We start from the raw sequence: 53,184 nt of genomic DNA on the forward strand, positions 1-53,184 counted from the left end.
CCCCTGCACCGTCTCGACGGTGAGCTCGACGTCGTCGACGCGGACGACGTCCCCTTCCTCGGGCAGCCGCTGGAGCCGCTCGGTGAGGAAGCCGGCCAGCGTCTCGTACCGGCCCTCGGGGACGGCGATGCCGGTGCGGTCCTGCACCTCGTCCGGGCGCAGCAGCCCGGAGAGCACCCACGTGTCGGCGTCCACCCGGCGCAGCGCCCGCAGCGGCTGGTCGGTCTCGTCGGCGATCTCGCCGACCAGCTCCTCCACGATGTCCTCCAGGGTGACCACGCCGTGCGTGGCGCCCCACTCGTCGACGACCAGGGCGAGCTGCAGGCCCTGGTCGCGGAGCAGGTCCAGCAGCCGCTCCAGCTGCATCGACGACGGGACGGCGAGCACCGGCACCGCCAGCTCGCCGGCCGTGCGGTGGCCGCGCTCGGCCTCCGGGACGGCGACCGCGTGCTTGACGTGCACGATCCCGGTCACCTCGTCGAGGTCGGATCCGTAGACGGGGAAGCGCGAGTTGCCCGACTCCACCGCGGCGGCGATGACGTCGGCAGCCGTGGCGCTCGCCCGCAGGGTCCACAGCTGGGTCCGCGGCGTCATGACGTCGGTGGCGTACTTGGCGCCCAGCTTCAGCGAGCGCTGCAGGAGGCGGGCGGCGACGGGGGAGAGGTCGCCCTCCTCCGCCGAGCGGCGGGCCACCGCGGCGAGCTCGTCGGCGTCGCGCACCGTCTCCAGCTCCTCGCGCGGCTCGAAGCCGAGCCGGCGGACGATGGCGTTCGCCAGCCGCTGCAGCGCACCCACCACCGGGCCGGTGACCCGGGTGAAGCCGCGCATGCCCGGGGCCACGAAGCCGGCGACGGCCAGGGGGTTGGCGATGGCGAGGTTCTTGGGTCCCAGCTCGCCCAGCAGCATCTGCAGCGTGGTCGCCAGCGCGATCGCCAGCGTCACCGAGACCGCCGTCGCCGAGCCGCCGGTGAGGCCGAGGCCCTCCAGCGGGCCGCGCAGCAGCTCCCCGATCGCCGGCTCGGCCAGGTAACCGACGACCAGCGTGGTGATCGTGATCCCGAGCTGGGCGGCGGAGAGCTGGGTGGAGAGGGTCGTGAGGGCGCGCACGACGTTGCGCCCGCGACGGTCACCGGCGGCGGCCGCCTGCTCGGCCCGGCCGCGGTCCACGGTGGTGAGGGAGAACTCCGCTGCGACGAAGAACCCGGTGAGTGCCGTCAGGAGGACGGCGGCGAGGAGGAGCAGCCATTCGGTCATCGACGCTGTCGGTGCCCGTGCGGCGCCCCGGCCAACCGGCGCGGGGCGGAAACGGCTCAGGGGCCGCCTTCCGGCGGCCCCTGAGCTGTGGTCGGGGTGACAGGATTTGAACCTGCGGCCTCGTCGTCCCGAACGACGCGCGCTACCAAGCTGCGCCACACCCCGAGGTGCGCGGACCGAGTCTAGCGCGAGACGTTTCGCTCCTCGGCGGTGGGTGAGGCCGGGCGCGCGGTGAGGGTCAGCAGCGTCGCCTCGGGAGGGCAGGCGAACCGCGCCGGTGCGTACGGGCTGGTGCCCAGGCCGGCGGAGACGTGCAGCCAGGTCCCCGCCGGGTGCGCGGGCGTCGGCTCGGCCCAGCGGTGCAGCCAGCGCACCCGGTCCCGGTCGATGCCGCAGTTGGTGACCAGCGCGCCGTAGAACGGGACGCGGAGCTGTCCCCCGTGGGTGTGCCCGCAGAGCAGCAGGTCGTAGCCGTCGCCGGCGAACCGGTCGAGCACGCGCGGCTCGGGGGAGTGCGCCAGGCCGATCCGCACGTCCGCGGTGGGGTCGGCCGGCCCGGCGACGGCGTCGTACCGGTCCCGCTTGAGGTGCGAGTCGTCGACGCCGGCGAAGACGATCCGCCGTCCGGCGACGGTCAGCTCCCCGGCGGCGTTGGTGAGGTCCAGCCAGCCGCGCGCCGTCATCCAGTCGCGCAGGTCGCGCCAGGGCAGCTCGTCGCCGTGCACCCGCTTGTGGTCGGGCCAGAAGTACTTGAAGGGGTTCTTCGGTCGCGGGGCGTAGTAGTCGTTGCTGGCCAGCACGAAGGCGCCCGGGAGGTCCATCAGCGGCCCGAGGGCGCGCAGCGTGCCCGGCACGGCGTCGTGGCCGGCCAGGTTGTCACCGGTGTTGACCACCAGGTCCGGCTCGAGCGCGGCCAGGCCGGCCACCCACTCCTGCTTGCCGCGCTGCCCGGCGGTCATGTGCAGGTCGGAGATGTGCAGGACCGTCAGCGGCGCCGAGCCCGGGGCCAGCACGGGGACGTCGAAGCGGCGCAGGGTCCAGCGGTTGCGCTCGTAGAGGCTCGCGTAGGCGAGGACCGCCGCGCCGGAGGCGGCGGCGGTGGTGGGGACGGCGGTGTACCAGCGCACGTGGGGAGCCTACGGGCACGGCCGGGGACGGCGTCGTGTCAGGCTGGAGCACGTGCCCGACTTGAAGGAACAGCTCCGCGCCGACCTGACCACCGCCATGAAGGCCCGTGACGAGCTGCGCACCGCCACGCTGCGCATGGTGCTCGCCGCGGTCAGCGCCGAGGAGGTGTCGGGCAAGGAGGCCCGCGAGCTCAGCGACGACGAGGTGCAGGCGGTGCTGCGGCGGGAGGCCAAGAAGCGGCGCGAGGCCGCGGAGGCGTTCGGCTCCGCCGGCCGCGCCGAGCAGGCCGCCCGGGAGCAGGCCGAGGGCGAGGTGCTGGCCGCCTACCTGCCCGCGCAGCTCGACGACGCCGACCTGGCCGCGCTGGTCGCCGACGTCATCACCCGCACCGGCGCCTCGGGCATGAAGGACATGGGCAAGGTGATGGGCGCGGCGAACGGTGCCGTCGCCGGGCGGGCCGAGGGCTCGCGGGTGGCCGCGGAGGTCCGCCGCCAGCTGGGCTGAGCCGGGGCGTCAGTCCCCGCCGCGGCGGGCGGGGACGCCGTCGCGGCGGCCCTCCCCGTCGGGCCCGGTCCGGCGGTCGGCGTCGGGCTGCCCGATGATCCCCGGAGGGGTGTCCGCGGGGGGCGCGTTCGGGTCGACCGGAGCCGGTTCGGGAGCGGGCGCCGGGTCCGGGGCCGGCGCCGGGACGGCGGAGCCGTTGCTGACCTGGATGGTGACCGAGGAGCCGGCGCTGACCCGCGACCCCGAGCCGGGGCGGGTGCCGAGGAAGGCGCCCGCGGGCTCGGCGCTGTCGACCTCGCGGACGGTGGGCTGGAAGCCGGCGGCCTCCAGCGCGGCCTCGCAGGCCGAGGCGGAGGAGCAGGCCGGGACCACCGCGGTGTCGCCCTCGGCGACCTCGGGGTCCTCCGGCGGGAACGGCACCATCGGCTGCCCGGTGAGGATCGGCGCCATGGCGTCGTGCCAGATGGTCGCGCCCTTGCCGCCGCCGAAGCCGCCGACGGACTTGTCGGCCTCGGAGTTGAAGACCAGGACGCTCGCCGTGTACTGCGGGGTGTAGCCGACGAAGGCGACCGAGGTGTTGTTGTTCGTGGTCCCGGTCTTGCCGGCGATCTGGTGGCCGGGGACGTAGGCGCGAGGGGCGGTCTGGCCGCTGTGGCCGGGCTCGACGTCCTTGCGCAGCATCTGGTTCAGGGTGTTCGCGACGCCCGTGGGGATGGCCTCGGGGGTGCAGTTGTCCTCGGTGACCACCGGCTTGCCGTCGCGGGTCAGCGGCTCCCCGTTGCTGTCCAGGATGGCGGCCACCGGGGTCGGGTCGCACTGCGTGCCGCTGGCGGCCAGCGTCGAGTAGGCGCTGGCCAGGTCGAGCGGGCTGACGCCGTCGGTGCCGAAGGTGAACGACCCGCGGTTCTCGGCGATGATCTGGTCGGCCGGGAACTGGGTGGCGGGGTAGTCGAAGGTCATGCCCATGCGCTCGGCCATGCGGACCGGGCCCTCGACCGAGCCCAGCTTGTCCTCCAGCGCCAGGAAGTAGGTGTTGGAGGACATGTAGAGCGCCTTCTCCATGTCCAGCGTCCCCGGGTAGCCGCTGCCGGCGTTGGAGACGCAGTACATGCCACCGGTGCGACGGCCCTCGCAGGGGCCCCGGTAGACCTTCGAGACGTAGGGCTCGGGGGTGCTGAGCGTGTAGTACTTCGAGTAGCCCTGCTCCAGCGCGGCGGCGGCGGTGAAGACCTTGAACGTCGAGCCCGAGCCCTTGCTGGGCACGACGTTGAAGTTCACCGACTCGCACTCGGGGCCGTCGCAGCCGAACTTGCGGTTGTTCGACATCGCGAGCACCCGGCCGGTGCCCGGCTCCACCGCGGTGTAGGTGCCGACCAGCCGGTCGCCCATGGCGAGGGTGTTCAGCACCGCCTGGTCGCCGGCGGCCTGCATGTCCGGCCGGAGGGTGGTCTGGATCGTCAGGCCGCCGTTGTCGATCTCGGAGTCGGTGAGCCCGAGGTCGCGGGTCAGGTAGCCGTAGAGGAAGTCGCAGAAGAAGGCGCCGATCGCGGCGTCGATGCAGCCGTTCGGCGGGGCCAGGCCGGGCGCGACCTGCACCGGCTGCGCGGACACCTCGGTGAGCTCCTGCTCGCTGATGTGCCCCAGGTCGAACATGCGCTGGAGGACCTGGTTGCGCCGGATCTGGGCGTTCTCCGGGTTGGTGATCGGGTCGTCGTTGGTCGGGCTCTGCACCAGGCCGGCCAGCATCGCCGCCTGCGGCAGCGTGAGGTCGGCGGCGTTGGTGCTGAAGTAGCGCTGCGCCGCGGCCTGGATGCCGTAGGCGCCCTGGCCGAAGTACACGATGTTGAGGTAGCGGGTGAGGATCTCGTCCTTGGAGTAGGTCTCCTCCAGGGCGAGCGCCAGGCGGGCCTCGCGCAGCTTCCGGGAGAGGCCCTCGACGCCGTCCTGCTCGATCGCGGCGTCGCGCTCGGCCTGGGTGGTCGCCGTCTGCAGCAGGGTCTGCTTCACCAGCTGCTGGGTGATGGTGGAACCACCCTCGCGGACCGTGCCGGCGGCCAGGTTCGTGGCCAGCGCGCGGAAGGTCCCCTGGACGTCCATGCCGTTGTGGTCGTAGAAGCGCGAGTCCTCGATGTCGACCAGCGCGCGCTTCATGATGTCGGCGATCTGGTCGGCGGCGACGGGCGTGCGGTTGTTCTCGTAGAAGTAGGTGATCAGCGAGCCGTCGGCGGCCACCACCTTGGTGTTGCCCGCCGGGGTCTCGTCGGTCAGCTCCACCGGCAGGGCGTCGAGCAGCGACGCCGAGTTGCGTGCGACCAGCCCGGCACCCCCGACCCAGGGCAGCAGGAGGCCCGCCACGAGCATGCCTGCGACGACGATGGTCGCGGCGAGCCTGGCGAGCAGACGGGTCCGGATGCGAGCGTTCTCCGACATCGCGGCCAGGGTATTACGCGCGGGCCGCTCGCAGCCCCGGTCAGCCGCGGCGCGCGGGCAGGATCCGGGTGCGGGGGGTTCCCGTCGGCGTGTCGGCGTCCGGACCGGTCAGCGCCTCGGCCATCGTGCGCAGCCCGTCGAGGTCGTGGACGTCGCCCGCGGCGGCGGGCACGGTGCGGACGGCGACCTCCGGGTGCGCGCTGGTGAACCGGTCGGCGAGGTGCTGCTCGCGGGCCGCGACCTGCATCCGCCCGGCGTGCACGCGCAGCGCCGCGGCGGCCAGGTCGGCGGCCCCGCCACCGGTCTCGGCGACCTCCTCGGCGGCGCCCTCGGCGCGGGTGGCCGACAGCGACGTCGTCGCCGGGGGGTGCGTGCGGTTGAGCACCAGCCCGGCCAGCGGCATGCCCTCGGCCGAGAGCCGGTCCACGAAGAAGGAGGCCTCGCGCAGGGCGTCCGGCTCCGGTGCGGCGACCACCACGAACCAGGTGCCCGGGCGGCGGAGCAGCTCGTAGGTCGCCGTCGCCCGCTCGCGGAAGCCGCCGAACATGGTGTCCAGCGCGGCCACGAAGGCGGAGATGTCGCGGAGCAGCTGGCCGCCGAGGATCTTGCTGACGATCCGGCTGAACAGCAGGAACCCGGCGCTGGCGAACTTGAAGCCGGCCCGGCTGGGGGCGGTCAGCAGCCGGATCATCGTGCCGTCGAGGAAGCGGCCCATGCGGTTGGGGGCGTCGAGGAAGTCCAGCGCCGACCGGGACGGCGGGGTGTCCACGATGATCAGGTCCCACTGGTCGCTGGCCCGCAGCTGGCCCAGCTTCTCCATGGCCATGTACTCCTGCGTCCCGGAGAAGGACGAGGAGAGCGCCTGGTAGAAGGGGTTCTCCAGGATCTGCTGCGCCCGCTCGGGCGTGGAGTGCGCGGAGACGACGTCGTCGAACGTCCGCTTCATGTCCAGCATCATCGCGTGCAGCTCGCCCGGTGCCCCGGGGACGTCGACCCGCCGTGGCTCGTTGTCCAGCTCCACCAGGCCCAGCGACTGGGCCAGCCGGCGGGCGGGGTCGATGGTGAGGACGACGACCGTGCGACCGGCCTCTGCGGCGGCGAGCGCCAGGGCCGCGGAGCTGGTCGTCTTGCCCACGCCACCGGCGCCGCAGCACACGACGATCCGGGTGCTGCGGTCGGTGATCAGCTGCTCCAGGTCCATGGCCGGCGCCTGGCGGGGGGCGGTCACGCCGGCACCTCCGCGCGCAGGTGGTCCTCGAGGCGCCCGGCCAGCTCGAACAGGCAGCCCAGGTCCACCGGGCCCGGGAGCAGGGGCAGCTCCAGGGTGGGCCGGCCCAGCGCCTCGACCTCCGCGCGCAGCGCGTCCTGCGCGGCCCAGCGCCGGGCGTGCTCCACGACCTCGGCGGCCAGCGCGTCGGCGACCTCCTCGGCCTGCGGCAGGTGCGCGGCGGCCAGCGCCGGGGCGAGGTCGGCGCCGGTCAGCTCGCCGGCGGCCGCCCGCGCCAGCTCCGCGGCCGGCAGGACCGGCTCGGCGGCCATGTTGACGACGACGGAGCCGACGGGCAGCCCGGCACCGGTCAGCTCGGCGATGGCGTCGGCGGTCTCCTGCACCGGCATGTCCTCGAGCAGCGTCACCAGGTGGACCGCCGTCTGCGGGGAGCGGAGCACGGCCATCACGCCGTCGCTCTGGGTCTTGATGGGGCCGGAGCGCGCCAGCTGCGACATCTCGCCGGTGACGCCGAGGAAGCGGGTGATCCGCCCGGTGGGCGGCGCGTCGACGACGACGGCGTCGTAGACCTGCCGGCCGTCGTGGCGGCGCGTGACCGCCTCCTTGATCTTGCCGGTGATGAGGACGTCGCGCAGGCCCGGCGCGATGGCCGTGGCGAAGTCGATCGCGCCCATCTTGCGCAGCGCCCGGCCGGCGCGGCGCAGGTTGTAGAACATGTCGAGGTAGTCGAGGAGCGCCTCCTCGACGTCGATGGCCAGGGCCTTGACCTCGCCGCCGCCCCGCGCCACGGCCACCCGACGCTCCTCGTAGGGCAGGGGAGCGGTGTCGAAGAGCTGGGCGATGCCCTGCCGGCCCTCGGTCTCGACCAGCAGGACCGAACGGCCGTCGGCGGCCAGTGCCAGCGCGAGCGCGGCCGCGACGGTGGTCTTGCCCGTCCCGCCCTTGCCGGTGACCACGTGCAGGCGTGGGGAGGACGGTTCGGGGCTCACCCGCCCAATGTATGAGCAGGTGGGCGGGTCGGCCCGCCCGCGCAAGGCGGCGTGACCGTGATCGCAGCCGACGGCTGCAGTAGCGTCCCGCCCATGAGCGACACCGCGCGTCAGAAGTGGGAGTACGCGACCATCCCGCTGCTGGTCCACAACACCAAGGCCATCCTCGACTCCTGGGGCGTCGACGGCTGGGAACTGGTCACCGTGCTCCCCGGCCCCGGCGGCATGGAGCAGCTGGTGGCCTACCTCAAGCGCCCGGCATGACCGGCCCCGCCCCGGAGGCGGCCGCGCCGGCGCAGAGCTGGCACGCCCGCCTCGCCGAGCTGGGCATCCGGCTGCCCCCGGTGGCCGCGCCGGTCGCCTCCTACGTGCCCGCCGTGCGGGCCGGCTCGCTGGTCTTCACCTCCGGGCAGCTGCCCTTCGTGGAGGGCGGGCTGCGCCGCACCGGCAAGGTCGGCGGGTCCGTCGACGTCGAGGCGGCCGCCGCCGACGCCAAGCTCTGCGCCCTGAACGCGCTGGCCGCGATCGACGAGCTCGTCGGGCTGGACTCCATCGCCCGCGTCGTCCGGGTGGTCGGGTACGTGGCGAGCGCCGAGGGCTTCACCGGCCAGCCGCGGGTGGTCAACGGCGCGAGCGAGCTGCTCGGCCGGATCTTCGGCGAGGCGGGCCAGCACGCCCGCAGCGCCGTCGGCGTCGCGGAGCTCCCGCTCGGGGCCGCGGTGGAGGTCGAGCTCACCGTCGAGCTCCGGTGAGCGCCCCCGCGGGCGGGGTGCCGGCCGAGCCGAAGCAGGCGGCGACGGTCCTCCTGCTGCGCGACGGCGAGCCGGGGCTGGAGGTCTACCTGCTCCGCCGCACCAAGGGCATGCCCTTCGCCGGTGGCATGACCGCCTACCCCGGCGGCGGCGTCGACCCGCGGGACGGCGACACCGAGATCGGCTGGGCCGGCCCGTCGCCGGCGGAGTGGGCAACCGCCTACGGCTGCGACGAGCGGACGGCGCGGGAGCTGGTGTGCGCCGCGGTGCGGGAGACCTTCGAGGAGGCCGGCGTCCTGCTGGCCGGGCTGCCCGACGGCTCCGTCGTGCCCGACGTCTCCGGGAACGACTGGGAGGAGCAGCGGCAGGCGCTGCTGTCCCGCGAGCTGTCGCTGGCCGGGCTGCTGGCCGGCCGCGGCCTGGTGCTGCGCTCGGACCTGCTGCGCCCGTTCGCGCACTGGGTCACCCCGCCCGTCGAGCCGCGCCGCTACGACACGAAGTTCTTCGCGGCGGCGCTGCCGGTGGGGCAGGAGGCCCGGGACGTCTCGGGGGAGGCCGACGAGGCCTCGTGGCTGACGCCGGCCGCCGCGCTGGCCGAGATGGTGTCGGGGGTCCGGCCGATGCTGCCGCCGACCTCGCACACGCTCGACCAGCTGCAGTCGTTCCCCGACGTCGCGGCCGCCCTGGCCGGCTCCCCGCCGGAGCCGCTGCACCCGATCAGCCCGCGCTTCGAGGAGGACGCCGACGGCCGCTGGGCCGTGCTGCCCGACGGCACCCGCGTCCGCCTGGTCATGCCGCTCCCGTCCTGACCCCGCCCGGGGGCGGACGCGCGAGAGGCCCCGCACCGGTCGGTGCGGGGCCTCTCGTGCGTCCGGAGCCGGGTCAGCGGGCGCGGCGGCGCAGGCGCTCCTCGTCGAGGACGACGACGGACTTGCCCTGCAGCTGGATCCAGCCGCGGTGCACGAAGTCGGCCAGCGCCTTGTTGACGGTCTCGCGGGAGGCGCCGACCAGCTGCGCCAGCTCCTCCTGCGTCAGGTCGTGCTTGACCCGCAGGCCGTCGCTGTCACGGCTGCCGAAGCGGTCGGCCATCTGCAGCAGCGCCTTGGCCACGCGGCCGGGCACGTCGGTGAAGATGAGGTCGGCGACCGAGTCGTTGGTGCGCCGCAGGCGGCGGGCCAGGACGCGGAGCAGCTGCTCGCCGATCTCCGGGTGCGCCTCGATCCACGGCAGCAGGACGCTCTGCGGCATCCGGGCCAGCTTCACGTCGGTGACCGCGGTGGCCGTCGCCGTGCGCGGGCCGGGGTCGAACACCGACAGCTCGCCGAACTGGTCGGAGGGACCCATGACCGCGAGCACGTTCTCCCGGCCGTCCGGGGAGCGGCGGGAGAGCTTGATCTTCCCGGTCATGACGATGTAGAGGCTGTCGCCGGGCTCGCCCTCGTTGAACACCACCCGCCCGCGGGGCAGGGTGATCGTCTCGAGACGGCTGATGACGGGGTCCACCGCGTCCTCGGAGAGCCCCTGGAAGAGCCCCGACTGAGCCAGCACCTCGTCCACTGCACGTCCTCTCACGCTGTTCGCGGACACAGGGATGCCCGTGTCCGCGACGAGTCTAGGCGGCTGTGCAGTCGGTCACCCGTCAGGCTGCCCCGTGGCTACCCCGATGGAGCGAGACGACCGCCCCCGCGCGGTTGCGCTCCGTGGTCAGACGAGCGGCGGGTTGTCGGTGCCCGGCCGCCGGCGACGCCGCCGACGCCAGCGGAACAGCGCCCGCCGGATGCCCGACGTCGCGAGGGTGTCGACCTCGCCCGGGGTGGCGGTGCTCAGGAACTCGCTCACCTCGCGCGGACCGGCCGGACGGCGGAGGGGCTCCTCGACGCGCTCCATGACCAGCAGGAAGGCGATCAGCAGCGGCGGGAACAGGATGACGCTGAGGGCGACCATCGGGGTCCTCCTACTGCGGCGACGTCGGTCCGGGGGGGGAGCGGTCCGCCGTCGATCATGGCACGACAGGAGAGCGTCGGCAGGGCCGCCTAGGCTCGACCGCGTGTCCGCACCCGCGTCCTCCCCGGCATACGCGCGCCCGGTCCGCGCCCGCCGCCCCACCCGCGCCGCGCTGACCGGGGCCTCGCCGTTCGACCCGGACGAGACCCCGCTGTCCCGGACCCGGCGCGCGCGGCGCATGGCCCGCGAGCTGGCCGTCATCCACCCGGACGCGCACTGCGAGCTCGACTTCACCAACGCCTTCGAGCTGCTCGTGGCCACCGTGCTCTCCGCGCAGACCACGGACAAGACGGTCAACAAGGTCACCCCGCTGCTGTTCGCCCGGTACCCGGACGCCGTGTCCCTGGCCTCGGCGGACCGGGCGGAGCTGGAGGAGATCCTCAAGCCGACCGGCTTCTTCCGCGCCAAGGCCAACTCCGCGCTCGGCCTGGCGCAGGCCCTGGTGGAGCGGTACGGCGGCGAGGTCCCCGGGCGCATGGCCGACCTGGTGACGCTGCCCGGCGTGGGCCGGAAGACGGCGAACGTCGTCCTCGGCAACGCGTTCGGCGTCCCGGGGCTGACCGTGGACACCCACTTCGGCCGGCTGGTGCGCCGCTTCGGCTGGACCGAGGAGGAGGACCCGGTCAAGGTCGAGGCGGAGATCGCGCAGCTGGTCCCGAAGAAGGAGTGGACCGACTTCAGCCACCGGGTGATCTTCCACGGGCGGCGGGTCTGCCACGCCAAGCGCGCGGCCTGCGGCGCCTGCGGCCTGGCGCAGTGGTGCCCGTCCTTCGGCATCGGCCCGGTCGACCCCGAGGTGGCAGCCAAGCTCGTGAAGACCCCGGCCGCCTCGGACACCGAGTGATGCGCCGCCTCGCGGTGGCCGCTGCCGCACTGCTGGCCCTGGCCGCCTGCGGCTCGGAGGAGCCCGACGCCGGTGGTGGCCGCCAGGAGCCGGCGGCCGCCGAGAGCGAGCTGACGCCCTGCCCGGAGCAGGAGGGCACCGCCGCGGCCGCCGACGCCCCGGACCTGGCCCTCGACTGCCTCGGGGGCGGGACGCTCGACCTGGGCCGGGCGCCGGGCGTGCCGACCGTGCTCAACCTCTGGGCCAGCTGGTGCGGGCCGTGCCGCGCGGAGCTCCCGCTGTTCCAGCAGCTGTCGGAGGCCGCGGGCGACCAGCTCCGCGTGCTCGGGGTCGACAGCCAGGACGGGCGCCCGCAGGGCGTCTCGTTCGCGCTGGACGCCGGGCTGACGTTCCCCAGCGCCTACGACCTGGAGGGCGACCTGGCCGCCGAGCTCGGGCTGCAGGGCCTGCCGCACTCGGTCTTCCTCGCCGCCGACGGGTCGGTGGCGCACGTGCAGGCCGGCGAGATCAGCTCCTACGACGAGCTGCGCGGCCTGGTCGCCGAGCACCTGGGCGTGGCCCTGTGACCGACCTCGAGGGGCTGCCCGGGTACCTGCAGCGGCTGGTCGAGCGGGCCGACGCCCTGCCGCTGCGCCACCGCATGCCGCAGGCCACGGCCACCGCTCGGCGCTCGGCCGTCCTCATCCTCTTCGGCGAGGGGCCGGAGGGTCCCGACCTGCTGCTGATCGAGAAGTCCGCGCACCTGCGCAGCCACGCCGGCCAGCCGGCGTTCCCGGGCGGCGGGGTGGACCCGGGCGACGACTTCCCGGTCGGGACGGCGCTGCGCGAGGCGCAGGAGGAGGCCGGCATCGACCCGGCCGGCGTCCGGGTGCTCAGCACGCTGCAGGAGCTGTTCCTCCCGCCGTCGAACCGCCTGGTCGTCCCGGTGGTCGGCTGGTGGGACGACCCGCGCGAGGTCAGCGTCGGGGACCCCACCGAGGTCGCGCGCGTGGCGCGGGTACCCCTGGCCGACCTGGTCGACCCGGCCAACCGGTACCGGCTGCGCCACCCGGTCGGCTACATCGGGCCCGCCTTCTGCGTGGCCGGCATGGAGGTGTGGGGCTTCACCGCCGGCCTCCTCGACGCGATCCTCGAGGCCGCCGGGCTGGCCAGGCCCTGGGACCGCGACGACGTGCGGCCGCTGCCGGACTCGGCCATCCGCCCGTTCACGCTGCCCGGCTCGGGGGACGACGACCCCGCCGGCGACGGCGCCGCGCCGACGGTCGCCGATCCCGCGCCGGACGGGCCGCCGACGCGTACGGTTCGGCCCCGATGATGCGGCGGATGGGGACCAGGGCGGCCGCCCTCGGTATCGGCGCGGCGCTGGCCGCGGGCGCGCTGACCGGGTGCGGGAGCGAAGAGCCGGCCGCGCCGCCGCCGACCCCCGAGGGGCTGGGGGAGGTGACCGTGGGCGCCGACGGCGTCCAGGAGGTCACCATCCAGACCCAGGACGACTACCTCTTCACCCCCGACCGGTTCACCGTCGCGCCCGGGACCGTGCGGCTCACCCTGGTCAACGTCGCCGACCAGATGACGCACAACCTCGAGTTCACCGACGACGAGCTGCCGCAGCCGATCGACGCCGGCATCCCGGTCCTGGGCCCCGGTGACCAGGAGAAGACCATCGAGTTCGAGGTCACGACGCCCGGCGACTACCCCTTCAGCTGCACCTTCCACCTCCAGCTGGGCCAGGTGGGCACGATGACGGTCAGCGAGTAGGCCGCGTGTCCCTCGTCGACCTGCTGCTCATCACGCTGGCGCTGCTGTTCGCGCTCTCCGGCTTCCGGCAGGGCCTGCTCGTCTCGGCGACGTCGATCCTGGGCTTCCTGGGCGGTGCCGTGCTCGGCGCCCAGCTCTCCGGCCCGGTCGCCGACCGCATCGACGGCTCCAGCGTCACCCGGGTGTTCGCCGCCCTCGTCGTCGTCCTCGCCGGGGCGCTGCTCGGGCAGATCCTGGCCGGGGCGGCCGGACGGGCGCTGCGGTCCCGGGTGACCTGGGAGCCGGCCAAGATGGTCGACTCGGTGGCGGGCGCGGTCGTCTCCGCCGCCTCCGTGCTGCTCGTCGCCTGGATGGTGGCCTCGCCCCTGGCCAGCTCGCCGTTCCCGCAGGTGGCCAGCCAGGTCCGGCAGTCGGCGCTGGTGCAGGCCGTCGACGACGCGGTGCCCGACGGCGTGCGCCGGGTCTACGAGAACCTCCGCGAGGCCATCGACCGGCGCGGGCTGCCCGACGTCCTGGACCCCCTGACGCCGACCGAGGCCCGCGAGGTCCCCGCCCCCGACCCGGCGCTCGAGGGCAGCCAGGTGGTGAACTCGGTCAAGGGCTCGGTGGTGCGCATCCGCGGCATCGCCCCGTCCTGCTCGCGGCAGATCGACGGCTCCGGCTTCGTCTACGCCGCCGAGCGCGTGATGACCAACGCGCACGTGCTGGCCGGCGTCACCGACCCGGTGGTCGTGGCCGAGGGCGAGGAGTACGACGCGGTCCCGGTGTACGTCGACGAGGAGGTCGACGTCGCGGTGCTCGCCGTCCCCGGCCTGCCCCAGGTGCCGCTGCAGTTCACGCCGACCGCGGCCGACACCGGCGACGACGCCATCATCATGGGCTACCCCGGGGGCGGGCCGCTCTACGTCGGCTCCGCCCGCGTCCGCGACCGCGGGGAGATCAGCGGGCCGGACTTCCGGAACACGCAGACCGTGGTCCGCGACGTGTACGCGCTGTTCGGCCAGGTGCGGGCCGGCAACTCCGGCGGCCCGCTGTTCGCCCCCGACGGCAGCGTGCTTGGGGTCGTCTTCGCCTCGGCCATCGACGACCCGCAGACCGGGTACGCGCTCACCGGACCGCAGGTCTACACCGCCGCGACGCAGGGCAGCGCCGCCCGAGCCGAGGTCGACACCGGCCCCTGCGAATGAAAGGACCCCGGCGCCCCCCACTGCTCGCAAGCTCGCAGCGGGCCCCTGCGCCGGGGCCGTTCCATCAGGTCACGTCGGGCTGCGCCCGGCCCACTCGGTGATGGCGCGGGTGACGGTGTCGGGGGCTTCCTCGTGGGGGAAATGGCCGATGCCGTCGAGCTCGCGCCACTCGTACGCGCCGGCCACGTAGCGCCCCGAGCCGCGGGCGGTGGCGGGCAGGACGCAGGTGTCCAGCGAGCCGTGCAGCTGCAGCGTCGGGGCGGTGACCGGGGCCGACATCCGCCGGGCGTAGCGCAGCCCGTCGGGCCGCAGCTGCGAGCGCCCGGCCCAGCGGTAGTACTCCATCGCCCCGTACGCGGCCTGCGGGATGCGGGCCGCCGAGCGGTAGCGGTCCACCGCCGAGGCGAAGTCCGACGTCCGGGCCCACTCCGGTCCCGCCCACCGCTGCATGAGGTCGGCCACCGGGTCGTCGTCCGGACGGGTCAGCCGCCGCTCGGGCAGCCGCGGCACCTGGAAGGTGAGGGCGTGCCGGAAGGCACGCCGCTGCGCCCGGTCGGTCATCCCGGCCCGCAGCAGCCTCGGGTGGGCCATCGACAGCACCACCAGGCGGCGCACGGCACGGGGGTGCAGGGCCGCCATGGTCCAGCCGAGCAGCCCGCCCCAGTCGTGGCCGACCACGACGGCGTCCCGCTCGCCCAGGGCGCGCACCAGCGCCGCGACGTCGGCCGAGAGGGTCGGCAGGTCGTACCCGCGCGGGGGCTTGTCGCTGGCCCCGTAGCCGCGCAGGTCGGGCGCGACGGCCCGGAAGCCGGCGTCGGCCAGCGCGGTCAGCTGGCTGCGCCACGTCCACCAGAACTGGGGGAACCCGTGCAGGAGCAGGACGAGCGGACCGTCACCCGCCTCGGCCGCGTGCAGGCGGACGCCGTTGGCCGAGATGTCGCGGTGGGTCCACGGCCCGGGGAGCAGGACGCTGGTGGCGTCGGGTCGGCCGTCCGGGGGGACGGTCACCTGCTCAGACCGAGTAGCGCTCGTTGCGGTGCAGCTCGACCTTGCCGCCGCTGACCACCGGGACGTCGCGGTGCCGGGCACCCGGCGCCTCGCGGTGCATCACGTCGGGCAGCTCGCGCAGCGACTCCAGCGTCCGCTCCGGCTTCTCGATCTTCTTGATCATCTTCTTGCCGACGAGCGCCGCGATGACGGCGACGACGACGAGCAGCGCCCAGACGACCAGGTAGGACACCCACCGCGGCAGGCCCAGCGCGGTCAGCGCCTCGGCGATGGCGATGAACAGGAAGAACGAGGAGAAGCCGAGGACGACGGCGGCCGCGCCGAACGCCCCGCCGCCGATCGCGGCCTTCTTCGCCGAGCCGGCGATCTCGGTCTTGGCGAGCTCGATCTCGTTGCGCACCAGCGTCGAGACGTCGGCCATCGCGCTCTGCACGAGGGTCCCCATGGAGGGCTCGGCGGCTCCGGTGGACCGGTCGTCCCGGCCGGTCGTCACGCTGTGGGCCACGTGGGTAACTCCTTTGCGTTCTGCACTGCTGGACAGGGGAATCGTGCCCCACCCGGTGCGGTGGCGCCCATCGGCTCCCCCGAAAGGGAGCCGACGGGCGCCACCGTCCTAGTCCTCGGCCGGGGCCGCGGGCAGCTTGTCCTTGATCATGTTCATCACCGAGGAGTCGGTGAGCGTGGTGACGTCGCCCAGCTCGCGGTTCTCGGCGATGTCCCGCAGCAGCCGGCGCATGATCTTCCCGGAGCGGGTCTTGGGCAGCTCCTGCACCACCATGATCTGGCGCGGCTTGGCGATCGGGCCGATGTCCTTGGCCACGTGCTGCTTGAGCGTCTGCACCAGCTCCTCGCCGCTGTCCTCGGCGTTCCCGCGGAGGATCACGAACGCCACGATGCCCTGGCCGGTGGTCGGGTCGCTGGCCCCCACCACCGCCGCCTCGGCCACCGTCGGGTGGCTGACCAGCGAGGACTCGACCTCGGTGGTGGAGATGCGGTGGCCGGAGACGTTCATGACGTCGTCGACCCGGCCCAGCAGCCAGATGTTGCCGTCGGCGTCCTTCTTGGCGCCGTCACCGGCGAAGTAGACGTCCTTGCCGAACCGGGACCAGTAGGTGTCGACGTAGCGGTCGTCGTCGCCCCAGATGGTGCGGAGCATCGACGGCCACGGCTCGGTGAGCACGAGGAGGCCGGTGGAGTCGTCGCCGAGCTCGTTGCCCTCGTCGTCCACGACCTTGGCCGAGATCCCCGGGAACGGGTGCTGGGCCGAGCCGGGCTGCAGCGCGGTGACGCCGGGCAGCGGGGTGAGCATGTGCGCGCCGGTCTCGGTCTGCCACCAGGTGTCCACGATCGGGCAGCGGCCACCGCCGATGTGCTCGTGGTACCAGAGCCAGGCCTCCGGGTTGATCGGCTCGCCGACCGACCCGAGCAGCCGCAGCGAGGACAGGTCGAAGCCGGCCGGGACGTCCTCGCCCCACTTCATGAACGTCCGGATCACCGTGGGCGCGGTGTAGAGGATCGTGACGCCGTACTTCTGGATGAGCTCGAACCACCGGCCGCGGTGCGGCGTCTCCGGCGTCCCCTCGTACATGACGCTGGTGGCCCGGTTGGCCAACGGCCCGTAGACGATGTAGCTGTGGCCGGTCACCCAGCCGACGTCGGCCGCCGTCCAGTAGACGTCGGTGTCGGGCTTGAGGTCGAAGGTCGCCCAGTGGGTGTAGGCGACCTGGGTCAGGTAGCCGCCGCTGGTGTGCAGGATGCCCTTCGGCTTCGCCGTCGTCCCCGACGTGTACATGATGTAGAGCGGGTGCTCGGCGTCGAAGAACTCGCAGGTGTGCTCGGCCGGCTGCCGGCCCACGACGTCGTGCCACCACAGGTCGCGGTCCTCGGACCAGTCGACGTCCTGCTCGGTGCGCTTGACGACGAGCACGTGGCGCACGCCCTCGGTGCGGGAGACCGCCTCGTCGACGGCGGGCTTGAGTGCGCTCGGGGCGCCACGGCGGTAGCCGCCGTCGGCGGTGATGACGACCTGTGCGCCGGCGTCGGTGATCCGGCTGGCCAGCGCGTCGGCGGAGAAGCCGCCGAAGACGACCATGTGCACCGCGCCGATGCGGGCGCAGGCGAGCATCGAGATGACCGCCTCGGGGATCATCGGCAGGTAGATCGCCACCCGGTCACCGGCCTGGACGCCGAGCTCGGTCAGCGCGTTGGCGGCCTTGCAGACCTCGTCCTTGAGCTGGGCGTAGGTCAGCGTGCGGGTGTCGCCCGGCTCGCCCTCCCAGTGGTAGGCGACCTGCTCGCCGTGGCCGGCCTCGACGTGGCGGTCCAGGCAGTTGTAGGCGACGTTGAGCCGCCCGCCCACGAACCACTTGGCGAACGGCGGGTTGCTCCAGTCCAGGACGGTGTCCCACTCCTGGTCCCAGGTGAGCCGCCGCGCCGCGCCCTCCCAGAAGGCGAGGCGGTCGCGGGCCGCCTCGTCGTAGACCTCGGGACCCACGTTCGCCTGGGCGGCGAGGTCCTCGGGGGGCGTGAAGGTCCGGCCGGCTGCCTGGGTCGTCTCGCTCATGGGGTCCTCCCGATCCGGCGTCGCCTCGGATGCGGCGACGGTGCACACGTGGTCCAGGACACACCGTATGACCGGAGCGGTCCGCCGTCTGCCCCGCGTGACCTGCGAAGCGGCGACCGGCAACACTGGCCCGATGAGCGGTCTCCAGGCGCAGGTGGCGGGGCGTGTCCCCGGTGCAGCGGCCCTGGGCCTGGTCCCGCCGCGGGGCGCCCTCGGGGTGCCGGTGGCGGGCCTCGCCGACCCGGCGTGGCCGGCCGCGCTGCTGGCCGGGCGGGCCGGCCGGGGCGGTGACCTCCGGGTGCACGCGACGGTCTGGTGGTACTCAGCGTCGGCGGTCCTGCTGGCCCCGGCCCTCGCGGGCCTGGCCGTCGGCCGCCCGCTCTCGGCGCGGCCGGCGGACACCACGGTGTTCCTCGCCCCGGACGGCCGCCCCGTCGCGGCGGTCTCCTCGGCCGCGAGCGATGACCCGGCGGGCGGGCTGCGAGAGCTGCTGGGGGCGGTCGTGCCGCCGCTGGCCGAGGCGGCGGGGATGCGCGAGCGGCCGCTGTGGGCGGTGGCCACCGACTCGCTGGCCAACGGGCTGCTGGCCCTCGGCCGGGCGCTCGGGGACGTCCCCGCCGTCACCGCCCTCGCCGGCCCGCTGGCCGCGGCCGTGGGCCCGCCGCTGCCCGCGCCGGGCTACGTCGACGTCGCGGGCGCGCGGTTCACCGAGCGGGTGTCGTGCTGCCTCCTCGACCGGCTGCCGGGCGGCAGCACCTGCGTCTCGTGCCCGGCCCGCCCGCCGGCCGAGCGGCAGGCCCTGCTGGCGCGGCTGGCCGGCGGCCCCTGACGGCGGTCGCGGTCGCTGGCGGTCCCCACCCGGGGAGATGATCGGCGGCGTCGGTGACGACGAGGGAGGTCAGCGATGCCGGTCACGCCTGCCGCGTTCTTCGGCCACGGCAACCCGATGAACGCGCTCGAGTCCAACCGCTACACCGAGGCCTGGCGGGCCTTCGGCCGGGCGGTGCCGCGACCGCGCGCGATCCTCGTCGTCTCCGCGCACTGGTACGTGCAGGCCACCGCGCTGACCGCCATGCCGCGGCCGCGCACGATCCACGACTTCTACGGCTTCCCGCGCGAGCTCTTCGAGGTCCGGTACGAGCCGCCGGGCCTGCCGGAGCTCTACGACGAGGTCGCCGACCTGGTGCACCCGACGTGGGTCGGGGCCGACCTGGACAGCTGGGGGATCGACCACGGCACCTGGTCGGTCCTGCGGCACGCGTTCCCCGACGCCGACGTCCCGGTCGTGCAGCTGTCGATCAACGCGCTCAAGTCCTTCGACTACCACCTGCAGCTCGGGGCGGCGCTGGCCCCGCTGCGGGAGAGCGGCGTGCTGGTGGTCGGCAGCGGGAACGTGGTGCACAACCTCGGGGGCGTGAGCCGTGCGCTGCCCGACGCGGGGTTCGACTGGGCGCAGCGGTTCGACGAGGCCGCCAAGGAGTGCATGCTCACCGACCCCGCGGGGGCCTGCCGGCTCGACGGGCACCGCGACTTCGACCTCGCCGTCCCGACGCCGGACCACTTCCTGCCGCTGCTCTACGTCGCCGGGATGGCGGGGGCCACGGGTGCCGACGTCGACGTGCTGGTCGACGGCTACACCTACGGCTCGGTGTCGATGACCGCGTACACCGTGGGCATGGCCGCGCCGGAGCCGTCGGGCAGCGGGATGGCGCCGCTCCTGCCGGAGGGCCCGCCGCCCGACGGCGCCAACATGTGACCGGCCCTCACCCGGCGGGGCGGTGCAGGTCGGTGACCCGGGGGAAGGGGCGGGTCGAGAAGACCGCCTCGACCGGGACGCCGAAGAACTCCGCGATGCGCAGCGCCAGGTGCAGGCTGGGGTTGTACTCGCCGCGCTCCAGGTAGCCCACCGTCTGGTAGTGGACGCCGAGTGCGTCGGCGAGCTCCCGCCGGCTCACCTGCTGCTCGGCGCGCAGCAGCGCGATCCGGTTGTGGACGGCGTCGCCGGTGCGGTCGGCGCCGGACCTCTCACCTGCCACGGGTCAGCGGACCCACTGCAGCGACGCCTCGCGGGCCGCCTCCACCTGGGAGCCGGACTGGCGGCGGGCCATGCGGCGCAGGACCCGGGGTGTCACCAGCGCCCCGGCCACCGCCCAGGCGCCGAGGACGAGCACCGTGGCGCCGGTGCGCCAGGAGTCGCCGAGCTCCAGGGTGACCGCCGAGTCGGGGAGGAACGCCGACCGCAGCCCGAGGCCGATCCAGTAGGTGGGGAACACCTGCGCGACCGCCTGCACCCAGCCCCACAGCGCCTGGATCGGGAAGAAGATCCCCGAGATGGCGGTGAGGAGCATGACCGGCAGCATCCCCCAGGTGCCGACCTTCTGGGTGCTGGGCACCAGCGAGCCGATGACCATGCCCAGCGGCAGCGTCGCGAGCAGGCCGAGCACGACGACCCACGCGACGGTGAGCCAGCCGGCGGCGCCCTGGTGCATCAGGTCGTCGAAGAGCAGGAAGCTCGGCACGAGGATCGTCAGCAGCGAGGGCAGCAGGCTCAGCGAGTGGTAGGTGAGCTGGCCGGTGACGTAGCCCTGCATGCCGTGCGGCAGCGCCTTGTGCCGCAGCAGGGTGCCGTCCTCGCGTTCCATGGCCAGGGCGAACGCCGGGCCGATGACGACGCCGAAGGCCAGCAGCGCGCCGAGGATGCTCGGCAGCGCCCACGTCGGGTACATCAGCCCGGTGCCCTCGAGCTCGTTGTCCCGGTTGAACCAGAGGAAGACCAGCGTGCCGACGGCGGTGAACAGGTAGAAGCCCTGGTCCTGCGGGCTCCGCAGGCTGAGCAGGAACTCCGTCCAGCCCCGGCGCAGGCCCAGGCCGATCGCGTAGCGGGTGGCGCTCACCGCGGTACCTCCTCCAGGACGGGCGCGGCACCGTGGCCGGCCTCGAAGCGCTGCACCATGGCCAGGTAGGTGTCCTCGAGCGTGGCCTTGCGGACCTCGAGGTCGGTGAGCTCGTCGCCCTGCTGCTCGACCAGCCGCCGGACGAAGCCGACGACGTCGTCGGTGGGGTGGACGAACCGCTCGGGGCCGCAGGCCCAGCGCACCTCGGCGGTGCCGGCGACCTGGCGGGTGAGCTCGTCGGCGCTGCCGTCGGCGACGATCCGGCCGTTGGTGAGGATCAGGATCCGGTCGGCGAGCTTCTCCGCCTCGGCCAGGTCGTGCGTGGTCAGCAGGATGCTGGTGCCCTCCAGGTCGGAGAGCCGGTGCACGAGCTCGTGGAAGTCGCGCCGTGCCTGCGGGTCGAAGCCGGCGGTCGGCTCGTCGAGGAAGAGCAGCTCGGGCCGCCCGATGATGCCGACGGCGACGTCCAGCCGTCGGCGCTGGCCGCCGGAGAGGGTGGCGATCTTCCGGTCGGCGTGCTCGTCGAGCCCGACGGTGTGCAGCAGCTCGTCGACGTCGTAGGGGCGGGTGCGCTCGGGGGTGGAGTAGGGGACGAAGTACCCGCCCAGCGAGCCGAGCAGCATGCGGGGGGTCCACCGGCCGTGGTCGCGCCAGGACTGGAGGACCACGCCGACGCGTGCCCGCCAGGCGTCGCCGGCGGTGGCCGGGTCCTCGCCCAGCACGCGGACGTCGCCGCCCGAGGGCAGCCGGAAGCCCTCGAGGATCTCGATGGTGGTGGTCTTGCCGGCGCCGTTGGGGCCGAGCAGGCAGACGACCTCGCCCTGCCGGACCTCGAAGTCCACGCCGGTGAGGATGTCGCGGGTGCCGTAGGCCATCCGCAGCCCGGAGACGCTGATGACCGGTTCGCCGGAGTAGTCGGAGCTCATGAGCGCCGTCCTCGCAGTGTTCTCGGAAGTGGTGCGGCGATAGTAGGAGTACTACATCGATAGCACCAGTGGTTTATCCCTCGGCCGGCTCCGACACCGCTGCGAGGGCGACGACCTCGCCGACCACCCACACCGCGGGCGGGCGGACGTCGGCCGCGGCCAGGGCCCCGGGGAGCCCGGCCAGCGTGGTCCGGACCGTGCGCTGGACCGCCGTCGACCCGTCGCTGACCACCGCCACTGGGGTGTCCGGTGCCCGGCCGTGCTCGACCAGGGCGGCGGCGATGGCCGGCGCGGTCTCCACGCCCATGAGGACCACGACCGTGCCGCGAAGCCGGCCGATCGCGGCCCAGTCGACCAGCGACTGGGGGTGCCCCGGGGGCAGGTGCCCGGAGACGACGACGAACTCGTGGGTCAGGCCCCGGTGGGTGACCGGGACGCCGGCCAGCGCGGGGACGGCGATGGCGCTGGTGATCCCCGGGACGACCTCGACCGGGACGCCGGCCGCCGCGCAGGCCTCGACCTCCTCCATCCCGCGGCCGAAGACGAACGGGTCCCCGCCCTTGAGCCGGACGACGCGGCGGCCCGCCCGCGCGTGCGTGACGAGCAGCTCGTTGATCTGCTCCTGGGCCATCGAGCGGCCGCGCGGGAGCTTGGAGGCGTCGATGACCTCCACCTCGGGGGGCAGTGCGGCGAGCAGCGCCTGGGGTGCGAGGTGGTCGGCGACGACGACCTCGGCGTGGGCCAGGGCCTGGCGTCCGCGGACGGTGATCAGCCCCGGGTCGCCGGGGCCGCCGCCGACCAGGACGACGCTGCCGCCGGTGCTGGGCCGCGCGGCGCGGTCGCCGATGCTGCCGTCGGTCAGGCCGGTGACGACGGCGTCGCGCACGCCGATCGCCCGCTGCGGGTCCCCGCCGCCGTGCACGCCGATCACGAGGTCGCCCTGGCGTCCGATGGCGGGCGTCCACACGCTGGAGGCGGCCCGGTCGTCGGCGCGGGCGCAGAAGATGCGGCTGCGCTCGGCCTCCTCGGCGACGGCGGCGTTCACGGCCGGGTCGTCGGTGGCGGCGACGGCGTACCAGGCGCCGTCCAGGTCGCCGGTCTCGTAGCGGCGGGGGAGCCAGGTCAGCGTGCCCGGTCCCACCATCGCCTCCAGGGCCGGTGTCACCTCGGGGCTGACGACGGTGACCCGGGCGCGCGCCTCGAGCAGGCCGGCGACGCGGCGGTGGGCGACCTTCCCCCCGCCGACGACGACGACGAGCCGGTCGCGCAGCCGCAGGCCCACCGGGTAGACGGCGCCGGACCCGGGTGGCACGGGGGTCGCGTGCCCGGGCTTGCGCGGGCCGGTCGCCGGCTGCGGTTCGGTGCTCAGCGGATCTCCTCGGGGCGGGCGGCGCGGGTCGGGGCGGTGGGGGTCGTGGCGGCGGTGTGCTCGGGACAAGGATCCCAGTGCGCCGCCTGGTCCACGCCGGCACTGTGGCAGCCCATCGTGACGCGCGCGTTTCACGGTCACTTGACGATCTGGAAAGCGACGGACATGCTTTCCGACATGGAAAGTGAAGCGGACGCCCGCTCCCAGCCGGCCGCGCTGCAGTCCGACCGTGCCGCGCTCGCCGAGCGGCTGGTCCAGCCCTGGTGGTGGGACGTGGCGTTCGGGGTGCTCGTCGCCGGCTTCCTCGGCAGCTACTCGTCCCGCAGCATCTGGGTGATCCTGGCCGCGGTCGTGGTCTTCGCGGTCGGCGTCCGCGCGCTGGTGGCGGTCTACCAGCGGATCACCGGGACCTGGTGGGACGCCAGCAAGGTGGGCCCGGTCCAGGAGCGTGTCCGGGCGGCCCTGCGCCGGCTGCTGGTCGGCTACTTCGCCCTGCTCGGGCTCGGCGCCGCGGCGGAGTTCCTGCTCGACGTGCGCGGCGCGATGGTCGTCGCCGGCGTGGTCATGGGCGTCGCGGCCGGGTGGAGCTCGCGCTGGGTGACGCGCATCTACGTCGCCGGCCTGCGCGCCGGGTCGTGACCGCCGTCGAGCCGCGGTTCGACCCCGTCGTCCACGCGCCACCCCGGCTCCAGGTGTGCGGTCTGCTGGCCGTCGTCGAGACCATGGACTTCGCCACCGTCCGCGAGCAGGTCGGCGTCAGCGACTCGGTGCTCTCCAAGCACGTCAAGCAGCTGGAGGAGGCCGGCTACGTCCGCGTGCACAAGGCCACCCGGGCCTCCCGCGTGCGCACCAGCCTCTCCCTGACGGCCACCGGGCGGGCCGCCTTCGACGCCCACGTCGCCGAGCTCCGGCGGATCACCGGGGGCTGACCCCTCGCACGTCCCCGGTCCCGCCGGAGGCAGAGTGGTCGCCGACGACCGGTGCGGGGACGGGGGACGGGTGCGGAACAGGCGGGGCGCGCGGCTGCTCGACGCCGCCGTCGTCGTCGCCGTCGCCATCGGGCTGAGCGCTCTCGTCGGCCTGGCCGGGCTGCCCTCACCGGCCCTGTTCGGCGGCCTGCTCGCCGGGCTGCTGCGCGCCCTGGTGGGGCGCGGCCCGGCTCGGGTGCCCGAGCCGGCGGGCACCGCGGGCCAGGCGGTCATCGGGGTGGCGATGGGCGCGCTGGTCGACCTGGGGACGCTGCGCGCCGTGGCCGCCAACTGGCTGCCGGTGCTGCTGACGACGGTCGCCACGCTCGCCCTCAGCCTGGTGGCCGGCGCGCTCCTCCGGCTGCACCGCGGGATCAGCCCGGTCACCGGCGCCTTCGCGATGATCGCCGGCGGCGCGAGCGGGATCGTGGTGATGGCCCGCGAGCTGGATGCCGACGAGCGGATGGTCGCGGTGCTGCAGTACCTGCGGGTGCTGCTCATCGTGCTGCTGATGCCGGTGGCCGCGACGGCGGTCTACGGCGCCACCCCGGGGTCGGGGGCGCCCACCGGTGACGACGGGCCCGGCTGGCCCGCCGGCCTGCTGTTCACGGTCGGCTGCTCCGTCGTCGGGCTGGCCGTGGGCCGGCTGGTGCGCATGCCGGTCGCGGCCCTGCTCGGACCGCTGGTGGCCGGCGCCGTCGCCGACCTGACCGGGCTCTCCGGGGGCGCCGAGGTGCCCGGCCCGGTGGAGAGCGCCGCCTTCCTGGTGATCGGTCTCCAGGTCGGGGTCAGCTTCACCCGGGACAGCCTGCGCACCATCGGCCGCGCCCTGCCCCTGGCCCTGACCATCATGGCGGCGCTGGTGCTGGCGTGCGCCGGCCTGGGCGCCGTCCTGGCCGGCATCACCGGTGCCAGCGCGCTCGACGGCTACCTGGCGACGACGCCGGGTGGGCTCTACGCGGTGCTGGCCACGGCGCGCGACGCCGGGGCCGACACCACCTTCGTGCTCTCGGTCCAGGTCCTGCGGCTGTTCGTGATGCTGTTCAGCGCCCCGCTGGTAGCGCGGTGGCTGCGCCGCTCCTCCTCCGGAGGTGCGGGCACCTGACGATCCGCTCCCGCGCGCCTACTCTCGTTGGTCGGCGCACGAGCGGGAGGAGACCGGAGCTGTCCGAGGAGAACGCGGCCGGCGCGACGAGCGACACCGAGGACTCGGTGCTGCTGTTCGTCGGCGGGCCCCTCGACGGGAGGGTGCAGATCCGGGAGGCGCGGCACGGTGACCCGCTCCCGACGGTGACGCACGTGCACCTGCACGGTGGCCCCAAGGTGGTCCACCGCTACGACCTGGAGCCGCTCAGCGAGGGCGTCGGCGTCTACAACCTGCGGCCCCCGGTCCGCCGCCGGGCGAGGGACGAGTCGGTCACCGACTGACCCCGGGGGCTCACCAGCCCTGCACGCGCCGCGCCTCGGAGACGACGCGGTCGAACCGGGTCCGGTCGAGCGCGGCACCCTCGCGGCGGACGGTCGCCGGGTCCAGCACGAGGAGCCGGTCCAGCCGGACCTCGCTCGGGCGTCCCCGGGGGTCCCACGCGCCGCTGCCGACGTCGGTCCACACCCGGCCGTGCCGAGCCTCGTCGGCGGCGTCCCGGTCGTGGTCCTGGCTGCTGAGCATCAGGCCCAGCAGCTGCGGTCCGCGGCGGCCGATCACGAGCACCGGGCGGTCCTTGCCGCGGCCGTCGCCCTCGTCGTAGGGCACCCACGCCCACACGACCTCCCCGGGGTCGGGGCGCCCGTCGTCGCGCGGCCGGTAGCCGACGTCGGGCACGTCCTGCGCCCGCGGCGGGCGGGGCGCCGGGCGGCGCCCCGGGGAGCGGGGCAGCCCGAGCAGCCGCCCGACCGCGCGCGCCGCCGTCCGACCGAGCCGTCGAGGTGTGGCCATGCGGAGCACCGTACGAGAGCCGGCCACGCGCCGGAAGGCGGCGCCCCAGGTCACACAACCGTCACCGGTCGTCACACGTGACCCATCGACACCAATTGGTCACAGCGAGGGTTGGCGATGCCGAAAGGGGGGCACCATGTCCGCACGGGGGCGCGCGGCGGCTCTCCCCGGGAGAAGGGGGTCTCCATGACGTCGGCCGAGCCGGTGCGCCCCGCTGTTCCGCGGGCACGCGAGGTCAAGGCGAGCGTGCTCGCCGCTTTCCAGCTGGTGGAGGACGCGCGCTACCTGGGCACCGACCGCAGACCCCGCCGGGAACGCGTGCGGCTGATGGCCGAGCGGACCGTGGCCGACCGCAAGCTGGCTCGGGACCTCCGCGCCAGCTGACCGCCCGCCGGACGTGTCCGCTCACGTCACGCAGAACTCGTTGCCCTCCGGGTCGGCGAGCGTCACCCACGTGTACGGGCCCTGGGCCCCGCGCCAGAGCTCGCGCGCGCCGAGCCCGACGAGCCGGGCCACCTCCGCCTCCTGCTTCTCGGCGCCGGCGCGGACATCGAGGTGCAGCCGGTTCTTCACCGTCTTCGCCTCCGGCAGGAGCTGGAACAGCACCCGCGGGCGCCCCGGCTCGGCGGAGGTGATCGCCGCTCCGGCCGCCCAGACCAGCCGGCCCCGGTGGGTGGTGGTGTCGGACTCCGCCGCGGCACCGGACCCCACGATCCGCCGGATGAGCGCCTCGTCCTGCGGCTCCACCTGCCAGCCCAGCGCCTCGGCCCACCAGTCGGCGAGGGCATGGGGGGAGGAGCTGTCGACCACGACCTGGACGTCGAAGGGCATGCGCGCAGGCTAGGGCCCGGCCACGACAGTTCGGCCGGTCACAGCTCCTCGGCGAGCGACGCCCGCATGAGCGCGTCGTCCGTCGTGATCGTGGTGTCCCGGCAGTGCTCCCGCAGCACCGTGCCGAACGACGGGTAGGTCGAGCGGTCCACCCGGCGCTCCGGGTCCCACAGGCCCGAGCGCATCACGGACTTCGGGCACTGGAAGTAGGCCTTGGAGACGTGCAGCACCAGCACCGAGAGCGGCTTCTTGCCGAACTCGGTGAGGTCGACGTCCAGGTCGTCCGGGCCGACGACGGAGGTGGTGCCGTACACCCGCAGCGTCTCGTCGAAGCCGGGGACGAAGAACATCAGCGCCGCGCGCGGGTTCTCCGCGAGGTTGCGCAGGCTGTCGATCCGGTTGTTGCCCAGCCGGTCGGGCAGCGCCAGCCGGTGCTCGTCGAGGACGTGCACGAAGCCCGGTGCCCCGCCGCGCGGCGAGACCTCGGGCCAGCCGTCGGCCGACGCGGTGGCGAGGGTCGCGAACGGCGAGAGCGCGATGAAGTCGCGGCAGTAGGTGTCGAGGGCGCCGATCTCCTTGTCCAGCACGCGCTTCGACGGGGAGCGGTAGACGTCCAGGGCGTCCGGGACGGCGGCGTCGGGATCCACGCGACGACCGTAGTCGGCGGCCCGGTTACCGTTCCCCCTCGTGCCCGAGGTCTGGAGTGCCCCCGTCCGCTTCGTCGAGTGCGACCAGCAGGGCGTGGTGTTCAACGCGCACTACCTCGTGTGGGCCGACGAGGCCGTCGCCTCCTGGTGGACCGGCCGCGGCGTCGACTGGGCGGCGCTGAACGCCGAGGGCACCGAGTACCTGGTCGCCGCCAGCGCGCTGGAGTGGCGCTCCTCGGCGCGCTACGGCGACACCGTGGCGGTCGACGCCGAGCTGGAGAAGCTCGGCACCACCAGCCTGACGGTGCGCTTCGCGGTCCGCGTCGGCGAGCGGCTGTGCTGCACGGTGCGGACCACCTACGTCTGCACCGCCGGCGGGTCGCCGGTCCCGTGGCCGGACGCGGAGCGGGCCCTGGTCAGCGAGGGCTGAGGCCCCCGGCTCAGGCCGCCGCGGGGCCGTCCCAGCCGGCCTTCTCCTGGCCCGACAGCTCGGCGATCGCCACCATGATCCGGTCGGTGACCTCGCGCCGGGCGCGGCCGTTGCCGGCCTTGCCGCGGTGCTCCGGGAAGGTCAGCGGGGTGCCGAAGGTGACCGACACCTTCGCCGGCCGGGGCCAGCTCGCGCCCACCGGCTGGACGCGGTCGGTCCCGGCGACCGCCACCGGTACGACCGGGCAGTCCGCGGTCAGCGCCAGCCAGGCGACGCCGGTCTTCCCGCGGGCCAGCCGCCCGTCCCGCGAGCGGGTGCCCTCGGGGTAGATGCCGAACCCGCCGCCCTCGCGGAGCACCCCGAGCGCGGTGTCCAGGGCGGCCTGCGCGGCCCGGTGGGTCTCGCGCTCCACCGGCAGCGCCCCGAGGGCGGTGAACAGCGTCCGCGTGAACCAGCCTGCGATCCCCGGGGCGGTGAAGTACTCGGCCTTGGCCAGGTAGCCGACCCGGCGGGGCGCCACGGTCGGGATGGCGATGCTGTCGATGAACGACAGGTGGTTGCTGGCGAAGATGACCGGGCCGGTCAGCGGCACGTTCTCGCGGCCGGTCACCGTCGGCCGGAAGAGCAGCCAGAACAGCGGCCGGACGACGAACCTGGCGAGGACGTAGAACATCCTGGCTCCCTCCTCGGCCGCACGGGTGTGGTCGCTCCCGATCCTGCCCGAGAGAGTGCGCGGGCTGCGCGCCGCCGCGCGGCGCCGTCAGCGCAGCGGCTGCGCCGGCGGGCAGGCGTCCCGCAGGATGGCGCCGACGTCCTCCGGCAGCCGGGTCCGCCCGGCGGCGGACTCGGTGAGCAGGTGGGCGACGTCGCGCACCTTCCGGTGCGTGTTGCTGGACAGGTGGGCCAGCAGGTCGAACGCCGTCTGCTCGCCGCAGTTGGTCAGCAGCATGAGCACCCCCTTGGCCTGCTCGATGACGGCGCGGCTGGCCATGGCCGTGCGCATCTGCGCCACCTCCACCTGCAGCGCGCGGGCCGTGGCGGCGTCGGGGTCCGGCGCCCGCGAGCCGGTGATGTCGGCGCAGTGGCCCTCGACGCCGCGCAGCGCGCCGGTCTCGTCGCGCAGCGGCTCGCCCGTCACGACCACCGAGCGCTGCGCGCTCGTGGGGTGCAGCACCCTCGTCTCGACGGCGAACGGGCGACCGCCCTCGAAGGTGGCGGTGAGGGCCGCGAGCAGCCGCGCTCCGTCGTCCGGGTGCTGGGTGGTGAGCAGGGCCTCGATCCCCGGCTCGCGGAGCGGGTCGAGGCCGAGCAGCGCATGCATCCCCGGGGACCACCACCAGTCGCCCGAGACGGCGTCGTAGCGGTAGCGGGCGGTGGGGGAGGGGGCGGTCTCGGGGACCCGGGCGGGGCGGACGCGGTGGCGGGGCAGCGCAGCTGAGGTCATGGGACGAGCTCCTCGGAGGAGGCGTGCCGCACGCGGCAGACGGCTCCCGCCGGGTTCTCGACGGGCGCGGCCCCCGGCCCCGCGAGGGGGCCGGTCGCTCCGACGTCGCGACCATACGTCCGGGATGGGTAAACGGCAGGGGCAGCCGCCGGGAGGGGTCCCTAGGATCTGCAGCCATGCGCCTGTTCGGCCGTTACGACGGCGTCGCCCGGCCGATCGTCACCTACGGCAGCAACCCGGTCCTGCACCGCCGCTGCGCCGAGGTGACGGAGTTCGGCGACGGGCTGCGCCGGCTGGTCCTCGACATGTTCGCCAGCATGGAGGCCGCCGACGGGGTGGGGCTGGCGGCCAACCAGATCGGCGTCGACGCGCGGGTCTTCGTCATCGACTGCCCGGACGCCGACGACGAGGACGTCGTCGGGTACGTCGTCAACCCCGTGCTCTCCATCCCGGACCCGGTCGGGGAGGACCCGGCCGAGGAGGTCACCGAGGAGGGCTGCCTGTCGGTCCCCGGCCCCTACGCCGTGCTGCCGCGCGCCTTCCGCGCACGCGTGGACGGCGTGGACCTCGACGGGAAGCCGCTCTCCATCGAGGCCACCGGCATGGCCGCCCGGTGCCTGCAGCACGAGGTCGACCACCTCGACGGCACCGTCTACGTGGACCGGCTGCCGGCCGAGCAGCGCGAGCAGCTGCTCGCCGAGGCGGCCGGCCCGGGCGGAGATCTGCCCGCCTGAGGGTGTGCACCGCCCCGCGCGGGTAGCGGGGACCCATGGCGCTCCCCAAGGTCCTCGTGCTCGTGCTCGCCGGTGGCAAGGGCAGCCGGCTGGAGCTGCTCACCGAGCAGCGGGCCAAGCCCTCCGTGCCCTTCGCCGGGGTCTACCGGCTGATCGACTTCCCGCTCTCCAACTGCGAGCACTCGAAGATCGCCGACGTCTGGGTGTCGGTCCAGTACCAGCCGCAGTCGGTGAACGAGCACCTCGCCAACGGCCGCCCCTGGGACCTGGACCGGACCACCGGCGGGCTGATGGTGCTGCCGCCGTTCCAGGGCAGCGAGCGGGGCGGCTTCACCGAGGGCACGGCCGACGGGCTGTGGCGGCAGAGCCAGCTCGTCCGGCAGTTCGCCCCCGACGCGCTCGTCGTCGTCAGCGCCGACGCCGTCTACAAGCTGGACTACCGCGACGTCGTCGACGCCCACCTGGGCTCGGGCGCCGAGGTGACGATGGTGACCACGGAGGTGGCGGCCGACGACGCCTCGCGCTACGGGATCGTCGAGGTGGGCGAGGGCGGGAAGGTGACCGGCTACGCCTACAAGCCCGACGAGCCGGCGACGACGACGGCGACCAACGAGGTGTTCGTCTTCTCCCCGGGGCCGACGCTGGACCGGCTGGAGGCGCTCAGCGACGAGGCCGGCGAGGACGGCCTGGAGGACCTCGGCGACTCCCTGCTGCCGGCACAGACGAGGGACGGCCTGGCCCGCGCGTACCCGCTGAACGGCTACTGGCGCGACGTCGGCACCATCGAGTCCTACTGGCGCACCCACCGGGAGTTCCTCGACGAGGACCCGCCGCTGGACCTCGACGACCCGAGCTGGCCGGTGCACACCCGGGGTGGCAGGCACAGCGCCGCCCGCGTGCTCGACGACGGGCAGATCGAGAACAGCCTGCTCTCCGGCGGCACCCGGGTCTCGGGCAACGTGCGGGGCTCGGTCCTCTCCCCGGGCGTGGTGGTCGAGCCGGGGGCGACCGTCGTCGACTCCGTGCTGCTGCCCGGTGTGCGGGTGCGGTCGGGCGCCACGGTCACCCGTGCCGTGCTCGACGACAACGTCGACATCGGTGCGGGCGCCTCGGTGGGCGGGGACGGCGACATCGCCCTGGTCGGCCGGGAGGCCCGCGTCGCGGACGGCACCGAGCTCGCCGCCGGTGCCCGGTACCCCGAGCCGGAGGGCTGAGGGCCGGAGGGCAGAGGGCCGGGGAAGCGACCGGCGGGGGTGCGCGTTGCACGGGCCATGACCCAGCCCTTCGAGCTCGACCTGCACTCGGAGTTCCTCCGGGCGGATCTCCTCCTCAACATGGGCCAGCCGACCGAGGCGGCCCGCATCCTGCAGGCGGTCGTCGACGCCGAGCCGCGCAACGAGGCGGCGCTGGAGCTGCTGGCCCGTGCCTACTACGGCTCCGCACAGCTGGCCCGGGCCGAGGAGCAGCTGAGCCTGCTGGTCGAGCTCTCGCCGTCCAACGGCTGGGCGCGCCGGGCCCTGGCCCGCACGCTGGAGCGGCTGAGCCGCCCGGAGGAGGCGGCGGTGCACCACCGGATGGCCGACGCCCTCGGCGCGGCCTGACGCCTCAGCGCAGCAGGTCGGCCAGCACCCGGCTGACCACCCGCCGGCCGGTGAGGGCCAGCGCCGGGTCGGTGCGCAGCAGCACCGCTCCGATGCGCACCAGCGGCGCCGGCGTGGGCGGGGCAGCCGGCCGGTGGAGCGCCCGGCGCAGGGCGGCCATCAGGTCGGCGTTGGTCACCGGGTTCGGGGAGCTGGCCACCAGCACCCCCGACGGCGGCGGCGCGGTCAGCTCGTCGTCCACCCCGAGGGCCCAGCGGACGATGGCCAGCCAGTCCTCGATGTGCAGCCAGCTGACCCACTGCCGCCCGCTGCCCACCCGACCGCCCAGGCCCCAGCGGGCCAGCCCGGCCAGCCGGTCCAGCGCGGGGGTGTCCCGGTCGAGCGCGACGCTCGTGCGCAGGAGGACCTGGCGCTGCGCGTGCGCGCCGGCCGCCGCCCGCTCCCAGGCGAGGGCGACGTCGGTCATCTGCGGCGGGCCGTCGCCGGGCGGGCTGCCCTCGTCGAGGAGCGTCTCGCCGGCGTCCCCGTGGATCGCCGTGGTGCTGGCCTGCAGCCACACCGGCACGGGGGCGTCCAGGCGCTCGGCGGCCGCCCGCAGGGCCAGGGTGGGCTCGACCCGGGACCGGGTCAGCAGCTCGAGGTTGTGCGCCGTGGGCCGCCGGTCGACCAGCTCCCCGGCGAGGTTGACGACCCCGGCGCCGGCCAGCTCCGCGGCCCACGGGCCCACCGTGGTGCCGTCCCACCGCACCTGCCGGTGCCGGCCGGCGCGCGGCGTGCGGGTGAGCACCACGACGTCGTGACCGCGGTCGGCCAGGTCGTCGCAGAGCCGGCGGCCCAGGGCGCCGGACCCGCCGGCGACGACGACCTTCACGGCGCGGTACGGGGGGCGGACATGTCGCGATCATGCCGTCCGGCAGCCTGCGCGTGCTGCTCTGGGAGCATGGGGTCATGACCCGCCGCACCGTGCCCGGGGCGCTGCTCGCGCTCTCCCTGCTCCTCCCGCTCGCCGCCTGAGGCGACGGCCCCGACGAGGGCTCCGACGAGGGCTCCGGCTCCGCGAGCGGCTCGGCCGGTATCAGCACGGACCTGGGGACCGCCCCGGAGGTGCCCGCCTCGGACGAGCAGCCGCCGACCGAGCTGGGCATCGAGGACGTGGTCGTCGGTGACGGCGAGGAGGCGGTCACGGGCAGCACCGTCGAGGTGAAGTACGTGGGCGCGTTCTACGAGACCGGCGAGGAGTTCGACTCGTCGTGGAGCCGCGGCGAGGAGGAGACCCTGCCGGTCCAGCTCGGCTCCGGCATGGTCATCGAGGGCTTCGACCAGGGCATCACCGGGATGAAGGAGGGCGGCCGCCGCGCCGTCACCATCCCCAGCGAGCTCGGCTACGGGCCGAACGGGCAGGGCCCGATCCCCGGCGACGCCACCCTCGTCTTCGTCATCGACCTCGTCGACGTCGGCTGAGGCGCCGCGGCGGGGTCAGTCGCAGACCTCCAGGCGGGTGACCGAGCCGTTGTGCGGCGTGACCGCCGGCATGGCGTCCGGGCCGAGCCCGGCGGCGACCGCCTGCACCGCGCGGATCGTGTCGCCGTGGGTGACCAGCGCGACGACGTCGGCCGGCGGCTCGGCGCACAGCTGGCCGAGGAACGCGGCGACCCGGGCGTGCAGCTCGGCCAGGCTCTCGCCGCCCTCGGCCGACCAGTGCGCGTCGGTCCAGTCGACGACGTCCCACAGCTCCCGTGACGGCCGCCCCTCCAGCACGCCGTAGCCCTGCTCGCGCAGCGCGGGCGTGGTGGTGACCGGCAGCCCCGTGGCGCGGGCGCAGTGCTCGGCGGTCTGGACGGCGCGCACGAGGTCGCTGGAGATCAGCGCGCCGGGCCGCAGCCCGGCCAGCTCGGTGGCGGCCGCCTCGGCCTGCGTGTGGCCCAGGGCGGTGAGCGGCACGTGCGGCGTCTGGCCCTGCATGCGGCCTTCGGCGTTCCACTGGCTCTGCCCATGGCGGACCAGCAGCAACGTGATCATGTTCGCCATGGCAGGAGGCACTGTAGGGCAGGGGCCTGCGGGCCGGTCCGCCGCGCCTCGTACCGTCGTCGTGTGAGCATCCCCGTCCGTCCCGGCGCCGCCCGACCCGCGCCCGGCCCGGCCACGCCCGACCCGCTGGCCCCGCTGCTGGACCTCCCGGGGGTGCGCGAGGCGGCCCACGAGGCCCGGCACGGCATCGACCGGCTGCTGGGGCACAAGGTCCTGCGGCGCGAGTCCGCCGGCGTGAGCATCGAGTCGGCGCTGCGCGGTGCCCGGGCATCGGCGGCGCTGGCGGGGGTCGACGTCCCGCTGGCCGAGCTGCGCGCCGGTTCGGTGACCGACCCGGTCGTCCAGGGCGCGCTGCGCGCCTCCGCCGGGCTGGGCTCGATGATGGAGACCTGGCCGAAGGCGCCCGGGCAGGTGCTCGCCCGGCTGCACGTGCTGGCCGCCGCCGACCTCGCCGACCAGGCCGACCTCGGCCGTCCCGGCGCGCACGCGGGCCAGCGGCTGTCGGGCCTCTTCTCGCTGGTCACCGGCACGTCGACGGCGGTGCCGGCGGTGGTCGTCGCCGCGCTGGTGCACGGCGAGATCGCCGCGCTGGCGCCCTTCGGGGTGGCCGACGGCGTCGTCGCCCGTGCCGCGGCGCGGCTGACCGTCATCACCCGCGGGCTGGACCCCAAGGCGGTCTCCGTGCCCGAGGTCGGCTTCCTCCACCTGGGCCGCGAGGCCTACGGCGAGGCGCTCGCGGGGTACGCCTCGGGCACGCCGGAGGGTCTGGCCGCGTGGCTGGTGCACTGCTGCCGGGCGACCGAGCACGGTGCCCTGGAGGGCCTGGCGATCTGCGAGAGCCTGCTCCGCGGCTGACCGCTCAGCTCGGGGCCAGGCCGAGGCCGACGACCGCGACCGCGACCACCGCGAGCGCCCCGCCGGCTGCCGCGGCCAGCCATGCGCCGGTCGCGGCACCGGCGCTGGCGGCGCCCAGCGCGGCGAGCCACGGGCCGGCGCGGGACACGAACAGCCCGGCCCGCTGGGTGACCGAGGGCCGGCTCAGCCGGGCGGTGTGACCGAACAGGGCCGCGGCCAGGCAGACGGCCAGCACGGAGGTCCAGGCCGCGGCGACGGCGAGCACGCGGGGGTCAGGCGCCGCGGCGGCGACGGCGGCCGGGGACCGGCGCCGGACCGTCGGCACCCAGCAGCCCGGCGCGGGCCGCGCGGTGCCGGGCGTACCAGGCCAGCCCGACGACGGCGGCGCCGACGCCCATGGCCGCGCCGGTGACCACCGGCGTCGACGGTGCGGAGAAGCGCGACCGGATGCTCACCGGCCGCTCGAAGCGCAGCACCGGCCAGCCCCGCTCCAGTGCCGCCTTCCGCAGGCCGCGGTCGGGGTTGACCGCGGTGGGGTGCCCGACGACCGACAGCAGCGGGAGGTCGGTGACGGAGTCGCTGTAGGCGTAGCAGTCGGCCAGGTCGTAGCCACCCTCGGCGGCCAGCCGGCGCACGGCCTCGGCCTTGTTCTCGCCGTAGGCGTAGAACTCGATGTCCCCGGTGTAGCGGCCGTCCTCGACGACCAGCCGGGTGGCGACGACGCGGTCGACGCCGAGCATCTCGCCGATCGGCTCGACCATCTCGGCACCGCTGCTGGAGACGATGACGATCTCGCGCCCGGCGGCGCGGTGCTCCTCGATGAGGTCCGCGGCCTCGGCGTAGACCAGCGGGTCGACGATCTCGTGCAGCGTCTCGCGGACGATCTCGTGGACGACGGCGGCGTCCCAGCCGGTGACCATGGCGGTGAGCTGCGCGCGCAGCCGGTCCATCTGCTGCTCGTCGGCGCCGGCCAGGGAGAAGACGAACTGGGCGTACGCGGACTTCAGCACGGCCCGCCGGTTGATCAGCCCGCCCTGGAAGAAGGGGCGGCCGAAGGCGAGCGCGCTGGACTTGGCGATGACCGTCTTGTCCAGGTCGAAGAACGCCGCGGAGCGCGTCACGTCAGTCACGGTAGCTGGATCGGCAGGTCCGCGATCTTTCTGGACCGGTTTCCACACCCCTCGGGGTGATCCACAGTTGCGCCGGCGGCGTGGCGCTGGTCCGCACCCCCGCGGTGGGGTCGGTGGGTGCTCTCGCCGCCGCCTCCCCAGCCGTCCCGTCCCCTGGTCGTCAGCCGCGACGAGGACCTGCTCGACGAGGTCCTGCGGGTGCTCGCGGCAGCCGGGGCGGAGGCCGAGGTCGCGGTCGGCGGGCCGGCCCTGCGGCGGGCGCACCGCGAGGCGCCGCTGGTGCTGGTCGGTGCCGACGCCCTCGGCTCGGGCGGGCTCCGGTCGCTGCCGCGGCGGCCGGGCGTCGTGGTCGTGACGGCCGCCGAGCTGCCGGCCGCCGAGTGGGCGGCGGCGGTGGAGGTCGGTGCCGAGCGGGTCGCCGTCCTCCCGGCCGACGAGTCGTGGCTGCTGGCGCGCTCGGCGGCGGCGGTCCGGGCGCCGGTGGAGCAGGGGCCGCTGGTGGTCGTCGGCGGTGCATGCGGGGGCGCGGGGGCGAGCACGCTGGCCGGGGCGGTGGCCCTCTCCGCCGTCGACGGGGCGGTCCTGGTCGACGCCGACGTGTGGGGCGGGGGCCTGGACCTGCTCCTGGGGGCGGAGCTGGCCGAGGGGCTGCGCTGGCCGGACCTGGTCGGTCTCCGCGGCCGGGTGGCCGGGGACGCGCTGCTGGCCGCGCTGCCCGAGGTGGCGGGAGTGCACCTGCTCGCCGCCGACCGCGAGCGCCCGGCCTCCCCTCCGGCCGACGCCCTGACCGCGGTCGTGGACGCCGCGCGCTCCACCGGGCGGCCGGTGGTCGTGGACCTGGCACGTCCCGGTCCCGACGGTCCCGAGGAGGGTGCCCGGGCCGTCCTCGCCGACGCCGACCTCGCCCTGCTGGTCGTGCCGGCCCGGCTGCGTGCCGCGTCGGCGGCCCGGCTCCTGGTGCAGGCCGAGGGGTCGTCGTGGGCGGCGGCGCAGCTGGTCGTGCGGACGTTCCCCGGCGGTCTGGGCCCGGGCGACGTCGCGGAGGTCGTGGGCCGTCCCGTGCTGGGCGAGCTGCCGCCCGACCGGGACGTGCGGGCACGGGGAGAGCGGGGCCGGCCGCCCTGCGCGGGCACGCGGTCACCGCTGCGCGCCCTGGCCCGCCGGGTGCTCGAGGTGGCCGCCGGGTGAGCGCGCCGTCGCTGGTCGACCGGGTGCGCGCCCGGCTGGCGGTCGAGGACCGGGAGCCGTCCCGCGCGGGGGTCGCGGCGCTGGTCCGCGAGGAGGCCGGCGGCCTGCTCGGCGACGACGACGTCCTGGTGGCCGTGCGCGACGCCGTCGACGAGCTGGCCGGTGCCGGCCCGCTGGAGGCGCTGCTGCGGCTGCCCGACGTGACCGACGTGCTGGTCAACGGGCCGGACCAGGTGTGGCTGGACCGCGGCGCCGGGCTGGAGCGCGTCCCGGGGGTCCGGTTCGCCGACGACGACGCGGTGCGCCGACTCGCGGTCAGGCTCGCCGGCTCGGTGGGGCGCAGGCTCGACGACGCGGCACCGTGGGTCGACGTCGGGCTGCCCGGTGGCGTCCGCCTGCACGCGGTGCTGCCGCCGGTGAGCGGGGGCGGCACGTGCCTGTCGCTGCGGGTGCTCCGAGGCCGCTCCCGGTCGCTGGACGAGCTGGCGGCGCAGGGCACGCTCCCCGGCGGGAGCGGCGCGCTGCTGCGGGCCGTGGTCGACCGCCGGCTGGCCTTCCTGGTCACCGGCGGCACCGGGTCGGGCAAGACCACGCTGCTGTCGGCGCTGCTCGGCGAGGTCGGCGCGGGGGAGCGGCTGCTGCTCTGCGAGGACGCCGCCGAGCTCCGGCCGCGGCACCCGCACGTGGTCCGCCTGCTGACCCGGCCGGCCAACGTCGAGGGGGCCGGTGCGGTGGGCCTGCGGGACCTGGTGCGGCAGGCGCTGCGCATGCGGCCGGACCGGCTCGTGGTGGGGGAGGTGCGGGGTGCGGAGGTGGTCGACCTGCTGGCCGCGCTGAACACCGGCCACGACGGCGGGTGCGGCACGCTGCACGCCAACCGGTCGGCCGAGGTGCCGGCGCGGCTGGAGGCCCTGGGGGTCGCCGCCGGGCTCGGGCGGGCAGCGGTGCACAGCCAGGCCGCCGCGGCGCTGGACGTGGTGGTGCACCTCCGGCGCGGCCCCGCCGGCCGTCGGGTGGACGAGATCGGGGTCCTCGGTCGGCGGGGCGAGCTGGTGGTCGTGGAGCCGGGCTGGCGGGCCGACGGCGGACCTTGCCCGGCGGCCGGGGAGCTCCGCCGGCTGGCGGGCGTCCCGTGACGGCGGCGCTCCTGGCCGTCGCCGGGGCGCTGCTGCTCTGGCCGCACGGTCGCGTCGTCCTCCGGCACCGCCTGCGCCGCGTGGCGCCGGGCCCTGCCGGTCGCCGGGAGCTTCGTCCGCTGCCCCTGCCGGCGCTCGCCGCCGTGCTCGCCGGTGGTGCGGCCGCGGTGCTGAGCACGATCCTCGTCGCGGTGCTCGCGGCCGGCTGCGCGGCCGTGGCGGCGCGCGGGTGGCAGGCGCGACGGCGGGAGGCGGCCGGCACCGCCCGGCTCGGGACGCTGGGGGAGCTGCTCGCCGCGCTCGCCGCGGAGCTGCGGGCCGGCCGGTCGCTGGAGGAGGCGCTGCGGGGGGCCGTGGCCGACTGCCCGGACCGGGCCTGCGCCGACGCGCTGGTGCGCGCCGTCCGCGCCCCGGGCGCAGGGCCGCCTGGACGGGTCGCGGGGGCCGAGGGGGTCCCCGCGGCGCTGGACCGGCTGTCGGCGGCGGTGGTGCTGAGCGCCCGGACCGGCTGCTCGCTGTCCGCGGTCGTGTCCGCGGTGGAGGACGACCTGAGGGACCGGCAGCGGCGCCGGCGGGAGCTGCTCGTGGCCACCGCCGGGCCGCGGGCCAGCGCCCGGCTGCTCGCCGGGCTGCCGCTGCTCGGTCTGGCGATGGGCAGCGGGGTGGGCGCCGACCCCTGGCACGTGCTCACCCGCACCGGCACCGGGCAGGTCCTGCTGGTGGCCGGCGTGCTGCTGGAGGCGGCCGGGATCGCCTGGACCGGCCGCCTGGTGCGCAGGACCGGGCCGTGACCGGAGCGCTCCCGGTGCTGCTGCTCGCCGGAGCCGTGGCGCTCTGGGTCCCCGGCTCCCTGGTGGTCGGCGTGCGCGCCCGGGGTCTCGTCGCGCGGAGCGGCCCGCCGTCACGTGCCGCCGAGGAGGCCGGCCCGCGACGCCGGTGGCTGCTCGCCGGAGCCGCCGGGCTGGCCGCCTGGCTGCTGGTCGGCGGTGGGGCCGGTGCCTGCGCGGCGATCGTCGTCGCGGTGGCCGGGGAGCGACTGCTGCGCTCCGCCGCACCGGACGGCACCGCCGCCGACCGGGCGGCGACCCTCCGCGAGCTGCCCGCGGCCTGCGAGCTGCTCGCTGCGTGCCTGACCGCCGGCCTGCCCGTGGCCGGGGCGCTCTCGGCGGTGGCCGGCGCCGTGCCCGGTCCGCTGGGCCGCCGGCTGCAGGCGGTGGCGGCCTTGCAGCGCATGGGAGCCGAGCCGCGGCGGGCGTGGGCGGACCAGCCGGCCGAGCTCACCGGGCTGGCCCGGGTCCTGGTGCGGGCCGGCAGCTCCGGTGCGGCGGCGGTGCCGGCGCTGCGGGCGCTGGCCGAGGAGACGCGCGCGGCTGCCCGGACGGAGGCGCAGGCGGCGGTCCAGCGGGCCGGGGTCTGGGTGCTGGCACCGCTCGGGCTCTGCTTCCTGCCGGCCTTCGTCTGCCTCGGCGTCGTCCCGCTCGTCCTCGGCATCGCCGGTGACGTGCTCGGCTGAGCCGTCCACAGCCACCGTGCGCCTCCACAGATGTCGCCCGGGCCTGGGCCGGGGCGGGGCACCGGACCGAGGCTCGGTGCACCGCCCCGCCGGGGCCCCACCGAGGAGGACGCCATGACAGAAGGACCGCTCACCGTCGACGACGCCGCAGCCGCGCCCGCGCCCGCTCCGCTCGGCCGCTGGGCGCGGCTGCGGGCCGCGGGGGAGGCCGGGATGAGCACCGCCGAGTACGCCGTCGGCACCGTCGCCGCCTGCGCCTTCGCCGCGGTGCTCTACCGGGTCGTCTCCGGGGACTCCATCGTCAGCGGGCTCACCGACCTGGTGGACCGCGCGCTCGCCACGCTGTCCTGAGCCGTGGCTGGTCGGGGGCCGCGGCGCGGGGAGGCGGGCATGGTCACCGCGGAGACCGCGGTCGTCCTCCCCGTGCTGGTGCTGGTCCTCGCCGGGGCGGTCGCGGCCGTGACGGTCGTGGGAGCCCAGCTCCGGTGCGTGGACGCCGCCCGCGAGGCGGCCCGGGCGGCCGCGCGCGGGGACGAGGTCGCGACCGCGGTCGACCTGGCCGCCCGCGCAGCCCCGGACGGGGCCTGCACGCAGGTGCAGACCGACGACGGCGAGGTCCGGGTGACGGTGACGGCGGAGATCTCCCCGCTGGGCCCGCTGCCGTGGCGGGTCACCGTGACGGCCGACGCGGTCGCGCAGCGCGAGCCGGGTGCGGGGCCGGCCGGATGAGGGGCGAGCGGGGGGCGGCGACGGTGTGGGTGCTGGCCCTCTCGGCGGTGGTGGTCCTGGTCGGCGCCGCGGCGGTGCTCGCCGGGGTCGCGACGGTCGCTCGCCACCGGGCGGGGGCCGCCGCGGACCTGGCGGCCCTCGCCGGCGCCGGCCGTGCCGTCGTCGGGGACGCGGACCCCTGCGCGGCAGCCGGGCGCATCGCGGAGGACAACGGGGCGGCGCTCGCCGGCTGCCGGGTCGAGCCGGGGTCGGTGGTCGTCGTCGAGGTCCGGGTCACCGTCGGGCTCGGCCGGCTCGGTGTGCACGAGGCGCTGGGCCGCGCGCGTGCCGGACCGGTGCCGCCGTGAGCGCGTCAGAAGACGAGCTCGTCCTCGTCGGCGGTGCTCGCAGCCGGCCCGGGGACCTCGGGCTCCTCGGGCCCCTCGGAGTGGAGGTCCTCGTCGTCCACCTCGGCGACGACGTCCCCACCGGCCGCCTCCGCAGCCGCCAGCTCGTCCAGGACGACGTCGAGGACCCGCACCGCGCCGGCCTTGTCCAGCGGGTCGTTGCCGTTGCCGCACTTGGGCGACTGGACGCAGGAGGGGCAGCCGCTCTCGCACTCGCAGCTGGCCACCGTGGCCCGCGTCGCCTGCAGCCAGCGGCGGAGGGCGGCGTACCCCCGCTCGGAGAAGCCGGCACCGCCCGGGTGCCCGTCGTAGACGAAGATCGCCGCCGTCCCGGTGTCGGGGTGCAGCGCGGTCGAGAGCCCGCCCAGGTCCCACCGGTCGCAGGTGGCCAGCAGCGGCAGGATGCCGATCGCCGCGTGCTCGGCCGCGTGCAGCGAGCCGGGCAGCGCCGCGTCGTCGACGTCGGCCCGCTCCACGGCCCGGTGGTCCAGGGTCAGCCACACCGCCTTGGTGCGCAGCTGGCGCGGGGGCAGGTCCAGCGGGAACTCGGCCAGCACCTCGCCGGTGCCCATCCGCCGCCGCTGGTAGGCCACCACCTGGTTGGTCACGTCGACCACGCCGGTGTGCGCCGTGACCGCGCCGAGCGACCGCGTCTGCTCGACCGACACGATGGCCAGGTCGGTGACGTCGCGCGCCACCGTCGTCCAGTCCGGGCTCTCCGGGTGCACGACGGCGCAGGCGTCCTCGACGTCGAACTCGTCGACGACGAAGGTGTCGCCCCGGTGCACGTAGAGGGCGCCCTCGTGCACGGTCGAGTGCGCGGCTCCGCCGTCGACGGTGCCGAGCAGCCGGCCGGTGGCCGCCTCGATGATCGCCACCGGCTCGTCGCCGCTGCCGCGGATGTCGACGTCGGGGCGGCCGCGCCCGGTCCAGTACCAGCCGGTCGGCCGCCGGCGCAGCTGCCCGGCGGCCACCAGCTCCTCGACCTGCGCCTCGGCCACCGCACCGCCGAAGTCGGCCAGGTCCTCCGGCCGCAGCGGCAGCTCCGACGCCGCGCAGCACAGCTGCGGCCCCAGCACGTAGGGGTTGGCCGGGTCGGTGACGGTGGCCTCGACCGGCCGGCCGAACACCGCCCGCGGGTGGTGGGCCAGGTAGTGGTCCAGCGGGTCGTCGCGGGCGACGAAGACGACCAGCGACTCCCGCTGCGCCCGCCCGGCCCGGCCGGCCTGCTGCCACAGCGAGGCCAGCGTGCCCGGGTAGCCGGCCAGCACGACCGCGTCCAGCCCGGCGATGTCGATCCCCAGCTCGAGGGCGTTGGTGGTGGCCACGCCCAGCAGGTCACCGGAGGACAGCGCGCGCTCCAGCTCGCGGCGCTCCTCGGGCAGGTAGCCGCCCCGGTAGGAGTCCACCCGGCGGGCCAGGTCGCCGCGGCCGCGGTCGGCCAGCAGCCGGCGCGCCTGGTCGGCGACGGACTCCGCGCTGCGGCGGGAGCGCACGAACGCCAGCGTCCGCGCGCCCCGCTCGACGAGGTCGGCCAGCAGGCCGGCGGCGTCGGCGGCGGCCGACCGGCGCAGCGGCGCCCCGTGCTCACCGGTCCGCTCGGTCAGCGGCGGCTCCCACAGCGCGAAGGTGGCGCCGGGGCGCGGCGAGCCGTCCTTGGTGACGGCGACGACGTCCTCGCCGACCAGCCGGGTGGCGGCGGCGGCCGGGTCGGCGACGGTGGCCGAGGCGAGGATGAACACCGGCTCGGCGCCGTAGCGCCGGCAGATCCGCCGCAGCCGGCGCAGCACGTGTCCCACGTGCGAGCCGAACACCCCGCGGTATGCGTGGCACTCGTCGATGACCACGTAGGCCACCCGGCGCAGCGTGCTCGACCAGCGCTGGTGGGCCGGCAGGATCCCGCGGTGCAGCATGTCGGGGTTGGTGACGATCCAGCGCGAGTGCCGCCGCACCCAGTCCCGCTCCTCGGCCGGGGTGTCGCCGTCGTACGGCGCGGGCCGCACCGAGGGGTCGGCCAGCTCGGCCACCGACGCCAGCTGGTCGCGGGCCAGCGCCTTGGTCGGGGCCAGGTAGAGCACGCAGGCGCGGGGGTCCTCGGCCAGCCTGGTCAGCGCCGGGAGCTGGTAGGCCAGCGACTTCCCCGACGCGGTGCCGGTGGCGACGACGACGTGCCGCCCCTCGCGCGCGGCCTGCGCCGCGGCGACCTGGTGCTGGTAGGGAGCGCGTACGCCGCGGGCGACGAGCCGCTCGCGCAGGCCCGGCTCGACCCACTCCGGCCAGCCGGTGGTCCGGCTCTCGCGCACCGGCAGGTGGTGCACGTGGGTGACCGGCTGCTCGTCCTCCGCCGTCCCGGCGAGCAGTGCCTCCAGCAGCTCCCCGCCGGGCGGGACCGCGCCGCCCTCGGACCGGTCGTCCGTGCCGGGAGGGGGAGCCGACCGGACCGGGTGGAGCGTGGTCACCGCTCCACTGTCACACCCCTGCGCAAGGCGGCCGGTCGGGAGGGCACGAGACGGCCCCCGTGAGTGTGATTTGGCTTACACTTCGCGCCGTCCTGGAGCCGGTCGAGCGGTGACCGGGGACAGGACGCCGACCTCCGCCGGACCGGGGAGCACGGCGCCTCCCGGGCGGCCGCCCACGCCTGGAGGACCCATGCCCGACAGCTCCCTGTCCGGCGGGGAGACGGCGCTGGTCGCCGTCATCCTCGTCGTCTCGCTCGCGGCGCTCGTCTTCGCCGCCTACCTGGTCCGGGCCGTCACGGCCGCGGGCCAGGGCACGGAGAAGATGCAGGAGATCGCCCGGGCGGTGCAGGAGGGGGCTGCGGCCTTCCTGCGGCGGCAGTTCCGGACGCTGGCGCTGTTCGCCGTCATCGTCTTCGTGCTGCTGCTGGTCCTGCCCGTCGCCGAGGGCGGCTGGGGCACGCGGGTGGGCCGGGCGGTGTTCTTCCTCGTCGGCGCCACCTTCTCCGCGCTGGTCGGCTTCATCGGGATGACCCTGGCCACCCGGGGGAACGTGCGGGTGGCCGCGGCGGCCCGGGACGGCGGCTACCGCCCGGCGTTCGGCATCGCCTACCGGACCGGCGGCGTCGTCGGGATGATCACCGTCGGGCTCGGCCTGTTCGGGGCGGCGCTGGCCCTGCTGCTGTTCGACGAGACGGCACCGGTCGTGCTCGAGGGCTTCGGCTTCGGCGGCGCCCTGCTGGCGATGTTCATGCGCGTCGGCGGCGGCATCTTCACCAAGGCGGCCGACGTGGGCGCCGACCTGGTGGGCAAGGTCGAGGCCGGCATCCCCGAGGACGACCCGCGCAACGCCGCGACCATCGCCGACAACGTGGGCGACAACGTCGGTGACTGCGCCGGCATGGCCGCAGACCTCTTCGAGTCCTACGCCGTCACGCTGGTCGCCGCGCTCATCCTGGGGCAGGTCTTCTTCGGCCCCGTCGGGATGGTCTTCCCGCTGGTGGTGGCCGCCATCGGCGTGATCGCCTCGATCGCCGGCATCCTCGCGACGCGGCCGGCCGCGAACGACAGCAGCGGCCTGGCCCCCATCAACCGCGGCTTCTTCGTCTCCGCCGTCGTCTCGCTGCTGCTGGTCGCCGTCGCCTCCTTCACCGTGCTGCCCGGCGTCGGGGACGACGTCGACGACCTGCCGGTCAGCCCGCAGGTGCTCGGCCTGGTCTCCGTGCTGGTGGGCGTCGTGCTCGCCGCGGCGATCCAGCAGCTCACCGGGTACTTCACCGAGACCAGCCGCAAGCCGGTCCGCGACGTCGGCCGCAGCTCGCTGACCGGACCGGCGACGGTGATCCTCTCCGGCATCTCCCTCGGGCTGGAGTCGGCGGTCTACGCCGCGCTGCTCATCGGTGGCGCGGTCTACGGGGCGTTCCTCATCGGTGGCGGCGCCGCCCTGTACGCCGTCGCGCTGGCCGGCTGCGGGCTGCTCACCACCGCCGGCGTGATCGTCTCGATGGACACCTTCGGGCCGGTCAGCGACAACGCCCAGGGCATCGCGGAGATGTCCGGTGACATCGACGGCGAGGGCGCTCGGGTGCTCACCGACCTCGACGCCGTCGGCAACACCACCAAGGCGATCACCAAGGGCATCGCGATCGCCACCGCCGTCCTCGCCGCCACCGCGCTCTTCGGCTCCTACAACGCGCAGGTCGGCGTCGCGCTGGAGGAGGCGGGCAGCTCGCTGGGCGACGCCTTCAGCCTGGTCAACCCGAACAACGTCGTGGGGGCGGTGCTCGGCGCCGCGGTCGTCTTCCTCTTCTCCGGTCTGGCCATCAGCGCCGTCTCCCGCGCGGCCGGCCGGGTCGTGTTCGAGGTGCGGGAGCAGTTCCGCACCCACCCCGGGATCATGACGTTCACCGAGCGGCCGGACTACGGCGCCGTCGTCGACATCTGCACCAAGGACTCGCTGCGCGAGCTGGCGACCCCGGGCCTGCTGGCGGTGCTCGCGCCCGTGGCCGTGGGCTTCGGCCTCGGCATCGGCCCGCTGGCCGCCTACCTGGTCGGCGCGATCGCCGCCGGCACGCTCATGGCGGTCTTCCTCGCCAACTCCGGCGGCGCCTGGGACAACGCCAAGAAGATGGTGGAGGACGGCGAGCACGGCGGGAAGGGCAGCGAGGCGCACGCGGCGACCGTCATCGGCGACACGGTCGGCGACCCGTTCAAGGACACCGCCGGCCCGGCGATCAACCCGCTGATCAAGGTCATGAACCTGGTCGCGCTGCTGATCGCGCCGGCCGTCGTCGCGCTGTCGGTGGGGGAGGACGCCAACACCGGCGTCCGGGTGGGCCTCGCGCTCGCGGCGCTGGCGGTCATCGTCGCGGCGGTCGTCGTCTCCAAGCGCCGGTCCGTCGTCGCCGGCGAGGTGGCCGCGACGCCGCAGGTGGCGGCCGGGGTGGGCGCGGACTGACCCCTTCGCGGGACCCGCTCTTCCCGCTCCGGGAACACCGGCGCAGCATCCTCGTTGGTCGGGGTGACGGCACGCCCACGGAGGGTCGCGGACGGCGCCCCGGTGCAGGGGTGGCTTACCGTGGCCCGCCGAGGGGCGTTCCGCGGTGGCGCCCGACCGGTCCCGGAGCCCCGGGACCGACGCGCCCGGTCCGCCTGGCCCGGGTGGCAGCGCCGCACCCGCACCACCTCAGCACCACCGACAGGAGTCCCGTGCCCACGAAGACCGCGCAGACCGAGAGCGACCCCACGACCGACGGCGCGAAGAAGACGCCCGCCCGCCGTGGCTCGGCCGCGTCCGGGGGCAGGCCGCTGGTCATCGTCGAGTCCCCGACCAAGGCGAACAAGATCGCCGGGTACCTGGGCAGCGGCTACGTGGTCGAGGCCAGCGTCGGGCACATCCGCGACCTGCCGCGCAACGCCGCCGACGTCCCGGCCGAGCACAAGGGCGCCGCGTGGGCCCGCCTCGGGGTCGACGTCGACAACTCCTTCGAGCCGCTCTACGTGGTCAGCCCCGACCGCAAGCAGCAGGTGACCCGCCTCAAGCAGCTGGTGAAGAACGCCAGCGAGATCTACCTCGCCACAGATGAGGACCGCGAGGGCGAGGCCATCGCCTGGCACCTGATCGACACCCTGAAGCCGCGGGTCCCGGTCCGCCGCATGGTGTTCCACGAGATCACCCCCGAGGCGATCGCCCGTGCCGTCGCCAACCCGCGCGAGCTCGACACCCACCTGGTCGACGCGCAGGAGACCCGTCGCATCCTCGACCGGCTCTACGGCTACGAGGTCAGCCCGGTCCTGTGGAAGAAGGTCCTGCCGAAGCTCTCGGCCGGCCGCGTCCAGTCCGTGGCGACCCGCATCGTGGTCGAGCGCGAGCGGGAGCGGATGAACTTCCACTCCGCCGACTACTGGTCGCTGGAGGGCACGTTCGCCGTCCCCGGCGGTGTCTCCGGGGCTGCGGCCGGCGCCGACGCGGGCGAGCCGACCACGGTCCGCGCCAAGCTGGTCAGCGTCGACGACAGCCGCGTCGCCACCGGCAAGGACTTCGACCCCTCGACCGGCCGCGTCACCGGTGACGTCGTCCACCTCGACGAGGCCGGCGCCCGCGGCCTGGCCGCCCGGCTCGAGGGCCGCCAGGTCACCGTCAGCCGGGTCGACGAGAAGCCCTACCGGCGCCGCCCGTACGCCCCGTTCACCACCTCCACGCTGCAGATGGAGGCCGGCCGCAAGCTCGGCTGGTCCTCGGCGCAGACCATGCGGGTGGCCCAGCGGCTGTACGAGAACGGCCACATCACCTACATGCGCACCGACTCGACGAACCTGTCGCAGGAGGCGATCAACGCCGCCCGCCAGCAGGCCCGCGAGCTGTACGGCGACGCCTACGTCCCGGCCGAGGCCCGCCGGTACGCGAAGAAGTCCAAGGGCGCGCAGGAGGCCCACGAGGCCATCCGCCCCGCCGGTGACAGCTTCCGCACCCCCGGCCAGCTCGCGGCGCAGCTCGCCCGCGACGAGTTCCGGCTCTACGAGCTGATCTGGCAGCGGACCGTCGCCTCGCAGATGGCCGACGCCGTCGGCCAGACGGTCAGCGTCCGGCTCGCCGGCCGCAGCACCACCGACGAGGCGGTCGAGTTCACCGCGTCGGGGCGCACCATCACCTTCCCGGGCTTCCTGCGGGCCTACGTCGAGTCCCGCGACGAGGGCGCGCAGAAGGACGGCGACGACGACCACGGCAGCGACGACGCCGAGCGCCGGCTGCCCCGCCTCGAGCGCGGCCAGCAGCTGGACACCCAGGCGCTGGACGCCAAGGGGCACACCACCCAGCCGCCGTCGCGCTACACCGAGCCCAGCCTGGTGGCGCGGCTGGAGGAGCTGGGCATCGGCCGCCCGTCGACCTTCGCCTCGATCATGCAGACGATCCAGGACCGCGGGTACGTGTGGAAGAAGGGCAACGCGCTGGTGCCCTCCTTCATCGCGTTCGCCGTGACCAACCTGCTCGAGCAGCACTTCGCCCAGCTGGTGGACTACGACTTCACCGCGTCGCTGGAGGCCGAGCTCGACGAGATCGCCGGCGGCACGCTCGGCCGGGTCGACTGGCTCACCGAGTTCTACTTCGGCGGCGAGGGCCGGCACGCCGGCGCCATCGCGGAGTCCGGCGGCCTCAAGCAGGTCATCGGCCAGCGGCTGGAGGAGATCGACGCCCGCGGCGTGAACTCCATCCCGCTGCGCGCCACCAGCCCGGACGGCGAGCCCGTCGTCGCCCGGGTCGGCCGCTACGGCCCCTACCTGCAGGCGGGCGAGGACGGCGCGCGGGTCAGCATCCCCGAGGACCTCGCGCCCGACGAGCTCACCGAGGAGAAGGTGCGCGAGCTGCTGGTGGCGCCGTCGGGCGACCGCCAGCTCGGCACCGACCCCGAGTCCGGCCACCCGGTCGTGGTCAAGGCCGGCCGCTACGGCCCGTACGTGACCACGGTCGTGCCCGAGGGCAGCAAGGACTCCCCGCGCACGGCGAGCCTGTTCTCCTCGATGAAGCCCGAGACGGTCACCTTCGAGGACGCGCTGAAGCTGCTCACGCTGCCCCGCACGGTGGGTGCCGCGCCGGACGGCGAGGAGATCCAGGCGCTGAACGGCCGCTACGGGCCCTACATCAAGAAGGGCACCGACTCGCGCTCCCTGGAGAGCGAGGACCGGCTGTTCACCGTCACCCTCGACGAGGCGCTGGCGATCTTCGCCCAGCCCAAGCAGCGCGGGCGGGCCGCGGCGAAGGCCCCGCTCAAGGAGCTGGGCCCGGACCCGGTCACCCAGGGCGTGGTCACCGTGCGCGAGGGCCGCTTCGGCCCCTACGTGACCGACGGCGAGACCAACGCCAGCCTGCGCAAGGGCGACGACGTCGAGACGATCACCATCGAGCGGGCCGCCGAGCTGCTGGCCGACCGCCGTGCCGCCGGACCGTCGAAGAAGAAGGCCGCCAAGAAGACCACGGCCAAGAAGACCACGGCCAAGAAGACCGCCGCCAAGAAGACGACGGCGAAGAAGGCCACCGCCAAGAAGACGACCGCGAAGGCGTCGGCGGACCCGGTCTCCGCCGGCTGACGCGGGACCCCGCCCTCCGGGGCGGGGGCTCAGGCCGGCCGGGTGCCGACGGCGAACACCCGTCGGAACGGCAGGAGCGTCGTGCCGTCCGGGCGCACCGGGTAGGCCGCTCGCAGCGCCTCGGCGTAGGCCTCGGTGAGGCGGGCCGCGTCCTCCTCGTCCAGCCGGGCGAGGACCGGGCGCAGCACCGTGGAGCGCACCCAGGCCAGCACCGGGTCGGCGCCGGTGAGCACGTGCAGGTAGGTCGTCTCCCAGACGTCGGGCACCAGCCCGGCGCCGGCGAGCACCTCCGCGTACCCCGCCGGTGCCAGCACGGTGTCCGGGCGCGGCGCGACGTCGTCGAGCCGGCCGCCCCACCCGGGGGCGCGGCACAGCTCGGCCAGGAGCGCGTGCGTGGGGCTGCCGAAGTTGCCCGGCACCTGCACCGCCAGCCACCCGCCGGGCGGCAGGGCGCGGGCCCACCGCGCCATCAGCTCCGGGTGGCCCGGCACCCAGTGCAGGACCGCGTTGCTGACGACGACGTCGACCGGCTCGCGCGGTGCCCAGTCCGCCACGTCGCCGGCCTCGAACGCCACCCGCCCGGGGACGGCCGACGCGGCCGCCGCGGCGAGCATCTCGGGGGAGGAGTCGATGCCCGTGACCTGCGCGCCGGGCCAACGCTGCGCGAGGGAGGCGGTCAGCGAGCCCTCGCCGCAGCCGAGGTCGACGACGGTGCGCGGGGCCTCGGCGCCCACCCGGGCCACCAGCTCCACGAACGGGCGTGCCCGCTCGCCGGCGAACCGGAGGTAGCTGCCGGGGTGCCACGCGCCTGCCGTCGCCGTCACGTGACCGACCCTAGGCGGAGGGTGAATCCCGGGTGACGCTTTCTCGCTCCCGGGTGCCGAGAGGCCGAAATCGTCGCGGCAGCCCGGTACCGTTGCCCCGCCGGGGCCTGCTCCGTCCCGGTGACCACCGACCTTGGGAGCTCGTGATTCCGGCCGACCCGACGCCACCGGTACCCCCGACCGACGGGTCGGCGGGTGCCGGCCCCGTGGGCGGGTCCGCGCCCGGCGACGGGCTGCCGCCCGCCGGGACGCCGGTGCCGCCGGACGCCGCCGCGCCGCTGAGCGAGCTGGTCGAGGACTCCGCGGAGCACCCCGACGGCGCCGGTGCGGTGGGCCTGGTCGCCAAGATCCGCGCCGTGCTGCGGGTGCGCGACTTCCGCAAGCTGTGGATGTCCTCGGCGCTGTCGAGCTTCGGCGACTGGCTGGGCCTGCTGGCGATCACCGCGACCGCCACCGCGCTGGTCGACGGGTACGCCGCGAACTTCGCCCTCGGTGGCGTGCTGGCCTTCCGGCTGCTCCCCGCGATCGTGCTGGGCCCGCTGGCCGGTGCGTTCGCCGACCGCTTCGACCGGCGCAAGACCATGGTCGTGTCCGACATCCTGCGGTTCGGCCTGTTCGCCTCGATCCCGATCGTCGGCGACCTGCTCTGGCTGTTCATCGCCCAGTTCCTCATCGAGGCGATCAGCCTGTTCTGGATCCCGGCCAAGGACGCCGCGGTGCCGAACATGCTGCGCAAGGACCAGCTGGAACCGGCCAACCAGCTCTCGCTGGTCACCACCTACGGCTTCACGCCGGTGCTCGCCGCCGTCGTCTTCGCGGTGCTCAACACCCTGGGCGGGCGCAGCGGCGAGGTGTTCCCGGGCGTCGGCGAGGAGGACCTGGCCCTCTACGCCAACGCGCTCACCTTCCTGGTCGCCGCGGTCGTGATCTGGAACCTGCCCTCGATCAGCGGTCGCCGGGCCGCCGGCACGGTCGCCCAGCAGGAGAGCTTCCTGAAGTCGCTGACCAGCGGCTTCTCCTTCGCCGGGCACACGCCGCTGGTCCGCGGGCTGGTCGTCGGGATCACCGGCGCCTTCGTCGCCGCCGGGGTGGTCATCGCCACCGCGCAGGCGTTCGCGAAGTCGGTGGGCGGCGGTGCGGCTGCCTACGGCCTGCTCTTCGGCGCCGTCTTCATCGGCCTCGGCATCGGCATCGCCCTGGGGCCGAGCGTGGCGCGGGACCTCTCCCGCGAGCGGCTCTTCGGCATCGCCATCGTCGGCGCCGGCGCCGCGCTGGTGCTGCTGGCCTGGACGTTCACCCTGTGGCTGGCGCTGCTCATCGTCGTCGCCATGGGGTTCTTCGCCGGTATCGCCTACCTGGCCGGGTTCACCCTGCTGGGCACGGAGATCGACGACGCGATACGGGGGCGCACCTTCGCCCTCGTGCAGTCCCTGGTGCGCGCGGCCCTGATCGTCTCGCTGGCCGTCGTGCCCTTCGGGGTGGGCCTGCTGCGCCGGCACACGATCGACCTCGGTGCCGTCGCGCTCACCGTCACCGGCGAGCGGCTGATGCTGTTCGCCGCCGGGCTGCTGGCCGCGGGCGTCGGGGTGCTGGCCTACCGCCAGATGGACGACGGCCGGCCGGTGCCGCTGCTGGCCGACGTCGTCACCGCCCTGCGCCGCGACACCACCGCACGCCGGCGGCTGGCCGGTGGTGGCGTGCTCATCGCGTTCGAGGGCGGCGAGGGCGCCGGGAAGTCCACCCAGGTGCGGCGGCTGCAGGAGTGGCTGACCGACGAGGGGCTGGTCGCGCGGGGGACGTTCGAGCCGGGCGCCACCCCGCCAGGTGCCGGCATCCGCTCGATCGTGCTCGACCGCGCTCAGACGAGCATCGCCCCGCGGGCCGAGGCGATGCTCTACGCCGCCGACCGCGCCCAGCACGTGCACCAGGTGCTGCGCCCCGCGCTGGACGCGGGGGAGGTCGTGATCACCGACCGGTTCGTGGACAGCTCGCTGGCCTACCAGGGCGCGGGCCGCACCATCCCGCTCGACGACGTCCGCATGCTCTCCCGCTGGGCCACCGAGGGCCTGCAGCCGGACCTGACGATCCTGCTCGACCTGCCGCCCGAGGTGGGCCTGGCGCGCGCCCGCGGCCGGGCGGCCGCCGACCGGCTGGAGTCGGAGTCGCTGGACTTCCACCAGCGGGTCCGGCAGACCTTCCGGACGCTGGCCGAGGCCGCGCCCGACCGGTACCTGGTGATCGACGCTCGGCTCAGCCCGGACGAGATCGCCGCCGCCATCCGGACCCGGGTCGCCGAGCTGCTGTCCGGGCTGCCGCTGCAGACGCTGAACCAGCCGGCCGGCACCGCGGCGGGCGGGGCGCGGCCCGACGGCGAGCTCGCGTCCGCGACCCGGCACCCCCACGCACAGACCGGCTCGACCCCCCAGCTCCACCCGTGACGGCCCCCGTCGCGGCGCCCGCGGACGGGGTGTGGGCGCAGGTCATCGGTCAGCCGGCCGTCGTCGAGGAGCTGCGCGCCGCGGTCGCCGACCCCGCGGCGATGACGCACTCCTGGCTCTTCACCGGGCCGCCCGGGTCCGGCCGCTCGGTGGCGGCCCGGGCGTTCGCCGCGGCCCTGCAGTGCCCGGACGGCGGCGACGGCACCTGCCACGAGTGCCGCACCGTGCTGGCCGGGACGCACGCCGACGTGCACGTGATCGTCCCGGACGGCCTGTCGATCGGCGCCGCCGAAGCCCGCGGGCTCATCCGGGTGGCCGGCCGGGCGCCGTCGGGCGGCCGCTGGCAGGTCGTCCTCGTCGAGGACGCCGACCGCATGACCGAGTCGGCCTCCAACGCCGTCCTGAAGATGATCGAGGAGCCGCCGCCGCGGACGGTGTTCCTCCTCTGCGCGCCGAGCCTGCACCCCGACGACGTGCCGGTGACCATCCGGTCGCGGTGCCGGGTCGTGGGCCTGCGGACGCCACGCGTCGACGACATCGCCGACGTGCTGGTCCGGCGGGACGGCGTGGACCCGGCGCTGGCCGCCTGGTCCGCCGCCGCCTCGGGCGGGCACGTGGGCCGGGCGCGGCGGCTGGCGCGCGACGAGGACGCCCGCATGGCCCGAAAGGCCGTGCTGGACGTCCCGCTGCGCCTGGTGTCGCTGGCCGCCTGCCTGGACGCCGCGGACGACCTCGTCGGCGCCGCCCAGGAGGAGACCGACGCCGCGACCGGCGCCCTCGACAGCGCCGAGACCGAGGCGCTGAAGAACAGCCTGGGCGTGGGCGCCCGCGGCCCAGGGGTCGCGGCCTCCCGCGGCGGCGCGGGCCAGATCAAGGAGCTGGAGAAGCGGCAGAAGTCGCGGGCCACCCGCATCGGCCGTGACTCGCTGGACCGGGCGCTGGTCGACCTGGCCGGGCTCTACCGCGACGCGCTCGTGCTGCACGCGACCGGCGACGCCGGCCTCCAGCTCAACCACCCGGACCGGCGGTCCGACGCCGAGGAGCTGGCCCGCCGGGTCGGCGCCGAGGGCGCGCTGCGGCGCATCGACGCGATCCTGGACTGCCGCCGTGCGCTCGAGCAGAACGTGAAGCCGCAGGTGGCGCTGGAGGCGCTCACCGTGGCGCTCCGGCTGCCCGCCTGACACCGGCTGCCCCTGCGCAGGAGCCGCGGAGCGGTGTCGTAGGCTGTGCGGGCAGTTCGCCGCCTTAGCTCAGTCGGTAGAGCATCTCACTCGTAATGAGAAGGTCGTCGGTTCGATTCCGACAGGCGGCTCTCCCAGACGCCGGGCCCGTCCACACGGACGGGCCCGCTGTCGTCTCCGGGTCCCCGCGCGTCCAGCCCGGATGCGGATGCGGGCAGGAATGCGCTGCCGGGTTGCCGCGCTCGTGCGCACCCGGGCGTCATCGGGGGCCGGTGCGACCCGTTCGCGGGAACGGCTGACGGCGG

Annotated in this window: 58 protein-coding genes and 2 tRNA genes; 34 read left to right on the forward strand and 26 right to left on the reverse strand. The window is 75.4% G+C overall.

Going from position 1 to position 53,184, the window contains the following annotated elements; all coding sequences use genetic code 11:
• The 3 genes from E4P43_RS13345 to E4P43_RS13355 form a co-directional block, all read right to left on the reverse strand.
• On the reverse strand, window positions 1-1,254 hold a 1,254-nt coding region (locus E4P43_RS13345), incomplete at its 3' end, for a hemolysin family protein (protein WP_135145953.1).
• Window positions 1,255-1,342: 88 nt separating this feature from the next.
• Window positions 1,343-1,419, reverse strand: a tRNA-Pro gene (locus E4P43_RS13350).
• A gap of 17 nt (window positions 1,420-1,436) precedes the next feature.
• The gene (locus tag E4P43_RS13355) at window positions 1,437-2,381 is read right to left on the reverse strand and encodes a metallophosphoesterase (RefSeq protein ID WP_135145954.1); all 945 of its coding nucleotides are present in this window, start codon (window positions 2,379-2,381) and stop codon (window positions 1,437-1,439) included.
• Between the two features lie 52 nt (window positions 2,382-2,433).
• Between E4P43_RS13355 and E4P43_RS13360 the strand changes: the two genes are divergently transcribed.
• Window positions 2,434-2,886: a GatB/YqeY domain-containing protein gene (locus E4P43_RS13360; RefSeq protein WP_135145955.1), complete on the forward strand. Its 453-nt coding sequence runs from the start codon at window positions 2,434-2,436 to the stop codon at window positions 2,884-2,886.
• Window positions 2,887-2,895: 9 nt separating this feature from the next.
• Here the strand turns inward: E4P43_RS13360 and E4P43_RS13365 are convergent, their stop codons facing one another.
• The 3 genes from E4P43_RS13365 to E4P43_RS13375 are packed head-to-tail and all read right to left on the reverse strand — an operon-like array spanning window position 2,896 to window position 7,533.
• Entirely contained in the window at window positions 2,896-5,316 is a 2,421-nt protein-coding gene (locus E4P43_RS13365) for a transglycosylase domain-containing protein (RefSeq protein WP_135145956.1), read from the reverse strand.
• A 40-nt stretch (window positions 5,317-5,356) separates the two neighbouring features.
• A complete protein-coding gene (locus tag E4P43_RS13370; protein ID WP_245159120.1) occupies window positions 5,357-6,544 on the reverse strand; it encodes an ArsA family ATPase in 1,188 nt (395 codons plus the stop codon).
• Window positions 6,541-7,533: an ArsA-related P-loop ATPase gene (locus E4P43_RS13375; protein ID WP_135145957.1), complete on the reverse strand. Its 993-nt coding sequence runs from the start codon at window positions 7,531-7,533 to the stop codon at window positions 6,541-6,543. The genes E4P43_RS13370 and E4P43_RS13375 overlap by 4 nt, the downstream gene beginning before the upstream one ends.
• Before the next feature lie 93 nt (window positions 7,534-7,626).
• Between E4P43_RS13375 and E4P43_RS19960 the strand changes: the two genes are divergently transcribed.
• The 3 genes from E4P43_RS19960 to E4P43_RS13385 are packed head-to-tail and all read left to right on the forward strand — an operon-like array spanning window position 7,627 to window position 9,094.
• Entirely contained in the window at window positions 7,627-7,797 is a 171-nt protein-coding gene (locus E4P43_RS19960; protein ID WP_166509561.1) for a hypothetical protein, read from the forward strand.
• A complete protein-coding gene (locus E4P43_RS13380; protein WP_135145958.1) occupies window positions 7,794-8,285 on the forward strand; it encodes a RidA family protein in 492 nt (163 codons plus the stop codon). The genes E4P43_RS19960 and E4P43_RS13380 overlap by 4 nt, the downstream gene beginning before the upstream one ends.
• A complete protein-coding gene (locus E4P43_RS13385) occupies window positions 8,282-9,094 on the forward strand; it encodes an NUDIX hydrolase (protein WP_245159121.1) in 813 nt (270 codons plus the stop codon). The genes E4P43_RS13380 and E4P43_RS13385 overlap by 4 nt, the downstream gene beginning before the upstream one ends.
• A 73-nt stretch (window positions 9,095-9,167) precedes the next feature.
• On the opposite strand, the gene E4P43_RS13390 is transcribed toward E4P43_RS13385, so the two are convergent.
• Both E4P43_RS13390 and E4P43_RS13395 read right to left on the reverse strand, forming a co-directional pair.
• Window positions 9,168-9,842, reverse strand: a complete 675-nt coding sequence (locus E4P43_RS13390; RefSeq protein WP_104526541.1) for a Crp/Fnr family transcriptional regulator — start codon at window positions 9,840-9,842, stop codon at window positions 9,168-9,170.
• 147 nt (window positions 9,843-9,989) lie between these two features.
• Window positions 9,990-10,229: a hypothetical protein gene (locus E4P43_RS13395; protein WP_135145959.1), complete on the reverse strand. Its 240-nt coding sequence runs from the start codon at window positions 10,227-10,229 to the stop codon at window positions 9,990-9,992.
• Window positions 10,230-10,332: 103 nt separating this feature from the next.
• Between E4P43_RS13395 and nth the strand changes: the two genes are divergently transcribed.
• Genes nth through E4P43_RS13420 form a run of 5 tightly spaced genes read left to right on the forward strand, consistent with a single transcriptional unit; the run spans window position 10,333 to window position 14,078 of the window.
• Window positions 10,333-11,133 carry an endonuclease III gene (nth, locus tag E4P43_RS13400; RefSeq protein WP_135145960.1) on the forward strand — a complete coding sequence of 267 codons (801 nt, stop codon included), beginning with the start codon at window positions 10,333-10,335 and terminating at the stop codon, window positions 11,131-11,133.
• Window positions 11,133-11,699, forward strand: a complete 567-nt coding sequence (locus tag E4P43_RS13405) for a TlpA disulfide reductase family protein (protein ID WP_135145961.1) — start codon at window positions 11,133-11,135, stop codon at window positions 11,697-11,699. Before nth ends, E4P43_RS13405 begins: the two co-directional genes overlap by 1 nt.
• A complete protein-coding gene (locus E4P43_RS13410) occupies window positions 11,696-12,448 on the forward strand; it encodes a CoA pyrophosphatase (protein ID WP_245159122.1) in 753 nt (250 codons plus the stop codon). Before E4P43_RS13405 ends, E4P43_RS13410 begins: the two co-directional genes overlap by 4 nt.
• An 8-nt stretch (window positions 12,449-12,456) precedes the next feature.
• Window positions 12,457-12,891: a cupredoxin domain-containing protein gene (locus E4P43_RS13415; protein WP_135145962.1), complete on the forward strand. Its 435-nt coding sequence runs from the start codon at window positions 12,457-12,459 to the stop codon at window positions 12,889-12,891.
• Between the two features lie 5 nt (window positions 12,892-12,896).
• Window positions 12,897-14,078, forward strand: a complete 1,182-nt coding sequence (locus tag E4P43_RS13420) for a MarP family serine protease (protein WP_135145963.1) — start codon at window positions 12,897-12,899, stop codon at window positions 14,076-14,078.
• A 69-nt stretch (window positions 14,079-14,147) separates the two neighbouring features.
• On the opposite strand, the gene E4P43_RS13425 is transcribed toward E4P43_RS13420, so the two are convergent.
• From E4P43_RS13425 to acs, 3 genes are all read right to left on the reverse strand, one after another.
• Window positions 14,148-15,086 (reverse strand): alpha/beta hydrolase, encoded by a 939-nt coding sequence (locus E4P43_RS13425; RefSeq protein ID WP_135145964.1) that lies wholly within the window; start codon window positions 15,084-15,086, stop codon window positions 14,148-14,150.
• Between the two features lie 4 nt (window positions 15,087-15,090).
• Window positions 15,091-15,591 (reverse strand): phage holin family protein, encoded by a 501-nt coding sequence (locus E4P43_RS13430; protein ID WP_167759179.1) that lies wholly within the window; start codon window positions 15,589-15,591, stop codon window positions 15,091-15,093.
• A gap of 108 nt (window positions 15,592-15,699) precedes the next feature.
• Window positions 15,700-17,649, reverse strand: coding sequence for an acetate--CoA ligase (gene acs / locus E4P43_RS13435; protein ID WP_135145965.1), 1,950 nt, complete (start codon window positions 17,647-17,649; stop codon window positions 15,700-15,702).
• A 133-nt stretch (window positions 17,650-17,782) separates the two neighbouring features.
• On the opposite strand from acs, the gene E4P43_RS13440 reads away from it, so the two are divergent.
• Window positions 17,783-18,478 (forward strand): (2Fe-2S)-binding protein, encoded by a 696-nt coding sequence (locus tag E4P43_RS13440; RefSeq protein WP_135145966.1) that lies wholly within the window; start codon window positions 17,783-17,785, stop codon window positions 18,476-18,478.
• A gap of 75 nt (window positions 18,479-18,553) precedes the next feature.
• Window positions 18,554-19,405: a 4,5-DOPA dioxygenase extradiol gene (gene ygiD / locus E4P43_RS13445; RefSeq protein WP_135145967.1), complete on the forward strand. Its 852-nt coding sequence runs from the start codon at window positions 18,554-18,556 to the stop codon at window positions 19,403-19,405.
• 7 nt (window positions 19,406-19,412) lie between these two features.
• On the opposite strand, the gene E4P43_RS13450 is transcribed toward ygiD, so the two are convergent.
• From E4P43_RS13450 to cobA, 4 genes are all read right to left on the reverse strand, one after another.
• Window positions 19,413-19,685: a helix-turn-helix transcriptional regulator gene (locus tag E4P43_RS13450; RefSeq protein ID WP_135145968.1), complete on the reverse strand. Its 273-nt coding sequence runs from the start codon at window positions 19,683-19,685 to the stop codon at window positions 19,413-19,415.
• 3 nt (window positions 19,686-19,688) lie between these two features.
• Window positions 19,689-20,543 (reverse strand): ABC transporter permease, encoded by an 855-nt coding sequence (locus E4P43_RS13455; RefSeq protein ID WP_135145969.1) that lies wholly within the window; start codon window positions 20,541-20,543, stop codon window positions 19,689-19,691.
• Window positions 20,540-21,469, reverse strand: a complete 930-nt coding sequence (locus tag E4P43_RS13460; protein ID WP_245159123.1) for an ABC transporter ATP-binding protein — start codon at window positions 21,467-21,469, stop codon at window positions 20,540-20,542. Before E4P43_RS13460 ends, E4P43_RS13455 begins: the two co-directional genes overlap by 4 nt.
• 73 nt (window positions 21,470-21,542) lie before the next feature.
• The gene (gene cobA / locus E4P43_RS13465) at window positions 21,543-22,781 is read right to left on the reverse strand and encodes a uroporphyrinogen-III C-methyltransferase (RefSeq protein WP_167759180.1); all 1,239 of its coding nucleotides are present in this window, start codon (window positions 22,779-22,781) and stop codon (window positions 21,543-21,545) included.
• A gap of 234 nt (window positions 22,782-23,015) precedes the next feature.
• On the opposite strand from cobA, the gene E4P43_RS13470 reads away from it, so the two are divergent.
• From E4P43_RS13470 to E4P43_RS13485, 4 genes are all read left to right on the forward strand, one after another.
• Window positions 23,016-23,477 (forward strand): hypothetical protein, encoded by a 462-nt coding sequence (locus tag E4P43_RS13470; protein ID WP_135145970.1) that lies wholly within the window; start codon window positions 23,016-23,018, stop codon window positions 23,475-23,477.
• On the forward strand, window positions 23,474-23,767 hold the full coding sequence (locus tag E4P43_RS13475) for a transcriptional regulator (protein WP_135145971.1): 294 nt from the start codon (window positions 23,474-23,476) through the stop codon (window positions 23,765-23,767). The genes E4P43_RS13470 and E4P43_RS13475 overlap by 4 nt, the downstream gene beginning before the upstream one ends.
• Before the next feature lie 70 nt (window positions 23,768-23,837).
• Window positions 23,838-24,911 carry an AbrB family transcriptional regulator gene (locus tag E4P43_RS13480; RefSeq protein ID WP_135145972.1) on the forward strand — a complete coding sequence of 358 codons (1,074 nt, stop codon included), beginning with the start codon at window positions 23,838-23,840 and terminating at the stop codon, window positions 24,909-24,911.
• Window positions 24,912-25,018: 107 nt separating this feature from the next.
• The gene (locus E4P43_RS13485; RefSeq protein WP_245159124.1) at window positions 25,019-25,234 is read left to right on the forward strand and encodes a hypothetical protein; all 216 of its coding nucleotides are present in this window, start codon (window positions 25,019-25,021) and stop codon (window positions 25,232-25,234) included.
• A gap of 10 nt (window positions 25,235-25,244) precedes the next feature.
• On the opposite strand, the gene E4P43_RS13490 is transcribed toward E4P43_RS13485, so the two are convergent.
• The gene (locus E4P43_RS13490; protein ID WP_135145973.1) at window positions 25,245-25,742 is read right to left on the reverse strand and encodes a type II toxin-antitoxin system PemK/MazF family toxin; all 498 of its coding nucleotides are present in this window, start codon (window positions 25,740-25,742) and stop codon (window positions 25,245-25,247) included.
• Between the two features lie 186 nt (window positions 25,743-25,928).
• Between E4P43_RS13490 and E4P43_RS13495 the strand changes: the two genes are divergently transcribed.
• A complete protein-coding gene (locus E4P43_RS13495; RefSeq protein WP_135145974.1) occupies window positions 25,929-26,126 on the forward strand; it encodes a hypothetical protein in 198 nt (65 codons plus the stop codon).
• A gap of 21 nt (window positions 26,127-26,147) precedes the next feature.
• Here E4P43_RS13495 and E4P43_RS13500 read toward each other — a convergent pair whose 3' ends face one another.
• On the reverse strand, window positions 26,148-26,573 hold the full coding sequence (locus tag E4P43_RS13500) for a VOC family protein (protein ID WP_135145975.1): 426 nt from the start codon (window positions 26,571-26,573) through the stop codon (window positions 26,148-26,150).
• Window positions 26,574-26,611: 38 nt separating this feature from the next.
• The gene (locus E4P43_RS13505) at window positions 26,612-27,220 is read right to left on the reverse strand and encodes an MSMEG_1061 family FMN-dependent PPOX-type flavoprotein (protein WP_135145976.1); all 609 of its coding nucleotides are present in this window, start codon (window positions 27,218-27,220) and stop codon (window positions 26,612-26,614) included.
• 40 nt (window positions 27,221-27,260) lie between these two features.
• On the opposite strand from E4P43_RS13505, the gene E4P43_RS13510 reads away from it, so the two are divergent.
• Window positions 27,261-27,650 carry a thioesterase family protein gene (locus tag E4P43_RS13510; RefSeq protein ID WP_135145977.1) on the forward strand — a complete coding sequence of 130 codons (390 nt, stop codon included), beginning with the start codon at window positions 27,261-27,263 and terminating at the stop codon, window positions 27,648-27,650.
• A gap of 10 nt (window positions 27,651-27,660) precedes the next feature.
• Here E4P43_RS13510 and E4P43_RS13515 read toward each other — a convergent pair whose 3' ends face one another.
• Window positions 27,661-28,323 (reverse strand): lysophospholipid acyltransferase family protein, encoded by a 663-nt coding sequence (locus tag E4P43_RS13515; RefSeq protein WP_135145978.1) that lies wholly within the window; start codon window positions 28,321-28,323, stop codon window positions 27,661-27,663.
• Window positions 28,324-28,410: 87 nt separating this feature from the next.
• Window positions 28,411-29,094 (reverse strand): PAS and ANTAR domain-containing protein, encoded by a 684-nt coding sequence (locus E4P43_RS13520; protein WP_135145979.1) that lies wholly within the window; start codon window positions 29,092-29,094, stop codon window positions 28,411-28,413.
• A gap of 176 nt (window positions 29,095-29,270) precedes the next feature.
• Here E4P43_RS13520 and def point away from each other — a divergent pair, with 176 nt between their 5' ends.
• From def to E4P43_RS13535, 3 genes are read left to right on the forward strand one after another with little or no spacing between them, the layout of a single operon-like run.
• Window positions 29,271-29,828, forward strand: coding sequence for a peptide deformylase (gene def, locus E4P43_RS13525; RefSeq protein WP_135145980.1), 558 nt, complete (start codon window positions 29,271-29,273; stop codon window positions 29,826-29,828).
• Window positions 29,829-29,863: 35 nt separating this feature from the next.
• Complete coding sequence (locus tag E4P43_RS13530; protein ID WP_135145981.1) at window positions 29,864-31,042, forward strand: sugar phosphate nucleotidyltransferase; 1,179 nt, start codon at window positions 29,864-29,866, stop codon at window positions 31,040-31,042.
• A gap of 57 nt (window positions 31,043-31,099) precedes the next feature.
• Window positions 31,100-31,429, forward strand: a complete 330-nt coding sequence (locus E4P43_RS13535; RefSeq protein ID WP_135145982.1) for a tetratricopeptide repeat protein — start codon at window positions 31,100-31,102, stop codon at window positions 31,427-31,429.
• Window positions 31,430-31,433: 4 nt separating this feature from the next.
• On the opposite strand, the gene E4P43_RS13540 is transcribed toward E4P43_RS13535, so the two are convergent.
• Window positions 31,434-32,300 (reverse strand): NAD-dependent epimerase/dehydratase family protein, encoded by an 867-nt coding sequence (locus E4P43_RS13540; RefSeq protein WP_135145983.1) that lies wholly within the window; start codon window positions 32,298-32,300, stop codon window positions 31,434-31,436.
• A gap of 233 nt (window positions 32,301-32,533) precedes the next feature.
• Here E4P43_RS13540 and E4P43_RS13545 point away from each other — a divergent pair, with 233 nt between their 5' ends.
• Window positions 32,534-32,890, forward strand: a complete 357-nt coding sequence (locus E4P43_RS13545) for an FKBP-type peptidyl-prolyl cis-trans isomerase (protein ID WP_135145984.1) — start codon at window positions 32,534-32,536, stop codon at window positions 32,888-32,890.
• Window positions 32,891-32,905: 15 nt separating this feature from the next.
• Here the strand turns inward: E4P43_RS13545 and E4P43_RS13550 are convergent, their stop codons facing one another.
• On the reverse strand, window positions 32,906-33,457 hold the full coding sequence (locus E4P43_RS13550) for a histidine phosphatase family protein (RefSeq protein WP_135145985.1): 552 nt from the start codon (window positions 33,455-33,457) through the stop codon (window positions 32,906-32,908).
• 63 nt (window positions 33,458-33,520) lie between these two features.
• On the opposite strand from E4P43_RS13550, the gene E4P43_RS13555 reads away from it, so the two are divergent.
• The gene (locus E4P43_RS13555) at window positions 33,521-34,312 is read left to right on the forward strand and encodes an oxidoreductase (protein ID WP_135145986.1); all 792 of its coding nucleotides are present in this window, start codon (window positions 33,521-33,523) and stop codon (window positions 34,310-34,312) included.
• A 4-nt stretch (window positions 34,313-34,316) separates the two neighbouring features.
• Here E4P43_RS13555 and E4P43_RS13560 read toward each other — a convergent pair whose 3' ends face one another.
• Window positions 34,317-34,577: a hypothetical protein gene (locus E4P43_RS13560; protein ID WP_167759181.1), complete on the reverse strand. Its 261-nt coding sequence runs from the start codon at window positions 34,575-34,577 to the stop codon at window positions 34,317-34,319.
• A gap of 7 nt (window positions 34,578-34,584) precedes the next feature.
• Window positions 34,585-35,433, reverse strand: a complete 849-nt coding sequence (locus E4P43_RS13565) for an HAD-IB family hydrolase (RefSeq protein ID WP_135145988.1) — start codon at window positions 35,431-35,433, stop codon at window positions 34,585-34,587.
• A 126-nt stretch (window positions 35,434-35,559) separates the two neighbouring features.
• Between E4P43_RS13565 and ssd the strand changes: the two genes are divergently transcribed.
• The 7 genes from ssd (at window position 35,560) to E4P43_RS13600 (ending at window position 40,355) form a co-directional block, all read left to right on the forward strand.
• Complete coding sequence (gene ssd, locus E4P43_RS13570) at window positions 35,560-36,630, forward strand: septum site-determining protein Ssd (protein ID WP_135145989.1); 1,071 nt, start codon at window positions 35,560-35,562, stop codon at window positions 36,628-36,630.
• Window positions 36,627-37,766 carry a TadA family conjugal transfer-associated ATPase gene (locus E4P43_RS13575; protein WP_135145990.1) on the forward strand — a complete coding sequence of 380 codons (1,140 nt, stop codon included), beginning with the start codon at window positions 36,627-36,629 and terminating at the stop codon, window positions 37,764-37,766. The genes ssd and E4P43_RS13575 overlap by 4 nt, the downstream gene beginning before the upstream one ends.
• Complete coding sequence (locus E4P43_RS13580; RefSeq protein WP_135145991.1) at window positions 37,763-38,557, forward strand: type II secretion system F family protein; 795 nt, start codon at window positions 37,763-37,765, stop codon at window positions 38,555-38,557. The genes E4P43_RS13575 and E4P43_RS13580 overlap by 4 nt, the downstream gene beginning before the upstream one ends.
• A complete protein-coding gene (locus tag E4P43_RS13585; RefSeq protein ID WP_135145992.1) occupies window positions 38,554-39,279 on the forward strand; it encodes a type II secretion system F family protein in 726 nt (241 codons plus the stop codon). The genes E4P43_RS13580 and E4P43_RS13585 overlap by 4 nt, the downstream gene beginning before the upstream one ends.
• 114 nt (window positions 39,280-39,393) lie before the next feature.
• Entirely contained in the window at window positions 39,394-39,630 is a 237-nt protein-coding gene (locus E4P43_RS13590; protein WP_135145993.1) for a DUF4244 domain-containing protein, read from the forward strand.
• Window positions 39,631-39,669: 39 nt separating this feature from the next.
• Window positions 39,670-40,008: a TadE family type IV pilus minor pilin gene (locus E4P43_RS13595; protein WP_135145994.1), complete on the forward strand. Its 339-nt coding sequence runs from the start codon at window positions 39,670-39,672 to the stop codon at window positions 40,006-40,008.
• Window positions 40,005-40,355: an Rv3654c family TadE-like protein gene (locus E4P43_RS13600; protein WP_135145995.1), complete on the forward strand. Its 351-nt coding sequence runs from the start codon at window positions 40,005-40,007 to the stop codon at window positions 40,353-40,355. The genes E4P43_RS13595 and E4P43_RS13600 overlap by 4 nt, the downstream gene beginning before the upstream one ends.
• A 5-nt stretch (window positions 40,356-40,360) precedes the next feature.
• Here the strand turns inward: E4P43_RS13600 and E4P43_RS13605 are convergent, their stop codons facing one another.
• Window positions 40,361-42,853: a DEAD/DEAH box helicase gene (locus E4P43_RS13605; RefSeq protein WP_245159125.1), complete on the reverse strand. Its 2,493-nt coding sequence runs from the start codon at window positions 42,851-42,853 to the stop codon at window positions 40,361-40,363.
• Between the two features lie 190 nt (window positions 42,854-43,043).
• On the opposite strand from E4P43_RS13605, the gene E4P43_RS13610 reads away from it, so the two are divergent.
• Window positions 43,044-45,308, forward strand: a complete 2,265-nt coding sequence (locus E4P43_RS13610; RefSeq protein WP_135145996.1) for a sodium-translocating pyrophosphatase — start codon at window positions 43,044-43,046, stop codon at window positions 45,306-45,308.
• Between the two features lie 251 nt (window positions 45,309-45,559).
• The gene (gene topA / locus E4P43_RS13615; protein WP_135145997.1) at window positions 45,560-48,436 is read left to right on the forward strand and encodes a type I DNA topoisomerase; all 2,877 of its coding nucleotides are present in this window, start codon (window positions 45,560-45,562) and stop codon (window positions 48,434-48,436) included.
• Between the two features lie 29 nt (window positions 48,437-48,465).
• Here the strand turns inward: topA and E4P43_RS13620 are convergent, their stop codons facing one another.
• Window positions 48,466-49,260, reverse strand: coding sequence for a trans-aconitate 2-methyltransferase (locus E4P43_RS13620; protein ID WP_135145998.1), 795 nt, complete (start codon window positions 49,258-49,260; stop codon window positions 48,466-48,468).
• Window positions 49,261-49,466: 206 nt separating this feature from the next.
• Between E4P43_RS13620 and tmk the strand changes: the two genes are divergently transcribed.
• The 3 genes from tmk to E4P43_RS13635 all read left to right on the forward strand — a co-directional run bounded on the left by tmk (window position 49,467) and on the right by E4P43_RS13635 (window position 53,010).
• Window positions 49,467-51,698, forward strand: coding sequence for a dTMP kinase (tmk, locus tag E4P43_RS13625; protein WP_135145999.1), 2,232 nt, complete (start codon window positions 49,467-49,469; stop codon window positions 51,696-51,698).
• Complete coding sequence (locus tag E4P43_RS13630; RefSeq protein WP_135146000.1) at window positions 51,695-52,879, forward strand: DNA polymerase III subunit delta'; 1,185 nt, start codon at window positions 51,695-51,697, stop codon at window positions 52,877-52,879. Before tmk ends, E4P43_RS13630 begins: the two co-directional genes overlap by 4 nt.
• 58 nt (window positions 52,880-52,937) lie before the next feature.
• Window positions 52,938-53,010 (forward strand) — tRNA-Thr (locus E4P43_RS13635).
• Window positions 53,011-53,184: the final 174 nt, after the last annotated feature.

The sequence above is a fragment of the Blastococcus sp. TF02A-35 genome, from assembly GCF_004571075.1.
Classification (GTDB): Bacteria; Actinomycetota; Actinomycetes; order Mycobacteriales; family Geodermatophilaceae; genus Blastococcus.

What these genes read in the sequence shown, in the direction of transcription:
- E4P43_RS13380 (WP_135145958.1), top strand. Translation starts at nt 7,794, where the DNA reads ATGACCGGCCCCGCCCCGGAGGCGGCCGCGCCGGCGCAGAGCTGGCAC.
- E4P43_RS13470 (WP_135145970.1), top strand. Translation starts at nt 23,016, where the DNA reads ATGGAAAGTGAAGCGGACGCCCGCTCCCAGCCGGCCGCGCTGCAGTCC.
- E4P43_RS13530 (WP_135145981.1), top strand. Translation starts at nt 29,864, where the DNA reads ATGGCGCTCCCCAAGGTCCTCGTGCTCGTGCTCGCCGGTGGCAAGGGC.
- E4P43_RS13610 (WP_135145996.1), top strand. Translation starts at nt 43,044, where the DNA reads ATGCCCGACAGCTCCCTGTCCGGCGGGGAGACGGCGCTGGTCGCCGTC.
- E4P43_RS13535 (WP_135145982.1), top strand. Translation starts at nt 31,100, where the DNA reads ATGACCCAGCCCTTCGAGCTCGACCTGCACTCGGAGTTCCTCCGGGCG.
- E4P43_RS13440 (WP_135145966.1), top strand. Translation starts at nt 17,783, where the DNA reads ATGAGCGGTCTCCAGGCGCAGGTGGCGGGGCGTGTCCCCGGTGCAGCG.
- E4P43_RS13550 (WP_135145985.1), bottom strand. Translation starts at nt 33,457, where the DNA reads ATGGCGAACATGATCACGTTGCTGCTGGTCCGCCATGGGCAGAGCCAG.
- acs (WP_135145965.1), bottom strand. Translation starts at nt 17,649, where the DNA reads ATGAGCGAGACGACCCAGGCAGCCGGCCGGACCTTCACGCCCCCCGAG.
- E4P43_RS13600 (WP_135145995.1), top strand. Translation starts at nt 40,005, where the DNA reads ATGAGGGGCGAGCGGGGGGCGGCGACGGTGTGGGTGCTGGCCCTCTCG.
- E4P43_RS13590 (WP_135145993.1), top strand. Translation starts at nt 39,394, where the DNA reads ATGACAGAAGGACCGCTCACCGTCGACGACGCCGCAGCCGCGCCCGCG.
- E4P43_RS19960 (WP_166509561.1), top strand. Translation starts at nt 7,627, where the DNA reads ATGAGCGACACCGCGCGTCAGAAGTGGGAGTACGCGACCATCCCGCTG.
- E4P43_RS13515 (WP_135145978.1), bottom strand. Translation starts at nt 28,323, where the DNA reads ATGTTCTACGTCCTCGCCAGGTTCGTCGTCCGGCCGCTGTTCTGGCTG.
- E4P43_RS13595 (WP_135145994.1), top strand. Translation starts at nt 39,670, where the DNA reads ATGGTCACCGCGGAGACCGCGGTCGTCCTCCCCGTGCTGGTGCTGGTC.
- E4P43_RS13500 (WP_135145975.1), bottom strand. Translation starts at nt 26,573, where the DNA reads ATGCCCTTCGACGTCCAGGTCGTGGTCGACAGCTCCTCCCCCCATGCC.
- ygiD (WP_135145967.1), top strand. Translation starts at nt 18,554, where the DNA reads ATGCCGGTCACGCCTGCCGCGTTCTTCGGCCACGGCAACCCGATGAAC.
- E4P43_RS13405 (WP_135145961.1), top strand. Translation starts at nt 11,133, where the DNA reads ATGCGCCGCCTCGCGGTGGCCGCTGCCGCACTGCTGGCCCTGGCCGCC.
- E4P43_RS13490 (WP_135145973.1), bottom strand. Translation starts at nt 25,742, where the DNA reads ATGGCCACACCTCGACGGCTCGGTCGGACGGCGGCGCGCGCGGTCGGG.
- E4P43_RS13460 (WP_245159123.1), bottom strand. Translation starts at nt 21,469, where the DNA reads ATGAGCTCCGACTACTCCGGCGAACCGGTCATCAGCGTCTCCGGGCTG.
- E4P43_RS13520 (WP_135145979.1), bottom strand. Translation starts at nt 29,094, where the DNA reads ATGACCTCAGCTGCGCTGCCCCGCCACCGCGTCCGCCCCGCCCGGGTC.
- E4P43_RS13365 (WP_135145956.1), bottom strand. Translation starts at nt 5,316, where the DNA reads ATGTCGGAGAACGCTCGCATCCGGACCCGTCTGCTCGCCAGGCTCGCC.
- def (WP_135145980.1), top strand. Translation starts at nt 29,271, where the DNA reads ATGCGCCTGTTCGGCCGTTACGACGGCGTCGCCCGGCCGATCGTCACC.
- E4P43_RS13395 (WP_135145959.1), bottom strand. Translation starts at nt 10,229, where the DNA reads ATGGTCGCCCTCAGCGTCATCCTGTTCCCGCCGCTGCTGATCGCCTTC.
- E4P43_RS13415 (WP_135145962.1), top strand. Translation starts at nt 12,457, where the DNA reads ATGGGGACCAGGGCGGCCGCCCTCGGTATCGGCGCGGCGCTGGCCGCG.
- E4P43_RS13495 (WP_135145974.1), top strand. Translation starts at nt 25,929, where the DNA reads ATGACGTCGGCCGAGCCGGTGCGCCCCGCTGTTCCGCGGGCACGCGAG.